The following is a 57671-nucleotide window of genomic DNA, read 5'->3' as shown; positions in this document are numbered from 1 at the left end:
GACAACAATATCAGCATCTATATCAGGAATATTAAAGGGCTGAAATTCCAGATGTAAATCACTTAAGACATGAATTTTCATGAGAATTATATAATTCAACAGATTTTAGTGGTGATATTGGTTTACTGAAAAAAGAGCAAGTACCTTAAAATACTCTAGCTATTCCACAATCGGTTTAAGTCTATACCCTTTAAAAATTGACGTATAAAATTTGCGTATTGCATCAAAACTTGCTCTAAACTTTCTTCATCCTCAGTAGATTGAAGAATAGCAGCTAAATAAATAGTCCATGCCAAGCTATAAGCCACGTCACTTTTAGAAGTGCCTTCACTGATATCCACTATGGCAGTGAGTAAATGAAAAATGCTATGACTGGCGATATTGAGTGGCTCATTAAGTGATAATTCTTCTGTTTCTACAATAGTACTTAAATCATCCAAGGCATCTTGACAATTTTCAAGTGTCGTTTTTTCACTCAGCCATTTTTCTACAGTATAAAATCCTCGTTCAAAGGGTAGATCGCCATAATTATTCAACAGATCGATTGCGCTCGTAATACATTGGTGAGTTATCCACACAAGGGGTTTTGGTTTTGCTTTGGAACGAGTCATCATCCAAATTAACCAATCTCCCCTGGGACATTCACTCACAGCCAGGGGAAAGTTATTTCCATAAGCTTTTGCCCAAAGTAACGCTTCAGATTTATTAGGGATATCAGACGGAACTTTAAATAATAGTTCTACAGTCCTTTTTTTAGACATTTTGATAACTGTCAGAGCTTAATTAAATATAGCTATTGAAGAAGAATTCAGGAGTCAGAATCAATTTGTAGGGGAATTAAATATATACTAACGATTACTCTTTTATTTAAGATACACCAAAAGAAAGTGACTCTGAAATTTCAGAGTCACTTTCTAATTTGCCACAGACAGCAATTTAAACTTTCACAACATACTCAAAAGTGAAAGTTTACTTTTTAGCTTCTTCGATGGGAACCCATTCTGTGTGGAAAGAACCGGGTTTGTCGAGACGCAGATAGGTATGTGCGCCGAAGTAGTCGCGTTGTGCTTGAGTGAGGTTTTGGGGCAAGCGATCGCGGCGATAGCTGTCAAAATAATCTAAAGATGCACTAAAAGCTGGGACAGGAATACCCAGTTGAGCAGCAGTAATGATAACTTCCCGCCAAGCTGCTTGTCTGTCTAGAATTGTTTGCTTAAACTCAGGAGCTAAGAGCAAGTTAGGCAATGCAGGATTTTCGGTAAATGCCTTTTTAATTTTATTCAAAAAGCCAGCGCGAATAATACAGCCACCTTTCCAAATCCGAGCTAATTCGCCCAAATCCAAATTCCAGTTATATGTTTTGGAAGCAGTAGATAGCAGCGCCATCCCTTGAGCGTAAGAACAAATCTTGGAGCAATATAACGCATCCCGGACTTTGTTAATAAACTCTTTGGTAGTACCGCTATATTTACCACTGGGGCCTGTGAGTTGTTTGGATGCGGCTATCCGTTCATCTTTAATTGAAGAGATAATCCGAGCATTTACAGCTGCTGTAATGGTAGGAATAGAAACGCCTAATTCCAACGCAGTTTGTACAGTCCAACGACCAGTACCCTTTTGACCTGCTGCGTCTACAATCAAATCTACTAAAGGTAGACTGGTGTCTGGGTCAATGTAAGGGAAGATATTAGCTGTAATCTCAATCAAAAATGAATTGAGTTCGTCGGTGGTGTTCCATTCAGCAAACACTTCGTGAAGTTGATTGTGGTCAAGTCCACCAGCATTCTTCAGCAAGTCGTAGGCTTCAGCAATTAGCTGCATGTCACCATACTCAATGCCGTTGTGTACCATCTTCACATAGTGACCGGAACCACCAGGGCCGACGTAGGTCACACAAGGGCCGTCATCAACTTGGGCAGCAATTTTGTTGAAAATTGGTGAGAGATACTCATAGGAACTTTGGGTACCACCAGGCATCAAAGAAGGGCCGTTTAATGCGCCTTCTTCACCACCACTCACACCCATACCGAGAAACCGTAGACCCAGGGGTTCTAATTCTTCGGTACGTCTTTGGGTATCTTCAAACCAAGAGTTGCCACCATCAATGATGATATCGCCTTCGGACAGCAAAGGTTTTAGCTGTTGAATCACCGCATCCACGGGTTTACCAGCTTGCACCATCACTAGAATTTTGCGAGGACGTTCTAGTGCTGCAACGAATTCTTCTAAGGTAAAGGCCGCTTTAACGTTCCTTCCTGGCGCACGTTCAGCCATGAAAGCATCGGTTTTCTCGCGGGAGCGGTTGTATACTGCAATTGGAAAACCATTACGTTCCACGTTGAGAGCGATATTCTCGCCCATAACGGCTAATCCAATCACACCAAAACTTTGTAGTGTCATAACTAGTTTGGCTAACTCTTGCAGATTCTTTCATCTTTTAGGGTAATCCGAGAGTTTCTCTTATCCCCTAAAGAAGACATTAAGAGTTACCGTGATTGCTAAAAGCTCAGAACTAACATCACATATAACAAGTTTTAAATTGTATCTAATTCAACAATTGTGCTGCAAAATTTGCAAAATTGGAGTATCTAGTTTAGGCATTAGGCAGATGGGATAAAGGATTAAATTCAGAATAATTTTTCCTTAAATTAAGATAAATTTTCCCGTATCCAGTCCCTAATACCTGATAACAAATAGTTAAGGAGTAACCAAAAATGCTGGCATACGTCCTAGCTTTGGTGGTCGGTATTGGTAGTTTATTACTCTACGTATCGGCGTTCTTTTTTCCCGAAATCCATCGCAAGAATGATTTTATTTGGAGTGGCATTGGGCTGTTTTACGCTTTAGTATTATGGGTGTTTGCCCCCCATATTAGCGGCGGATTATTACTAGGCCATGTGGCGAGTGTGGCTCTTTTGGTGTGGTTTGGTTGGCAAACTTTATCACTCCGTCGCCAAGTCACACCACAATTACAACAAACACCTGTACCCAGTTCGGAAGCTGTAAAAACTTCTCTGCAAGCACAGGTGACAAAGGTATCTCTTCAAGAACGCCTTGGTAAACTACAACAAAGTTTGAGTAGCACCTTTGGTGGCGTGAAAAACAAAGTCCAACCATCAGTCAGTAAAAATGTACCAGCAGAGAAACCTGCTGTGGAGATTGTTGACAAAACTACACCCATCCCCGAAACTGCGCCTGAAGAAGTACCTGTAACGGAGGCTGTTCCCGAAGTCATTCCACCCCATCCCCCATCCCCGGAATTGGTGGAAGCCGCCCAAGCACATCCTGAAGCGGAAAACAAAGAACCCATCCCCGTCGAAGAAATTGCGCCTGATGCGGTGCTTGCTCCCCCGGCGGAAACACCACCGGAACCAACACCGCCAAATAGTTAAGTTAGTTAAATTTTGTAAAACCCAGCTTGATTTTATGATCATGTTGGGTTTTGCTGTGATCTAAAGTTGCTACTGGCGATCGCACAAATTAAACTAGCGACTAAATAAATAATGCGGGAGACACATGGAAAAATTCTCCTAGTGCTTTTGCTTGAGCTTTACTAATTCTGAAACTCGCCTACACTCAGTTATGCTGTAACCATTTCTGCTACTGAACTAGGTGATGCTGGCTCAAAATGTAAAACCATAATTTGCTCTGGACGTAAACCAACAGATTCGTAGGTTTGTCCGTTGCGATCGCTAAATTCTACTTCAAATGCAGCACCATCCGCTAACATTTCAACTATCGTACCAACTTGACCACGCAACAAATTATATTCAGGCAGATCAATTGTGAGTGCTACTATATCCAGCAACTTTGGTGTATTTGTAGTCATTTAATATAGTCTCCACATATTACAACATTACAGCAAAGGATAGCAGCTAGTTAATCTGGGAACATCAGAACCATCTTTTATAATCCAACCAGTGCGAATAGTTGCAGTTCTATTCTGCCATTCCAGAGTAAAGTCTAGTGTGTAGCGTTGTCCATATTCATCATACCTATTCAAACTAACTTCTTGAGTTTTGACTTTTTCCAAAATAATTTGGCGTAATTCCTCAGCATTTTCAGCAGTCATACCTAAAATTGAAGAAAAGAGACGGGCTTTATCCTTTCCTGTAGGATGTTCTCGATTAAGGGAGTAGTCACGAAGTTTACGAATGTCAACAACTGCATTTTCTGAATTTGGAAGTAAATTTAAATTCACAGGTAATTTAGTAATTTCTTCATGATTGAATCCCCTCTCTTCAAATTTTTTGCGGTACTCAGGTTCTTTCATTAGAAATAATGAAATATCCCTTAATAAAAGTTTTGTATTCCATTTTCTTTGACTCAACAATTCATCAGCTTGTTCTTGTCCCATTATTTCTGCGAATAGCTGATATATTTCTCTATCGCTAATGTCTTGTTGATTAGCAAGCGCATCATAACCTTCTTTGATATAGTTGTTCATGGCGGTGAGAGCTTTTTCAATCTCTTCTTTCAAATTCTCTTCTTCATCTGGTTTTGTCATATATATTTTATTTGGTAACTATACTTATTACTAATTGTATAAATTACATTATAATTAAATGCCTATTACTTATTATGCGCTGGGGTGAGCAAAACAAGTAATTTGAGACTTCCTGCCATCTTCTATAATTGATAAAACCTGCACATATATTCTTAGGCATGAAGCTGTGACGGAAACTGGAAGCTACAAAGACACTGTAAATCTACCTAAAACTAATTTTGAAATGCGGGCTAACGCCATCAAGCGTGAACCGGAAATCCAAAAGTTTTGGGCAGACAATCAAATTTTTGAACGCCTGTCGCAAGAAAATCCAGGCGAATTATTTATACTGCATGATGGGCCTCCCTACGCAAATGGTTCTCTGCATATTGGTCATGCCTTAAATAAAATTCTCAAAGATATTATTAATCGCTACCAGTTGTTACAAGGGCGGAAGGTTCGTTATGTGCCTGGTTGGGACTGTCATGGCTTACCAATTGAACTGAAAGTTTTGCAAAATCTCAAGTCGGCAGAACGGCAGAGTTTAACGCCTTTGCAATTACGGCAAAAGGCGAAGGAATTTGCTTTAGCAACGGTTGATGACCAACGCCAGAATTTTAAACGTTATGGGGTTTGGGGTGACTGGGATAATCCTTATTTGACGCTGAAGCCGGAATATGAGGCGGCGCAAATTGGGGTTTTTGGCCAGATGTATTTGAAAGGTTACATCTATCGTGGGTTGAAGCCTGTTCACTGGAGTCCGAGTTCTAAAACAGCTTTGGCTGAGGCGGAGTTGGAATATCCAGAAGGGCATACTTCTCGGAGTATTTATGCGGCGTTCCCTGTGACGGGTTTGGCTGAGGCAGTTAAATCTGTTTTAGGTGAGTATTTGCCAGAGTTGGGTGTGGCTGTGTGGACTACTACTCCTTGGACAATTCCCGGTAACTTGGCGGTGGCGGTTAATGGCGAGTTGAATTACGCGGTTGTGGAGGTTTCACGCAGAGACGCAGAGGCGCAGAGAGGGTTTAAATACCTGATTGTGGCGGCGGATTTGGTGGAACGGTTGGCGGCGACTATCTCGGCTGAGTTGACGGTGAAGGCTACTTTTAAGGGTAAGGAGTTAGAACATACTACTTACCGTCATCCTTTATATGACAGGGAAAGTCCGGTGGTTGTAGGTGGTGACTATATCACTACTGAGTCAGGTACTGGGTTAGTACATACTGCCCCTGGTCACGGTCAAGAAGACTACATTGTGGGTCAGCGTTACGGTTTGCCGATTCTTGCGCCAGTGGATGATAACGGCAACTTTACCGAGGAAGCGGGACAGTTTGCGGGGTTGAATGTTTTGGGTGATGGGAATCAGGCGGTAATTGATGCGCTGACGGCGGCGGGTTCGCTGTTGAAGGAGGAGGCTTACGCGCATAAGTATCCTTACGACTGGCGGACGAAGAAACCGACGATTTTCCGGGCGACGGAACAGTGGTTTGCTTCGGTGGCGGGATTTCGGGAAGAGGCGCTAAAGGCGATCGCATCTGTAAAATGGATACCAGCCCAAGGTGAAAATCGTATCACGCCAATGGTGGCGGAACGTTCTGATTGGTGTATCTCTCGTCAGCGTTCTTGGGGTGTGCCAATTCCGGTATTCTATGATGAGGAAACGAATGAACCTCTGTTAAATGAGGAAACTATCAACCACGTTCAAGCCATCATCGCTGAGAAAGGTTCTGATGCTTGGTGGGAATTGTCGGTCGAGGAATTATTGCCAGAATCTTATCGCAATAACGGCAAGTCTTACCGCAGAGGTACAGACACAATGGATGTATGGTTTGATTCTGGTTCATCTTGGGCGGCTGTACTTAAGCAGCGTCCAGAGTTACGCTACCCCGCCGATATTTATTTGGAAGGTTCTGACCAACATCGCGGTTGGTTCCAGTCGAGTTTGCTGACTAGTGTAGCGGTAAATGGCATTGCACCTTATAAAACTGTATTAACTCACGGCTTTGCTTTGGATGAGCAAGGGCGGAAAATGAGTAAATCAGAAGGAAATGTGGTTGACCCCAATGCCATCATTGAAGGCGGGAAAAATCAAAAATCAGACCCAGCTTATGGTGCAGATGTGTTGAGATTGTGGGTATCATCGGTAGACTATTCTGGTGATGTCCGCATTGGGAAAAATATCATCAAGCAGCTTAACGATGTGCGCGGTAAGATTCGCAATACGGCGCGGTTCTTATTGGGAAGTTTGCATGATTTTGACCCCGAAAAAGATGCAGTACCTTTTGAAGATTTGCCAGACTTAGATAAATATATGCTGCACCGCATTCGTGAGGTGTTCCAGGAAGTAACAGAAGCGTTTGAAAGTTTCCAATTCTTCCGGTTCTTCCAAACTGTGCAGAATTTCTGCGTGGTGGATTTATCTAACTTCTATTTAGATGTAGCGAAAGATAGACTGTATATCAGTGCGCCGAATGCTTTCCGTCGCCGCAGTTGTCAGACAGTGATACACATCGCTTTAGAGAATTTAGCACGAGCGATCGCACCTGTTCTCTGTCATACTGCGGAAGATATCTGGCAATTTCTCCCCTATAAAACACCTTACAAATCAGTGTTTCAAGCTGGTTGGGTGCAGTTAGATGATGAATGGGATAATCCAGACTTAGGGGAATTTTGGGATACTCTGCGTTCACTCCGCACCGATGTTAACAAAGTTCTAGAACAAGCCAGGATAGAAAAAATGATTGGTTCTTCCCTGGAAGCTAAAGCTTTGATTCATATCCCTCACAAACAGTTAGGTGATGCTATCAAAGCCTTTAACCCAACCAAGGGTAATGGTATTGATGAATTGCGGTATTTATTGCTGACATCTCAGGTGGAAGTATTAGACTCTGCGGAGAAATTGCAAGGATTAAAATACACCGCGCAAACCGTAGACTGGCAAATTGGGGTAGTGAATGCAGAAGGCGAAAAATGCGATCGCTGCTGGAACTACTCAACCCATGTGGGAGAATCACAAGAGCATCCTTTATTGTGCGAAAGGTGCATTCCCGCCTTAGTTGGTGAGTTTTAAAACAGGTTTAACATGAATGTAGGGACGTTTGATGAAATGTCTCTACATTTGTTTAACGCCGTGTGCAACTTTTTCTCCAACCTAACCCCCAACCCCTTCCCTACCAGGGAAGGGGAGCAAAATTCAAAGCCTCTCTCCGCTTCGGGGAGAGGTTTGGAGAGGGGTTTAAAGAATAAGTAGCACATCACGTTATATAGGAATTTATATTTTCCAAGATGATGAACACCCAATCACCTGTAACCACAGACTTCTTAGGAATGGTGCTGAAAATGCAACCAAACATCATCGTGAGTGACGAGCAACTTTTTGATTTCTGTCAAGTAAACCGTGATTTTCGCATTGAACGTAATCACCTGGGAGAATTATTGATTATGCCCCCCACAGGCGCAGAAACAGATGAACGCAATTTTAATTTAACTGGTCAATTATGGATATGGACAAAGCAAGATGGTACGGGTGTAGGTTTTGGTTCTAGTGGTGGTTTTACCTTACCTAATGGTGCAGTGCGTTCTCCTGATGCAGCCTGGATAAAAAAAGCCAGATGGGAAACAATACCTGTAGAACAAAGAAAGAAATTTGCACCTATTTGTCCTGAATTTGTAGTGGAATTGCGTTCAGAGACAGATAATTTGAAAACATTACAAGAAAAAATGGCAGAGTATATAGCTAATGGTACAGAATTAGGTTGGTTAATAGATAGAAAACAACACACAGTATTTATTTATCGTCCAGAACAAGCTGTAGAAGAATTAGATAATCCTTTGACATTAAGCGGTGAAAATCTATTACCAGGATTTGTTTTAGATTTAAGTCAAATTTGGTAAGCGGATACAGAGTGTTTCGGTTGAATACAGGATATCTATCAAGGGGACAGAGGCTAGAGACTAGAGGCTGGAAAAATTTAGCTGATGTAGATTAAATATGCTGTATTAAGAAACTTAATAAATCCTTTATTCATTATTTTATAGCCTTTCCTAGTCTGCTGAGGTATAAATTTATCTGCGTCCATCTGCGTCCATCTGCGTCCATCTGCGGTTAATTATTATTGCTTGTACTTCAATAGAATGAGAAACGCTATAATATCGTTTTAAAAATTACCTAATTTTAGTTTAAGTGCGATCGCTGCTGTAACCTTTTAGGAAGTAGGTGACAGGTTACAGATCATTTTCTATCACCTGTCACCTATCCCCTCTCCCCTACAACTTCTGCAACAATTCTTGAGTTAACTGCAAAAATGCTTTAGAACCAGCAGATTGAGGTGCATTTAATACAGCAGGCATAAAACTATCAACAGCTTTCGCCACATTAATATCAACTGGGATTTGTGCCTTACAAATTTGTTCTACACCAAAATCTTCCACAACTCGGTGCATAACTTGTTTATAATATCTGCCAGTCAGTAAATTAGTATTGCACATACTAAAAACAATTCCCAGCATTTTGATATTTATTTTCGCTTCATGTTCATGACTATCTTTTAACTGGCCAATGCGTCTTTCTAAAAGTTGAATTCCTACTACAGATAAAGGTTCTGGCTTGGCGGGAAGAATGTAAAAATCACTCGCAGCTAAAGCACTGCGAGTCAGCAAATTATAACCAGGAGCGCAATCTAATAGAATAAAATCATACTCGTCACGTACTGGTTTTAAGATGTTATTTATCAAAACTCTTTCAAAACGGTTCCAGACATTTTCAAAGTTTTGTTCACCAAAAGCAACCGTTTGTTTGTGCAGCATTTCTGAGACAACAAACTCATCATATAAGTCGATATCTCCAGGTAATAAACTTAGTTCGCTAAGTCCACAAATTTGAGGTTGGATAATATCGTTAATTGTTAGCTTGCTATTGGGATCTGGATTAATGACATCATCGATTAAATATCTAAATGTCAGTCTTTGTTTGCGCCGCTTGGCAAAGTCTAAAGGCGACATCAGACTCAGCGTGGCGCTAATTTGAGTATCTAAATCTAATACCAGTACCTTTTTACCGTAATTTTTCGCCAAACAAGTAGCTAAGTTGACGGTGAGAGTAGTTTTCCCTACACCGCCTTTCATATTTGCAGTAGCAATTACATATCCCATTGGTTAATTCCTCTGATGACGCATTCCCATCTAGGTAGCGTACACCCATCCTGAACGCTTAAAACTTTCGTTAAATTTAATATTTGTGGGAAATTAAAAATCAATGCTGTCAGATTATAGCAGTACGATTTGTCTAGACTGATGGTAACTGGACTTTTGTTGTAAATAAGCTTTGTAAACGATGTAGTTGAGAACCAACTTGGTAAAGTAAATCACCTTTGCCTAATAAGTAGGCGGAAGATGTTTCTGTTCCCCCCAAGACAATTTTTGAGTCTGCTTCACTGGCTGTTCGTAAAGCAACACGTCCTGGTAAGTTGGCGCGGATAATGGGTGTCACTACCTTAGCTTCTGGACGTTGGGTAGCAATGATTAAATGAATACCTGCGGCGCGTGCCATTGCTCCCAAACGTTTGATACTTTGTTCTAATACATTGCGGATTTCTTTTTCTGCCATAAAGTCTGCATATTCATCAAATATACAGACAATGCGAGGTAAAGGCTGGGAAGAACGCTGGTTGTAAGTGGTTAAGTCAGCACAGCCAGCTTTTTCAAACTGCTGATAGCGAGACTCCATCTCTGTTACTAATTCTTCCATAAGTGCGATCGCGCGATCGCTATCTTTTACGACTGGTGAATATAACCAAGCCATCCGTTCAAACTCTGGAAACGTGACGCGCTTCGGATCAACCAGGGCAATTTTCAGGTTTTGGGGAGCATAACGATATAGTAAGCTGAGGAGGAGCGATCGCAAAAATTCACTCTTACCGCTACCAGTTGTCCCACCAACTAAAAAGTGACAAGAATTCGGATCTGATAAGTCTGCTTCTAATAATTCACCCTCTATGTTTACCCCAATAGCAATTTTTACAGGTGCAGTTGCAGGTAAAAATTTTGATTGAATATACTTTTCAAAATGGGCAATTTGCCTATCTGGACGAGGTAAATCAATACTGACATATCCCGCTTGTGGTGCAATTAAAGGTGCATTTGCTAACCCTAATTGCACTTGCAAATCATCCGATAACTTCAGCAAAGCATTCACTTTCACGCCTAAATGAGGCTTCAATTTTACCCTGATAAAAGCAGGCCCAACAGCAGCACCTTGATAATCAACACCCACACCAAAAGATTGCAAAGTATTAATTAATTCTGCGCCTATTTCATCAGCATTTGCTGTTTCTTGACTATCTTCTGTATATTCCTCCCCCCTTTTGAAGGGGGGCTGGGGGGGATCAAATTCTACAACACCAAAAAAAGTCTGACACTTTTGCTGTTGCGGACAAATTTTGCATAAATGCGGCTGGGTTGTTGACGGTGGTGGATTTGGAAGAGGAGATTCCCAAGTCAACCATTGCTGCATTTGTAGTAATTTATGAGGAATTAATTGATGTACTGTATTTTCTAACTGTTCCCAAGAATAACGATATTCTTTAAACTCAGGTAATACACAATAAACCGCAGAATCAACCGGAACTTTTTTCTGTTGGTGTAACATATAACTGTAAAGTGCAACCTGAGCTAATTGCGCTGAAGGATCTACAGGTTGATAAGTTTTAAACTCCACCACACACAGGCGATTAATTTCAAAATTAAACACCAGACAGTCAAATTCACCTCTAACTAATTGTTGTGTTGTATCTGGAAGAGGAAAATTATATTCAATATTGCGTTCTTGAGATAAAAAAGTGTTACTAATTAATGTCTCTGCATTGCAATGGTGACGATTAGTTAATAATAGTTCTGCAAAGCGTTTGATGAGTCCTTGTAATCCATTCCAAACCTGTAAAAGCGTCTGTCCTTGTTCACCATCTTTTTGGATAGCTTTTTGTAAATAAGGAAAAAACTCAAGTTGATAAAATAACTGTTGCAATGCAGTCGTAATTTCTTCTAAATTTAACTGTGATGCAGGTGGTTTAAATAAATTACTAAACTGTGGCTCAATAATAGCTAATTTAACAAACTTATCTGCTAACTGATGAAAGGGATTACCAATACCAATAGCTGTATCTTGTGGTAAAAATATTGCTTTATCACCAAATTGATGATTTAGATAAAACAGCCTTGGACACTCAAAAGCCAATCTAACTTTAGTAACACTTAAAGCAGAATTTTGCGATTTATTTGTTAAATGCTGTGAGCCATTGTTAACCATAACAATATTAGGATTATATATTTTAATTAGCTGATGATGCACAGCAGCTAGATAAACTGTATCCATTGCAGCATATTCTAACTGCTTTTGGCTGAGAGGGCGTTTTCCCCAATCACTAGATTGTTCTGCTATGTTGATATTAGAAAAATGACAGAGTTCAACTGCTAAAGTTTTCAGTTTTAAATTCGACGTTTGCAATTTTTGGCGTGTAATTTTTCTCGCAAGTTGTAAAGTACAAGTTACATTCTTTGCTAGATGACTTCCTAAATATTTTAAGTCAAATACAGCATTATGAAATACTTTTTCAATTTGAGGGTTAATCATGATTTGATTAATGAAATTAGCCACTAACCCATGATTATTTAGTACATCAAAAATATAAGCAGATGAGCCTGTGCTATCTGTAGGGTCAGCTAATACCTGAATCAACGATAATTTAGGTTGGGAAGTATACCAATTAGCAATTTCTGTATCTAACCACAATATTTTAGTCGTTGTTAATTGCGATATTACTTCTTGAATTGTGGCTGGTTCTGTCAGGTAGTGCATTGATGACATGGAAAACTAAACATAAGTTAGGCGACTAAACAAATTAATTGGTCTTGTAACTTAGCCTTTGGGTTAATAATTTTTACTTTCTTCTCTTGACATAAAAGCTCAATTAATAACTGAACATCATTTGCTTTCACGTTAGGAAACTGCTCAACAGAATTTTTTATCAAAGTAGGTACACCCATAAAGCTTTGGGTTTTAACTAAATTCACTAGGAAATCTTTAACAGGGCGTAAATCTTCTTTCTTGGAATTTCCGTTATCTTTAACAGTTTCTTGCTTGGCCACAAGTCCTAAATCCTGTAATAAATTACACTTATCTAATATCTTCGATGACAACATTAGTGATTGTAAATATTGCAGATTAATCACTTTACCATGAATTACTAATTCTTGAGAAAGTGCGGCATTTATTAGGTTATGATATGTTGCCAAATAATGAACAGAAGTTAATGAAGGTTTGAGATGAATATGATTAGTTGCTGTAAAAACTTGTTGATATATTTGATATCCCACAAGTCGTCCTTGTCCTACACTACTTAAACGAATCAAATATAAAGTTTGACAAATATCTTGCTGAATAACTTTTTGACAAGCACTCATAACATGAAAAAAGCTATTCATATTGGCATCTTCTGTCCATACTATTCCTATCTTGTCTCGTTTACCAAGTTTTTGATAACTTAAGGAATAGCTTGCAAATCTACCATTTAAAAGTTTTGGCTTAATTTGTTGTACTCCGCATAACTCCATAGCTTCTTGGAGCATCCGAATTAAATCAGAAGATGCTGTTAAGTTAATTTTTTTGATTTTTAGCTGAGTTTTTTTGTACTCTTGTTCCCATAACAACCGAAATTCAGCCTGAATTATTTCTTCTACGTTATTTATTGTGTCAGTTGTATTTTTAGTGGTACTTATATCAGTTTTTTTCTGTATATTTTCCTTGCCATTCTCGGTTATTTCTTGATTATTTTTTTTAAAAAATTCCTCTTTAATATGTTCTTTATATGTTTGATAAGCTACCATACCTAGATTAATCACATTTCTAGGATAAGTCTTTTTACCGGGAAAATTACTTTCTAATAACTGTCTTTCTAATGGAAAAATTGGTGATTTTGGAAGGCTACTTGCCTGAATATGTAAATTCTTAAGAAGATAAGCCCAAATAGACTCTGCTTGCTCTAAATTAATAGACTTGAGCTTGAGATATTTATGAATTCCAGCTTTATCAGCTTGTTGAATACGGTTTTGATGAATATTTAATGTATTAGTAATAATACTAATTATTACTAAGAAGTTCTTGAGTGATTCACCATGAATAGTTGTGTTTACATCAAAAAATGGTTGTATATCTAGAAATCCATCCTGCATTTTCGGCATTGTATCTAGATTATCAAAACATAATACAATAGGTTTAGTTTCTGTAGAGATTCTTCCAAAATTAGCTAGAATATTTTTAGCTTCATCCTCTGACTCAATACATTGTTTAACTTTAAGAGCTTGCATCGATTCTTCACTTAAAGAGTCACCTCGCAACCACTCACAAGCTAATGTATAAAGTTCTGGATTAGTTAAATCATGTAACAGTCCAAAAAAAATATCGGGATTGTATATTCGTGCTGTTTTATAGGTATCTTTCAGATGCTTAATAAATTTCTGTCTGTCACTTGATAAAAATTCCCATATATTGTCGTTAAAAAATCGCTGTTTGAGACTCCGCTTAGTGAAAGCAGACAAGCTTTTTAGCCATAACATTAATTGAGATTCTGTCTGCTCATCTGGAATTTGAATTAAGCTATCAACTGTATAGCGTAGAATATGTCTCCAAATATTATTGCTATCAGCCCAATCACATAGTATGTAAACAAAAAAAGCCTTGGCATTAAGAGTTCGTTTGAGACGACCTAATAAATGACTTTTACCAGAACCAGGATCACCTACAACCATAACAGAACGACTGCGATGATCTGTAACGACTAAATCGAGAAATTCTTGAATATCATTAATTACTTCTTGATGAATAGAATCAACATTTAGAGATGCGTTTTGTTGTTCTTCCCAAAAATTCATCGGTTTTGGGTTGATTCGGTTAAAAGGATTAACCTCGCGGAGAATAATTTCGTTAATATTTGCCATGCTTAAGCTTGATGAAATGATGGATTTGCTTTTTACGTAAAATCTGTTTTAATTCACTGTAATAAAAAACAGCGAACCACCAATATTTTGATGAATCCCTGCATCTATTTGCTCTGCGGTATAGATACTAGCTTCTTGTAGAGTACTAAAATCAATTTTGTCTTGAGCCTGCAAACGATACAAGGCTTGATCTAATTCATCACGCGATAATGGCGGTTGTAATTTTTGCCGCAGATGGAAAATTGGTAGATAGTTCTCTGTTCCCAATTCCTTATCTAATTTTTCAATAATTTGTAAGACTTCTTCATCACTTATATTAATACTCGTGTCAGATCCTGACTCAAGTGGCAATATAGATGTTAGTTCTGACTTAACTCGCAAAGTCTTGCGTAAAAACCGCAGATAATTACCCAGCAATTCTAAGCTGATGGCTGGTTGAACACCTTTGTTGGGGTTGTAGTCATCCCGAAGAAACTCAATTCCTCTTTCCGTTAGCCACACCTCAGCTTTGGATTTTTTGAGTTGTAATTCAGTTTCAATCAATCCTCGTTCACTGAGGGTTTTTAATACTGCGTCTCGTTCAGCAGCTTTTAAACCAGCGATTTTGCTGGGTGCGATTTTACCAGAAGCTTTACTGATTTTCTCCAGCACCTTAAGTTCTGTGTCGGTGATGGGGACTTCTCCTGCTGGGAGTTTCAGCAAGGCTTGACCAGTAGATAAAATCTTAACCGTGGCAATCTCACGGGTATAGTCTACCAGTTCACGATCGCCCAAACTCCGACAAATTTTGTTTTTCTCACTTTTAAAAGAATTAAAGGTATTTGCACTCAATCCTGCTCGATAATTGGCAAATCCCAATAACTTTAGAAGAAACTTTAATTCATTCGTATCCATGCTAGTCATCAAGCCTATATTTAATTCCGCTATAGTCTGGTGCTAAGGGCAAAAATTTACACACCTCCTTATCGTAGCTGTAATTAGTGCTGATGACTACAACAGAACTAGCGATCGCTGATTCACATTTAAGCAATTATTATTAATTTTCATTGAAAAATATAAATACTAAAAAACTATCAAGAAAAAAAATACTTTCTATTATAAAGAGTCTATATCTAGAAAATCAGTCAATTAGCGATCGCACACAATCAGGACTTACGTAAGTGTCACCATTGGTGGTTGGTGCGTGACGCTATAAATCTGATGAATAAGTTCAAATCTTCTCGTTGCGTCACACACCCTACAGAAAAAATATGCCATTTGCGTAAGTCCTAATAAAATCAAAACTATCTCTAGCTTGTTTTCATTCAAACTATCGATAAATTAACTGGGTGTTTAAGACTTTGGTAATGCGATCGCCTGCAAACTTTCAATAGACTATTATGTAAATATCTCATATTTCACCACCTTCTTTGGTACTGAGAAACTACAAGCCTATTGAGATATAGCAAGCCTAAGCAAGTTACAAACATATATCTCCCTTGTCTCCCTTGTCTCCCTTGTCGCTCTGAATTATCTTATTCATATCTCAAATAGGATTGCTATATTTAGGTATTGTTATCTATAAATTGGTAGAGAAAAATCTATCTATCTTTTGACTTCAAAAGTTACCTCATCTGGAAGAAACGCCGATAAATCAATGTTGTTAATCTGATTACAGATGAGATTTTCGAGGTCGTTATGAATATTATTGCTTGGATAATATTAGGTTTATTAGCTGGTGCGATCGCTAAAGCCATTTACCCTGGCTATCAAGGTGGCGGTATTCTTTCCACAATGATTTTAGGGATTGTTGGTGCTTTTCTTGGCGGAAGTTTATATACTTTGTTGCAAACAGGGACTTTGCAATTGACAGCCACTAGTTTTAGTCTTCCTGGCTTATTTATAGCAATCATTGGTGCCATTATTGCTATTTACTTATGGGGACTACTGCGAAGAAGCAGTAACGCTTAAACTCTTGTGAGTAAACCATTATTAAACCGAGAGTGTGTTGGGTAAATTTTACCAATAACACTCTTTACAACCCCGAAATATACTTTTGTCCTACCTGCTGTAGAAAGCTAATTTGCCAACAACACACTAATCATATTGTTTATCTATAAAAGCAGTTAAAAACTCTCAACTGCCAAGGCAATAAATTTATTGCCCACTATGTTTTGTTGAAAATAATCCCAGAGGTCTTGCATGTTTTTCCATAAGAAAGATCCAATTCATGTTGTCAATGTTAATGACAGCAATCCCCGTTTTGCTCAGTTACTGCTTGAGCAGTTTGGCGGTGCAACTGGAGAACTAACCGCCGCTTTGCAATATTGGGTGCAATCTTTTCATGTGGAAAATGCTGGAATTCGAGATATGTTGCAAGATATTGCCATTGAAGAATTCGGGCATTTAGAAATGGTTGGTAAATTAATTGAAGCTCATACTAAAAATACTGACCAAACAGATGCTTATAAAAGTACTCTGTTCGCTATTCGCGGTATTGGCCCCCACTTTTTAGATAGCCAAGGTAATGCTTGGACAGCTAACTATATCAACGAAGGTGGCGATGTAGTTCGTGATTTAAGAGCGAATATTGCGGCTGAAGCTGGCGCTCGTCAAACTTACGAAGAGTTAATTAAATTAGCACCAGATCAAGGGACAAAAAATACTTTGGTGCATTTGTTAACCAGAGAAATTTCTCATACCCAGATGTTTATGAAAGCATTAGATTCTGTGGGTAAATTGACAGATCCATTTTTCGGTAATATTCAGCCTGATGAAACAGTGAATATTTACTATAACTTATCTACTAATGGCAATGGTCACGATGAGCGCGGCCCCTGGAATTCTGAACCTGCTTTCAAATACGTTGCTAATCCTTTAGAAAGCAAAACTAACTAAAGTTTCTGTCCTCCTAATTCCTTGTCAACCCTCAATAATTATGACTTAAGTCAGTGGGAGTTTCTTCCCTGACTTATTTTATTGCTTTTTTAATGCAAAACCCATTACTTTTCTAGGGAGATTGATTAGTGATTGTTAAACCTACACAAAATGGTTGGGAAGTAATTTATCATCGCGCTCATGCTTTACTTGCAGCACAGTTAGCCGGACAGTGGCGGCGGAAAAATGCACCACCAAGGTTATATGAAACATTAGCTGCAATTTCTCATCACGATGACTTAGAAAAAGAGTGGGAAGAAGATAACCTGACGGAAGCTGGCGCACCAATGGATTTTATGTTGAATCCAGAAATCAACGTTGATAAGTTGGCGAATCTGATTAAGAATGCTCACTATCGTGGACGCTGGGTAACTCTTTTAATTTCTAAGCACCTGTGTCGGATAAATGAGTCTAAACGTGGTAAGTCACCAGAATTAGACAAGTTTTTAGACGAACAAGTAAAAAACCAAGAACACTGGCGTAAAGAGTTAGGAATAACGCAAGATGAAGTGGATACAGCTTACGCATTTATGCAGTGGTGCGATCGCCTATCTCTAATTCTCTGTCAGCAAGAATTACCTGCGGATGAACGCTTCTTAGAAATTAACACAGGGTCTGATGGTCAACGTTATGACATTATGCAACGCAGCGACTCTTTAGTCACTGTCCAACCTTGGCCGTTTGAAGACGAAAAATTCACTGTCAATGTCGAAGCTTGTGAATTATCCCAAGTCAAGTTTGCTACTCCCGCTAAACTGATTCAAGCTCTCCAACAAGCTCCCATCAAAGTACTAGAGTGGACTTTTGTCGCTAGTACAACAAAGCAAAAGTCAAAAGGCAAAAGGAAAAAGAAAGAATAGTGATACTACAAGCCTTTTAGCAATTCCTTATGGTCACTGAGTTTCGGCTTCGCTCAACTGCCGTTTGGTCGAAGTGTGGTCTGTTTATTTACACCGACCTGTACTAGTTAAACTCCAATACAGTTCAGATAAGACAACTAAATGACAACAAAACCAACAAATCATTACTCAACAAAAAATGAAAGAATGATTTTGGAGGGGGTTTGGGGGACGCAACCGTCACCCAATCGGGGGTTTGGGGGATTCTCCCCCAAATCTTACTCATTGTCTAATAGGTAAAGCAGAAAGTGAGTAATTAACCTCTTTTCACCCTAGCTGAACCGTATTGAGTTAAACCCATCGAAAAATACAAATGAAAAAGCGTCCGGGAGTGTTGCCGTGTTTCCACCCCAGACGCTCTTTCTTTTCAACTTGCTCCTCACACACAAATATAAAATAGCATTTGTTTTTTGAATTAGTAAATCTGTTGTGTGACAGTTTTACGAATTGCACAAACTATGTTAGTATTTCTATCCCAAATAAAAAGCGCCTGATGGTGTTGCCGTGTTTCCACCCCAGGCGCTTTTTATTTTCAACTTGCTCCTCACACACAACTAGAAGTTATCACTTGTTTTGGGAAATGACAAGTATATTATGTAACACTTTATTAAGTCTTTAAATCACCCGTGGTTTACGCCAGTGATACGCATACAACTTAAATATTTAGATAAGATATAACTCAGGATGGTTGCCGAGACAGAATAAACATTTTATGTCTTAGAGACAGGTGACTGCCAAGGATTAATCGCAGTATGTCAAAGCTCCAGTGCTTCTATTTGCAGCGTTACTTTGTTTCTGTGTTCTCGGTGTTAATGGCGCTGCTATTAGGCTTAACGCTGGATAACTTGTTAAAACTAGAAGTCTCGCCAATTTTTTTTGTCGCTGTATTATTTAGTAGTTGGTATGGGGGATTAGTTTCGGGTTTATGGGCGACTGTGTTGGCGGTTGTAGTCAATAACTACTTTTTCATTTCGCCTATCCATTCTCTACTACCCAAAACCGGGGCTGATGTACTACAGCTAGTTGTTTTTGGGTTTACAGCATTATTAATTAGTTCTTTAAATTCAGAGTTATATATTGCCAAGCAGAAATCTGAGTCTAAGTTGGCAAAGTTGAAAGTGAATTATCGCCGTCTCTTGGAGACAGCTTATGAAGGGATATGGATATTTGACCAAGATGGAAAAACAGAATCGGTTAATTCCCGACTAGCTACAATGCTTGGTTATAGTGTAGATGAAATGAGCGATCGCGCCATTTTTGATTTTTTAGAACATAATGCTCAAAGCGAAATTCAGCAATGGCTAGAACAAAATCAGCAACAGCACGAAGAAACAAAACGACAATTTGAACTGTGCTTACGCCGCCAAGACGCATCAAAACTTTGGGTAATTGCTGCTCTTAGCTCAATTTTAGATGAGCAAGGCAAATTCTCTGGTATGGTTGCAATGCTAACTGATATTACCGAGCGCAAGCATTCCGAGGCAATTTTAGCGCAAGAACAAGCCAAGCGCGATCGCGAAGGTCAATTGTTGCGTGCCATGCTCGATATTTTGCCTGTAGGAGTAGTGATTGCTGATGTTCAAGGCAAATTTATCGAAGTTAATCCAGCTATCAAAGCAATTTGGGGAGAAAATGCCCCTTGTTTGGATGATCCCAGCCAATATCATGAATATAAAGGATGGTGGGCAGATACAGGTAAACCAATTGCTGCCCACGAATGGACATTAGCTAGAGTTTTGGCGACAGGTGAGACAGTCATTGGCGAAGAAATTGATATTGAAAGTTTTGATGGTAAACGCAAAACCATCCTGAATTCTGCTATCCCGATCCGCGATGAAATCGGCGCAATTATTCACGCTGTAGCTGTGAATGTAGACATCACCGAACGCAAGCATTCCGAAGCCAAATTGCGCCAGAGTGAAGCACTTGCCAAAGCCAGGGCTGAAGAACTAGAAACCATCATGGAAACTGTACCGGCCGCAGTTTGGATTGCTCAAGATCCCCACTGTCATCAAATGACAGTTAACCGCAGTGCGTATAAATTAATGCGCCTAGAACCAGGCTCAATTATGACAGCAACTCCAGCCAGTGGAGAATACCCTTGGCCATTTAAAATTCAAAAAAATGGTCAAGATGTTCCCCTCCATGAACTCCCAATGCAGCAATCTGGTGCAACTGGTCAAGAAATGGAGGGAGAATTTGAGTTTGTTTTTGGTGAAGATGATGTCCAGTATATTTACGGCAAAACCGCACCTTTACGTGATTCGGTGGGTAAGATTAGGGGTGTAATTGGGGCTTTTCTAGATATAACTGAACATAAACGTAACGAAGAAGCATTACGCCAAAAGCAAGAATGGTTAGATTTAGCCCAATCCGTTGGTAAAATTGGTAGCTTTGAGTGGCATATCCCCACTAACGTCAATATTTGGTCAAAAGAATTAGAAGCAATTTACGGTTTACAACCAGGTGAATTTGGCAGAACTTATGAAGCTTGGAAACAATGGATTCATCCTGACGATTTAGCCAAAACCCATGCAGATATCGTGAATTCTTTAACAACAGGGCAGTTTTTCACAGATTTTCGGGTAGTGTGGCGGGATGGCAGTATTCATTGGCTTCATGCGAGAGCCAAAGTTTACTACGATCGCGAAGGTAAACCTTTACGGATGGTAGGAGTTAATGTTGATATTAGCGATCGCAAACAAGCCGAAGAAGCACTCAAACAAAGCGAATCTCGCTTGCGACAGCTATTAGAATCAAGCATCATCGGAATTATTGAAGCCGAACCAGATAAAATTACCTTCGCCAACGATGCCTTTTTACAAATGCTTGGTTACACCCAAGAAGATTTATTAGCGGGGAAACTGCGTTGGCAAAATATGACACCACCAGAATATAGAGAACTCGATCAAGCCAAGGTAGAGGAAGTTTTTGTTTCTGGTGTATGCACTCCGTTTGAAAAAGAATATATCCGCAAAGATGGCTCGCGTGTGCCGATTCTGTTGGGTGCGACTTTATTAACACGCTATCCATTTCGCTGGGTGTGCTTTATTCTAGATTTAACCGAACGCAAGCAAGCCGAAGCTGAACGGGTGCAAGCATTAGAACGAGAACGTGCAGCCAGAATAGAACTAGAAAAAGCCAACCGGATGAAAGATGACTTTTTAGCAATTGTCTCTCATGAATTGCGATCGCCACTAAATCCGATTCTCGGTTGGGCAAAACTACTCAAAAGCCGCCGATTAGATGCAGCTAAAACCACCCAAGCCCTAGAAACCATCGAGCGTAATGCTAAATTACAAGCCAGATTAATTGATGATTTACTTGATGTTTCACGGATTTTGCGCGGTAAGCTGAGTTTGAATATCTGCACAGTTGACTTAGTAACTTGTCTAGAAGCTGCACTAGAGACTGTGCGTTTAGCCGCCGAAAGCAAATCAATTCCGCTACAAACAGATTTTGCCGTGAGTACGCTACCAGTAGCAGGTGATCCCAACCGCCTCCAACAAATTATTTGGAACCTCCTCACCAACGCAGTAAAGTTTACACCGGAAGGCGGTAGAGTAGAAGTCCGACTAGAAACCGTTGGTAATTCTGCCCAAATTCAAGTTACAGATACAGGTAAAGGCATTAGTGCAGAGTTTCTCCCCTTTGTGTTTGAACGCTTCCGTCAAGCCGATGAGGTCACAACCAGAAAATTTGGTGGACTAGGATTAGGATTAGCCATTGTGCGCCATCTTGTCGAACTCCACGGTGGTTCTGTGCAAGTCACAAGTCCCGGAGAAAACTTAGGCGCAACTTTTACCGTACAGTTACCATTAATTGTGGCTGCGGCTGAAACATTGCCCAACTATCCGTTAATTGAAAATACCCCAAATCTTCAAGGCGTGCAGATAGTTATTGTCGATGATGATGTGGATACGTTGAATTTACTAACTTTTCTTTTGGAACAGTATGGTGCAACAGTCCAGGCGGTAAACTCAGCCCCAGATGCCCTACAAGCGATCGCTCAAACCCAACCAGATTTACTGTTGAGTGATATTGGTATGCCGACAATGGATGGTTATATGCTGATTGAGCAGGTAAGAAAGACCACTTCCGCCAGTATATTACCTGCGATCGCTTTAACTGCTTTTGCTGGTGAAGCTAATTCCCAAAAAATTATCTCCGCAGGCTTTCAGCGACATCTCACCAAACCCATCGAACCAGCAGAATTAGCAGCAGTCATAGCCAGTTTGATATATAGCAGAGAATAGAATTAAAGGTCTGCTAGTTATGATTAATAATAACCCTTTTATAGAGGATATAAATAATGCTTCTTGCGCCGACAGAACAAGAAATGTGGGGAAAATCACCTTCTAGAAAGAATATCAAACGGTCTGATCATGAGATCAACGAAAAGTATGAGTCTGGAGAACAAAGAATACTGACTGAAATGAATCGTGAGAAGCTACCAAGCTTTGTTGAAGCATTAAAAAAACCAGGATATATGGATGTGCGTCCTTTTTACCAAAGAAGAACTCGGTGGGATGAAAAGATGCAATCAAGACTAATCGAGTCATTTTTAATTAATATCCCTGTTCCCCCAATTGTTCTTTATGAGAAAGAGTTCAACCGTTATGAAGTCATGGATGGTCAGCAAAGAATTACGGCTCTGCGTGATTTTTATGATAACCGTTTAAAATTGACAGGACTAGAACTTTGGCCAGAACTTAATGGCAGAACTTATGCTAATCTTCCTGCCAAGATTAAAGCAGGTATTGATCGTCGCTCGATATCAACCATAGTTTTGATTACAGAATCAGCATCCGATCCTGAAGAAGCATTCTTATTAAAGCAACTTGCTTTTGAAAGGCTAAATACAGGCGGTGTCGATTTAAGTCGTCAGGAAATACGTAATTGTCTATATTATGGTAAGTTTAATGAACTCTTACTTGAACTAGCAAAGAATTCTATATTTGCGGATGCTTGGGGTATCCCAATTGATGATGAGAAAGAACTCAAGGAGAACAATCTATATAAAAAAATGGAAGATGCTGAATTAGTTCTTCGTTTTTTCGCTTTACGTCATGTAGAAGATTTCCGTAGAGGAATGGAAGGTTTTATGGATTTATATATGATGAAAAGTTTAAATTTCTCTGATGAAGATATTGATATTCTTAAAAATATTTTCCTACAAACTATACATTTAGCTCACAAAATTTATTCAAGTAATTTATTTAAGCCCTTTGACCTAAATACTGATACCTGGAAGGATAATGCTTATAAAGCTTATTATGATGCAGTCATGGTTGGATTAAGTAGACATTTAGCAGATAGAGATACTTTAATAGAAAGAAAGTCAATAGTAATTGAAGAAACAAAGAGACTATTTAGAGAAGATAAATCAAAGTTATTTACTGGTGGAGGTAGAACACAATCTGATATTAAAGACAGAATCAAATTGTTTGACGAAATGCTATCCCAAGTCATCGCAGGTTAAATAGCGATGTTTCAGGATATTTTGCTAACTGTAAAAAGTAATATTAATACTGTCCGTTCTATTATTAAAACTAATGATAATCTGATGAAGTTTGCGTTTGCTTCTGATGCTTTAATAAAGACAGAAATAAACGAAGAAACAGATTTATTCCTCAGTAACCTGTTGCAAGATATACCGAAAGCCACCGAATGGAGAATTTACGATCACTGTGCTGTAGTAACTCGCCTATATGCAATTTATGAGCATTTTGTAGAAGCATTAATTAGTGATTGGTTAATACTTTTACCAGAATTATATCCACAGTATTCAGATTTAGATGCAACAATCAGAAATAATCATCGGCTGGGAGTGGGAAAATTACTGACTGAACTGAATAAAAACAGATACGAACACCTCACACTAGAGAAGGTGATGCAAGGCTTGTTTCATGCTACTACTGGTGAACAAGCGTATGAATTACTCCCAGATGCGTTTCTCATTCATGAACAGAACTTACGTAGGGAAACTTTAGAAAGATTATTTGCAAATGCTGGCATATCAAATGCTTGGAAATGGATTGAGAAACATAGAGCAGTTAAATATTTTGTAGAAGAAATTAAAGCAAATCAGAATAATGTGGAAAGCGAACTTAATGAATTTATTAGCTATCGTAATGATGCCGCACATGGTTCTCCTGATGAAGTTTTAGGAGCTAGTGCATTATTAGAGTTATGCGACTTCGTAGATGCTTTATCTGAAGCACTTGCTGAATTAGTAACATATCAGGTTATTAAACGCAAGGAATCAATAGGGCAGATTAGAGCAATTGGCAAAATTACTGAGTGGTTTAAGAAGTCTAATGCTGGAGTTGCCAAAGTTGAAGAGATTAATTTATCTGTTGGTAAGAAATTTTTTCTAGTTAATGAAGAGACATCTTGTTGCTATATAGTTACTATCATCAGTATTCAAATTGATGATAGTCCAGTAAATAATTTAAGAACAACTACTGGGATGGAAGTTGGGTTAAAATTTGACTTGAGTGCTAAACAAGGATTGTATCTATATAAATTAGAATTTGAGTAATTAAGAATTAGAATCGTTGAGCCAACGTAAAATATTAGCTTTGCTATCTACTAAACCTTTGTAAACAAGTGACTCTGATGACATAGACTCAATTGCAGCACATAAATTACCCCGTACAGCGAATCTTGTTTCGGCAAGTGAGTAAGTAGTGGGGTAGGGTGGGTAATATTCCCATATTTGGCAAATTATTCCCACATTATTTACTTTTGCTCACCCTACAAGCCCCTGACTAAACCAAGGTTTTCTGCTTACGTAAACTTTGAATGGTGGCGATCGCATGTTTCGTTACTATATCAATTTCTTCAGCAGTATTAAACCTGCCGATCCCAAACCGCACGGAAGCATAAGCTAGTGGCTCAGAATTACCCAAGGCTGTGAGAACATGGGAAGGTGCAGTCACCGCCGATGAACAAGCAGAACCAGAAGATACCGCCATCACAGGTTGCAGTCCGAGGGATAATGCAGCGCCATCAACTCCCTCAACGCTGATATTTAAGTTTCCCGCTAGTCGCTGCGTCGGGTGTCCGTTGAGTTGAATTCCTGCTATTTGTGATAATTGTGTCCACAAACTGTCTCTTAATTGAGTCAGACGTGCAGTTTCGGTTGCTTGTTCTGCTAAAGCCAGTTCTACTGCTTTGCCAAAACCAACAATTTGCGGTGTGTACAAAGTTCCTGAACGCATTCCCCGTTCATGTCCACCGCCATGTTGTTGGGGTGCAAGTTGCACTCTAGGGTTACGTCTACGGACATATAATGCACCGATACCTTTTGGCCCGTATACTTTATGAGCAGTCAACGACATTAAATCAATGTTCATCGCCTGCACATCTAAGGGGATTTTACCAATAGCTTGGGCAGCATCGGTATGAAAAATAATATTGCGATCGCGGCATATTTTCCCAATCTCTGCTAAAGGTTGCAACACCCCAATTTCGTTATTCGCCGCCATCACCGATACTAAAATTGTTTCTGGACGACAGGCTTTTGCTAATTGGTTTAAGTCAATCAACCCATCTTGTTGTACTGGCAAAATTGTAATTTCAAACCCCAGACTTTTCAGATACTCACAAGGGTCTAAAACTGCTTTATGTTCGGTCGCTACAGTAATAATATGCTGACCTTTTTGAAAATAAGCTTCAGCAATACCTTTAATGGCTAAATTATTCGCCTCTGTTGCACCACTAGTCAAGACAATTTCTTCGGGTGTGGCGTTAATTGCTGCTGCTAAGATTTCTCGCGTTTGTTTCACAGCCGCTTCGGCTTCCCAACCATAAACATGGTTAATACTAGCGGGATTGCCAAATTTTTCGGTGAAATAAGGCAACATTGCTGCTAACACTCGTTCATCTACTGGTGTAGTTGCATGACAATCAAGATAAATCGGACGATGAGACATAAATTAATGTAAAACTTGACTGAGTTTTTTTAATATTTGCAGAACTTTATATAACTCATTTTCTCGCCTAGATAAAGTAAATTTATCAGACAAAGCATATTGAGGTTTATCGTATTTTATTAGCTTAATAAATTGAATATCTTCTCCATTTGTCACTAGTCCAAACACAGGTTTGTCTGTATTGGAACTACCCAACATATATACTAAAGCCTGGGGAATCGCTTCTAAAAGAGATAAACTGGCTCTTTTCGATTCGATGACCAACAACCAAAACTGCTCTTTAATCACCAAGACATCGATTCTGCCCCTGACAATTTCTTCTGCATCTTCGACTGTAATTTCTACAGATTCTTCGGTGGCGATCGCATAAGGCTCTCGATAAAATCCCGCCAAGTCTAATAGAGGCGATATTACCACCATTTTGACGGCATTTTCTAAAATTGGTGGACGCTTAACTAAACTTAAAAAATTAGCTTTGACTCTATCCAAATATTGTTGATCTAAATTTGTCACTGACGGTAAATTTTCCAGCCATTCTGTGAAAAATCCTTCATTTTCTGAAATTTGGAGGCTAAATCTTTCCTCTAAATAAGCAAGTCCGATATTTTGCGCTTGGACGACTTGAACCATATTAAACATCGTGAATTTGGATGAATTATGCCCAAATTAACTTTTAATCAAGAGTATCTGGATCTATACCCAAAGCTCTTAATTGTTCCGCCAATTTTTGAGCGCGTTGTGCTTCTTGTTGAACTTGTTGTTCTGCTAACTCAGCCCGTAGTTGTGCTTGTTTAACTTGTTCTGCGGGTGTGGGATATCTGTTTCCAACTTCGTCATACCAATAAAGCCATTCTCTAGTGACACCAGAGTAATTTCCCCGTTCACAACCAATTCCCAAGCCAATTTCTGCTAACCACACAGGATTGCCTGATTGTAATTCATATTTACCATTAACTAACTTATGCACTTCTAAGCGAGGTTTGCGGCGACGACGAGAAGAATAAATCACATAATAAAGTACACCTAAAGCCTCATATTCTTTTAACTTGTCGCTGTATTCTTTGCGATAGTTTGGCGAAACTACTTCTAACACCAAAGTTGGCAGAACATTTTCATCCCACAACACATAACTCGGACGCAGTTCTTCATCATAGAACCGTTCTACGCCCAAACTTAAAAAACCATCGGGGACAATTGGCGGTTCGTCAGGGTGATAATAAATACCCATATCTACGCCAAAAAACCAGTCCATGCGTTCTGACCAAAGTATTAACAGTATTGCTTTGAGTAACCCTGGGATTAATTCTTGCAGTTCATTATCCACTGGTGTTTCATCAGAGTCTGGTAGTTCCTCAGCAGAGGGCAAGTACCTCAGCAAGTTGTACTCTAACATGGCTAGTTTCCCCAAAACTTACGGATACTGGGCTTTAATCTATGAATCCACGCCAATATCCTTACCAGAATTATAGCGATTTCGGATGAACAGGTTACAGGTTATAGGTGACAGGTTACAGGTTACAGGTTACAGGAGAAAAATTTTATACTCCCTAATCCCTAGCCTCTAGCCCCTACTACGATGATTAATAAAGATATTAGTTTTTTGGATCTCTGATTGGTTTATATTTACGAGAGGGTTTATTATCAGCCACTCTTTTTCCGAGATTAGGAGGCAGCGTCAAAAAATTTTAAATTTTGGGTTGAGATTTTAGATTGCTCTAAAGATGTTGTTTGCAGAGGATGTCACAGAAGTATCAAATATTTATGGTGCTTCCCCCAGACTATCCTAGTCGCTGCTTTGCTTAAAATGACATTCTCATAAATCTAAATTGATAGCAATCTAAATTGATAATGAAACGAATATTTTTGCTGAATTGTAACCGATAAAGACTAAACTAAAAAGTCTTGTGCAGCAAAACCTCTAGCTTTAAATGAAGTAATCATGTCCAAGGTTCTTGTCTCCGATCCTATTGATCAAGCTGGGATTGATATTTTATCCCAAGTTGCTACAGTTGATATCAAAACTGGTTTAAAACCCGCAGAATTAATCGAAATTATTGGTGATTACGATGCGCTAATGATTCGTTCTGGTACTAGGGTAACAGAAGAAATTATTGAGGCTGGCACACAGTTAAAAATTATTGGTCGTGCTGGTGTCGGTGTAGATAACGTTGATGTGCCTGCTGCTACCCGCAAAGGCATTGTTGTAGTTAATTCCCCTGAAGGAAATACGATCGCAGCAGCAGAACACGCATTAGCAATGATGTTGGCTTTGTCCCGTCACATTCCTGATGCTAATGTTTCGGTGAAAAGTGGAGAGTGGGATCGTAAAACTTTTGTTGGTGCGGAAGTTTACAAAAAAACACTCGGTATCGTGGGCTTAGGAAAAATTGGTTCCCACGTTGCGAGTGTGGCTAAAGCAATGGGAATGAAATTACTCGCCTATGATCCTTTTATCTCCAACGAAAGAGCAGAACAAATTGGTTGTCAGTTAGTAGAGTTGGATTTACTTTTCCAGCAAGCAGACTACATCACACTCCACATTCCCAAAACCCCAGAAACTACCCATTTAATCAACGCTGCAACTTTGGCAAAAATGAAGCCTACAGCGCGGATTATTAACTGTGCGCGTGGTGGAATTATTGATGAAGCAGCTTTAGCCGCAGCCATCAAAGAAGGTAAAATAGCTGGGGCAGCTTTAGATGTGTTCGAGTCAGAACCTTTGGGTGAATCAGAATTGCGATCGCTCGGCAAAGATATCATCCTCACCCCCCACTTGGGAGCCTCCACCACAGAAGCGCAAGTCAACGTTGCCATTGACGTGGCTGAACAAATCCGCGATGTTTTATTAGGACTCCCCGCCCGTTCCGCCGTCAACATTCCCGGACTCGGCCCCGATGTTTTAGAAGAACTCAAACCTTACATGCAACTGGCTGAAACCTTGGGTAACTTGGTTGGTCAGTTAGCTGGCGGTCGCGTCGAAACACTCACAGTCAGACTGCAAGGGGAACTAGCCACTAATAAGAGTCAGCCCCTAGTAGTCGCATCCTTAAAAGGTCTACTTCACCAAGCTCTGCGGGAACGAGTAAATTACGTCAACGCCAACATTGAAGCCAAGGAACGGGGAATTCGCGTCATTGAAACCAGGGATGCTTCCGTGCGCGACTATGCTGGTTCCTTACGCTTGGAAGCCACAGGTACTTTAGGTACTCACTCAGTTACAGGTGCTTTGTTGGGGGAAAAAGAAATTCACCTCACAGACGTTGATGGCTTCCCCATTAACGTTCCCCCCAGCAAACACATGCTGTTTACCCTACACCGCGACATGCCAGGAATTATCGGTAAACTCGGTTCTCTCCTCGGTAGTTTTAACGTCAACATTGCTAGTATGCAGGTGGGGCGGAAAATCGTCCGTGGTGACGCGGTAATGGCTTTGAGTATTGATGATCCCTTACCCGATGGCATTTTGGCGGAAATCACCAAAGTACAAGGGATTCGTGACGCTTATACAGTAACACTTTAAAAGTGCTGAGTGCTGAGTTGAAAGTGCTGAGTGAAGAATATTAGAAGTTCAAAGCAACTTACCACTCTCATCACTCTTGCACAGACGCATTGCATCTCTACTCAGCACTCAGCACTTAGCACTCAGCACTTAGATATGGCAAACACTTGGTGGGAACTGCAAATTTTATGTGAACCAGAGCTAGAAGATTCTATCTTTTGGCGACTGGAAGATTTTGGTAGCCGGGGAACAGCCAGCGAACGCAAAGGAAATTCCTCCTTAGTTAAGGCTTACTTACCGCAATTTCAAGCTCAGTTACTCGATTTGGCAGCATTGGCGCTGCGGTTGCGTCAAGATGCTTTGTGTGTGGGAATGTCTGCACCGAGCTTACATTGGCAGTTAATTGATGAAGAAGATTGGGCGAGTAGCTGGAAGCAATATTGGCAACCCCTGGAAATTGGCGATCGCTTTTTGATTAACCCTGCATGGCTACCAACACCAGAAAACTCAGGACGATTAATCATTCTCCTTGATCCTGGTGTCGCCTTTGGGACAGGAAACCATGCCACAACTCAACTGTGTTTAGAAGCCTTAGAAATGCGCTTGAGTGAAGTCCCGCAATCGTTTGTGGGCAATGCAGAAAAAGAACCAGTCACAATTGCAGATATCGGTTGTGGTTCTGGTATTTTATCTGTCGGTGCAGTTTTGCTAGGAGCCGAAAAAGTTTATGCAGTGGATAATGACCCCTTGGCAGTGCAATCAACCTTTAGTAATCGCGCCCTGAATAACATTAGTCCAGAACGCTTGATTCCCGCCGAAGGCAGTGTAGATGTTTTAAACACAATCATCGACAAGCCAGTAGACGGTATTGTTTGTAATATCTTGGCTGACGTAATTATTCAGTTGGTTCCCGAAATGACTGCGATCGCTAAACCTAGCACTTGGGCAATCTTTAGCGGCATTTTAATCGAACAATCTAAATCCGTAGCCGATGCCTTAGAAAAAAATGGTTGGGTGGTTGCAGCTTTGTGGAAAAAGAAAGAATGGTGCTGTTTAAATGCACGGCGTTCTTGATTTGATGCGTCAAACAGCACCTTTTGGCTTTTGTTATGTATTCACAAAATTTTTGTAGAGACGTTTCCTGAAACGTCTCTTAATTTTGATCATCTCATTTTGTTGCAAAATTCGCTGGCTGTTACGCGGTGAAACAGCCGATGAGCTACAAGAACGAAATAATTCTGCATTGGAAAATCGCCTACCAAGCCAGTTACTTGAAGAAATCCAGCGTATTGCTAGTCAAAACTTGCGATATTAATACCAATTTGAAAAATGATTGCGACAAATGGGTTACTGAAAAGCTCACCAGTAAGCAATTTCCCAATCCAAAATCCAAAATCTAAAATCCAAAATGGTATAAGATTCTGCCCAATTTAGAATCAGACATTCGTTTATTCAACTGTTAATTGTTGAACTCCTTTAGTCATATACCAAACAGAACTGCTTAGACTTAACAACTTACACCACAATTAATTTTGCGCTTTTATAGACGAAACTCCTTGAATTGTGTCTAAAAAATCAGCTAAAAAATCTTGAATTTTTTTAATGCGTATACAGAATATAAGAGAGACATTTTAGATGTTGTGCAGCGTTAATTAATATCACCAAATTTGTGGAGGTGAATAAATGGCAAGGATAACTATCTCAGACCTCTATTCCAGTAGTGACGAACAGTATATTACTGAACTGACTGCTGGAGAAGCCACAAAGGTGGAAGCAGGTGCAAGCTCAAGTTCAATCACAATTGACACTAGCGACCTCATAAAAACGCAGCAAAATATCAATAATATTCTGCGGGATGTGTCAACGGAATTAGAACAAACAATTGCTGGCTTGCAACAACAGCAACAACAACCTAACAACCGCTATGGTCAAAGGTCACGGTATGGAGGTTACTACATTGAGTATTGATTTTTAGTAAATGGGTATCAACACGCTAGTAGCTAATTCATTCTTGATTATCGTGTGTTCTAACTTGCATTAGTTTTAAAACGCACGATTTTTTATTTCAGTAATTAGCGAATTGATAAAAATATGCTGTTGTATATCCTCAACTTATTTAATAAGTTGGGGATTTTTTATGGATAAATATTTTACAAATATATCAATCTTAGACTTGTGTAGAACCCAACATTCTCCAGACTTTGTTGGGTTACGCTATCACTCCATCCAACCTACTTTTCTGATTTATGAGTTATTCTTCAAATTATTTTTATTTCGGAAAAGTCAATATATCCCACTAATGTTTCAAATAGACGCAAGACATTTATTTCTGTCTTTTGAATGGCGTTTTTAGCGTTGACTTTTATAGGTTGCATAAATAAAAATTGCAGTAACAGTTAAGCGAAACCAAGCTTAATTGCCTGCAAAAACTACTTGATGACAAGCAACTGTATTAGGAGTAAATAATGGCTAATATCACTCTTTCGGAATTAAATGCTGCTGGTTCTCAACTGTTTCAAGATTCCGAAAGCTTTTTGAATGACCTGAGCGATGTTGATGCGATCGCTGGTGGTTCTGGCTATGGCTATGGCTATGGTTACGACGGCTTTGGATTAAATAAGTTGATTGAAGGATTTGTTGATGTTTATGCTATTCAACATGTCTATGGCATAGCTAAATCCTTCAGCAAAGGCGGCTACGGTATCTCTGCTGTCTAGTAGCTTTGTAATTCACTACTAAGCTATCTTTCCCTATTATGTGAAAGATAGCTTAATTACCCAGACAAATTATCAATTCTCATCCAATATTTGAGGATAAATTCATGGCAAATATCACTCTTTCAGAATTAAACGCTGCTGGTTCTCAACTGTTCCAAGATTCCGAGAGCTTTTTGAATGACCTCAGCGATTTTGATGCGATCGCTACACAGGGTGCTGATGGTAGCTACATTAGCGACTTTTACGGATTTAACAAACTAATCGAAGGATTTGTTGATGTTTATGCTATTCAACACATCTTTGGTATAGCTAAATCCTTCAGCAAAGGCGGCTACAGTAACTCCGCCTATTAATAGCATTGTAATTTCCTACTAAGCTATCTTTCGCAGCATAGTTAAGTGAAAGATAGCTTAATTACCCACACAAATGATCAATTTTCAGCAAGTCTTTGAGGAGAAAATCATGGCTAATATTACTCTTGCAGAATTAAATGCTGCTGGTTCTCAACTGTTTCAAGATTCTGAAAGCTTTTTGAACGACCTCAGCGATGTTGATGCGATTGCTACACAGGGTGCTGATGGTAGCTACGTTAGTGACTTCTATGGATTCAACAAACTAATCGAAGGATTTGTTGATGTTTATGCTATTCAACATATTTTTGGCATAGCTAAATCTTTTAGTTCTAAGGACGGCGGCTACTACTAATAGCTTTGTAGTGCAATAATAATTCTCTGTCAATGATGCCATAAATCAGTCTGCATTCGACACTATACAACTTTGATGTAGAGTATGCAGGCTGAATTTCTCCAACTTAATATTAAGTGCAGCATCACAGAGAATTGACCTAAGTCAGCACTCTAGGAAAAAATTATTTAGAAGACGCATTTCGACTCCATTGGGTGCATCCCAGTTTTTATTACTCAGCAAAATAATAATCCTGTCATTGCGAGGAGGCACGACGAAGCAATCGCATGGACTCGTTCTTAGTGAGGGATTTTGCGATTGCTTCACTCCACTTCTTTGCGCTCGCAATGACGTATTAAAAAAGTGGGATGCTCCCGACTCCATTCAATGCTCAACAATCTGATTATAAGAGGATTGAGCAAAGTGGTTACTGAGCTTGTCTAAGTGTCGAAACTCGGTAATCTAAATTTAAAAATGAAGTGCAATTCAGCTTCATTACCTAAAAATAAACCTGATTCCAACCAAGTCTTTGAGGACAAAATTATGGCTAATATCACTCTTTCAGAACTAAATGTTGCTGGTTATCAACTCTTCCACGATTCTGAAAGCTTTCTTAATGATTTGAGTGATGTTGACATGAGTACTGCATACGGGGGAAATAACTCTAATTCTTATGACTACGGTTATGGCTCTGATTCTTATATCAGTGTATTTAATAAACTGATTGAAGGATTTGTGAATGTCTATGCTATTCAGCATATTTATAGCCTAGCTAAATCATTTAGTAAGTCTAATTACTAATAAGTTTTTTGTTTACTACTCTGCTAGATGGCTCTCATGGATTGGAAGATAAAAATCAAATCCAAGAGAGTCAACTATATCTATTCTGGGAATGATGAAATGGCCAAGATTATCATTACTGATTTAAGTCCTCTTGACTTAGACAGCTACCTGACTGAAGTAAATGAACTAGATTCTCTATTTATCTATGGTGGGGAATCGGAATTGCAGCAACTTCTGAATTTTGCTTATACATTCTTGAATTTTATCTTATCCACTTATGCAATCTACAGTATTTCATCAATAGCAAAATCTTTCACAATTCCTCAGCCTAAATCTATCCGTTCGGTGTTTAGTTTATTTTAATTGTTGCATCACAATTGAGACGGTGATTATAGCAATCATCGTTAATTTTGCAAAAACTCTCCACATCTAACACTATGGCATTTTTATTAAGCTCTCAAAATGTATTGGAATACTTGCTTACAGTTGGACTTTGTAATCAAGCAGAACAATCATTAACAAAGATTGAGTTAAAACCGGCGAAAAACTTTAACTTGTTAGTGACTTTACCAGATAATCGGCAACTTTTAGTGAAACAAGAGCGCCTAAATCGAGAAGGAAAAACGGCTGGAGAGTTTGCTGACGAATGGAGAGTGCATCAGTTCTTACAAACTTTTCCAGAAATTAATCATCTTCGTGCTTGTTGTTCAGAAGCAGTGCATTTTGATGGCGAAAATTCCATCATTGTTTTTAATTATTTGAGTAATTATCGAGATTTGGCTGATTTCTATCTCAAAGAGAATGTCTTTCCTATTGAGATTGCAAAAGTGATGGGCGAAAATTTAGCATCACTTCATCGTGCTACAATTGACCATCCAGAATATGAAGCATTCTTGCAAAAAACTGAGCAAGTATCTCAACTCAAAAATCCGAATCTCAATTTAGGACTAGATAGAATTACCCCAGAAATCTTTGGCCTAGTTCCCAGTGAGGGATTGAAATTTTTTGCCCTATATCAACGTTACGATAGTTTGGGGCAGGCGATCGCAGAATTGAGCCGTTCTTACACCCGCTATTGTCTGACTCATCATGACCTGAAGCTGAACAATCTTCTTTTATCTTTAAGTTGGGAAGACGCAATTGCAAACAACTCCTTTTCCGATGAAAGTATCATTCGCTTGATTGACTGGGAACGTGGCGCTTGGGGAGATCCGGCGCATGATTTAGGAATGCTCATTTCCAGCTATTTGCAATTTTGGTTGTATAGTATGACAACTAGTAAGTCGATGGCTATTGAAGAGTCATTGCGTCTCGCTACAACACCATTAGAATTACTTCAGCCTTCGATTGCGGCGCTAATGTCAACTTATTTAACTCAATTCCCCGAAATTTTGCAGCGTCGTCCAGATTTCTTAGAAAGAGTAGTACAGTTTTGCGGTTTAGCCTTAATTACCGCCATTCAAGCCGGACTCCAGCATGACAAAACCTTCGGTAATATCGGAATTTGTATGCTGCAAGTTGCTAAGAGTTTGCTATGTAATCCCCAAGCATCAATAAAAACAATTTTTGGTGTTGAAGCTTTAGAACTCTTACCGTCAAGCGTTTATCAGACAGGACTTAAGCACAAAGGTTAATGGTGAAGAATGGGTGTAAGGATTTTGAACATCTACACCCTCCTCCACACGCTTGATTTTTCATATCACTGCGTCCGATTAGAATTAACCATCTATAGAGAAATAAAGGGAGTTGGGAGTAGGTTAAATACCTCTTTGATTCATGGTTGTAAATTTTTTCATCAAAACTGCTTCCTAACTCCTGAATTCTGAAATCACAGGTAAGCTTTTATGCAAATGTTAGATTCCATCGCCACTCAACTTGCAGAAATTCCTGAGTCATTGCAGACATCACTACAAGATATTATTTCTCAGATTGAAATTGAGTCTGCTTATTGTATTAAGCATCCAGATTACCAACCATTGCAACTGCCAGAAGCAGCAATTTCTCGTTTTCAGCAATTACCTGCGGCGCTACAAAAGAAATTTTTAAGTATGCAATTGCGAAGTTTTCTTTATGGCATTTATTACAATGGTTCTTTAAAAAGTTCTCTGGCTGCTAATACAGGAACTAACACTGTAGCTTTAAACAAAAATCTAGAAAATAATACTTTGCTTGGTGTTGATGTGGCTTTTTACGATCGCCTGCACGAAAGTAATCAAGGCGATGGCTATTGGTATTACAATTGGCAGGTAGTCAAAGAAAATCTTGATAACACTTTGGCAGTCCAGAAAGATGGTTTAACTCTGCATATTGAACGCAGTCGTCATCTATTACCCCAACATCAATCTACAACTGTGGGTAAGTATGTTGCGGTCAAAATGCCCAAAAATTTGGTACAAAATGGATTTTATATGGCGGTGGCGAACGCTGGAACGGCGACAAATCGGGAAAGATTGGTGCGTGTTTACTTTAATGTCACTCCCGAAGGTGCGGTTGCAGTTATGCACACCTTGACTACGCAACTCAATTTTCTAGAGATTCCTTTCTCATTGAAAGCCTTATACAATCCTTCCGATTACGAACGTTACGATTCCGCAGTATTTTACTTTGATAAAAAGGATTATGAGGCAATTCATCCAGTGTTAGAAAGGGTGTATGTCGAATGTCAGTCTTATTTTCAGCCGGAAGTCCCTTTATTTACTAAGTTTATGGCACCGGGGTTAGCGATCGCGGAAGAACCAAACCGCAGATTTGCTGAACAAGAAAGTTTTGGGACACATCGTTGTCAAATTATTGCTAATGGTTTACTGGATGCTTGGGAGCAAGGCAATGATACACCCGCCCATCGCCTCACAGCAATTTTCCAACAATTTGCCTTATCCCAAGTAGAATTACAACGCCCTTATTTGAATGCTAATTCTGCGGATATCTATATACCTTTATCTTTATCATAATTTTCCTAGTAGTCCTCGAAAAATCCCCGACTTCTCCAAGAAGGCGGGGATTTAAAAATTGAGTAATTAAGCGGGTTTTGGTAAATTTTGAGATGGTGGATAATTATTTGGTAACTTTGCCACTATTTCTAAATTTGCAACTTGTTGCTGTAACCAATTACTAAAAAACTCGCCGATAATTTGCAAACGTAATTGCTCATTTAATTCCGGTTGAATAATCTCCTCAACAGCAATTATATGTACACCTTTGGGTGTGACAATTGGCTTGATAATTTGTGGTGGAGTCGCAGCAAATACGGCGGCGGCGATTTCTGGTCTTAAATCGGCGCGGGTGCGGATTCCTTGATAACCTCCAGCCCGACGAATTTCAGGGTTTTCGATATATTGACGAGCAACTTCTTGAAAACCAATTTCTCCTTCTTGCAGGGCATAAAATATCTCTAATGCTAAGTCTTCATCATCAAAAATGACTTCATAAATTGCGGCGGCATAATATTCAAATTGACGAGCATAAAAATATGGTTCGACTTTTTCAGCAAATAAATGATTCGCTAATTTTGTAGATAAAATGTTGGCTTTGGCAATTTCTTCAAAATCATCTAAAGACAGATGATATCTTTCTAGCCAAGCCCAAGTGTCTTCTGCTCTGAGGAGTTTATTGGCAACACGCATACTATCTGCGGCTTTTTGTAGTTCTTCAACTTCGACAGTAATTCCAAGTGTTTCGACTGTTTCGGCAATAATTTTTTGAGTAGCGATCGCATCTAATATACTAGGAACTTGACAAGACAATTTGATGTAGTCAATAATGTCTTCCACAGCAATATTTAACAGCTTTGCCATAATTAATTCCTCCACTAATTCTGATTAGTGTTTTGTAGGGCGCATTGAAGTTAATCTCATATCTATATATGTTGGCTGGCAAGATTATTTCTTATCTCTATCTAGTGGAAGTTTCGCCTGCTAATTAATATTTTATGTTAGACATAAACATTCAGATCCCCGACTTCTTTAAGAAGTCGGGGATCTAATTATCACGGATACAATGAAAAGTAAAATTAGGACAGACTATCACAGCCTACCCTATTAAAAATCAAGATACATGATTTTATAGCTCTCTCTACCTTGTCTCCTTTGTCCTCCTTGTCTACCTTGTCAATTTTATTCACGTTTCAAAACAAAGTAGCCATAATAATTACAGTTCTAATCCGCCTTTTTGCAATTTCTTAAATGGATCTAAGATAAAATCGATGACACGACGTTGACGAATAATTACTTCAGCATTTGCTGTTTGACCTGGTGTTAATATAATGCGTTTATCACCAGCTTGGATATAGGTTTTATCTAAAACAATATCCAATTCATAGGTTTCGATAGTGGCTTTGCCTTCACTATCAGTTTGAATTTTCGAGCTTGGTGAAATCCAATGAACGCGCCCTTGAATAACTCCATAATCCTGGAAGGGATAGGCATCAAATTTGACTTTGACAGGCATACCAACTTTCAAGAAGCCACTTTGTTGGCTGGGCATTTGGGCTTTGATAATCAACTCACTATTCTTAGGTGCAATTTGGGCGACGATTTGTCCAGCTTCGACTACGGGGCCTGGTTTTGTGACTGGTAATTCAAAGATTGTGCCATCAATTGGCGATCGCACTACACGCTGTTCTAGTTGCAGTTTAAATGAGGTAATCTGACTCTTGGTTTGGGAAATTTCCGATTGCAGGGAAGTGATTTGGTTCTGCATATCTTTGAGTTGTTCTTGGCTTTTCAGCAGCGCCAGTCTTCCGGCTTGCACTACGCCTTGATAGCTACTTTGCTGTTCTTCTAGGCGCAGTTTTGCTTGCTGAATATCTGCCCAAGCTTGGCTCATGATGGATTGATAGCGGCTAACTTCCTCCTTTAAACTTAATTCTGATTGGGTGAGTTCGGCGCTGGCTTGTTCTCGCAAGCGTTGACTTTCTTCGGCAATTTTTTCTAATTCCACTACTTTAACTTGCGCGATCGCACCTTCGTTTAAAAGTTGACGATAGCGGTCAACTTCTGCTACATCTCGATTAAAACGACTATGCGCTAATTTTTGGTCAATCCGTGTGGAATTAATTTTCTGTCTAGCCTGTTCAACAGTGGCGAGTTTTTCTAATCTTTGCAGGTTATAACTGCTGATTTTGGCATCTAAATTTTGTTGTGCTTGGTTAACTTGGGCAACTTTTTCTAAAGCTTGAGCTTGGTTTTGTTGTTCTTGAATATTAATCGCCAGCATCAGTTGATTTTTGAGTAATTCCAACTGTGATAGCCGAGTGTTTAACCCTTCTAACTTTGTTTGTGTTTGTTGCAAATCTGTTTGCAAAACATCCGAATCTAACTGCATCAAAACCTGTCCAGCTTTCACCGTCGCGCCTTCTTGGACATTGACGGCTTTGACTGCACCTGTAACCGGAACGCCCAATTTTTGCGTTGCACCTTTGGGTTCTAAACGCCCTCTAGCAGAGCCTGTTTCGTCTACTTTAGCGAGCATTGTCCAAGGGATCACAATAGCAGCAAAGGCGACTAGCAGGTACAGCATTGAACGTGTCCAGAGCTTGGGTAAGGCATCTAGCAGTTCTTCTGTACCGTAATACCAATCATTAATTTCAGTTGTCTTGATTGATTCATCGACAACTACATCAGAGTTATCAAACTGGCGAAGTTCATCCTGCTTTGGTTGAGTAAGTATGGATGAGAAATCGGGATAAGAATTTGGCATAGGTAATTCAACAGTTTTCTATTCATGTGCAAATTTCCCAGATACTCAATTTGTTTTTGGAATGATAAAGCAATACAGTTCAGTTAAGACTAAAACTCTTTGTTAAAGTCATTTTTTTTAACGAACCGCAAAGAGCGCAAAGAGCGCGAAGAGAAGAAAAAATTACTAACTGAACCGTATTGACTTAATAAAGGTCAGGATTTACGTACTTAGATTGACGCTTAACAGGGAACAGGGAACAGGTGTAGGTTGGGTGGAGGAACGGAACCCAACATTTTCAAGACTTTGTTGGGTTACGCTATCGCTACACCCAACCTACTATTCTCTTAACTGAACAGTATTACCATACACCCCTAAACCCTTACAGACTTAATGATCAGTCTTTCACTGAATACGAAATAAGTCCTATGTTTGCGCCAGTTGTTGCTGGTTGAGATAAAAATAATGACCTTTTCTGGCAATTAATTCGTCATGAGTGCCACTTTCAACTAATAAGCCGCGATCTAATACCAGAATTAAGTCTGCGTGACGCACGGTGGAAAGGCGATGAGCAATGATTAAACTGGTGCGTCCTTTGAGGATGGTTGTCAGGTTATTTTGAATGATGCGTTCAGATTCAGCGTCGAGGTGACTGGTGGCTTCATCTAATAATAATAAACGCGGATTGCCCAATAATGCACGAGCGATCGCAATTCTTTGTCGCTGTCCACCAGATAACATTCCGCCACCTTCACCAATTTGAGTTTCGTAACCCATTGGTAACTGTTTAATAAAGTCATCTGCACCTGCTAAACGCGCCGCTTGGATGATTTCTTCTAAGTGAGCTTCGGGGTGAGCAATGCTGATATTTTCGCGGATTGTGCCGCCAAATAAAAAGGTGTCTTGGTCAACAACGCCAATTTGAGAACGCAGCGATCGCAAAGATATACTAGTCACATCGTGAGCGTCAATTAAAACTTTACCATCTGTCGGCGGATATAGCCCCAAAATCAATTTAGATAAGGTGGTTTTGCCCGAACCACTCCGCCCTACTACAGCTACGGTTTGTTGGGGGTTAATTTCAAAACTCAGATTTTCTAAGACATTAATATCACTGTCTGGATGATAGCGAAAGGTGACATTTTCAAACTTAATATGTCCTTGCAATCTGGGTAAAGTCTGCCGGGGATGGTGTTGTAAATCTTCTTCTGGTTCGGCTTCTAAAACATCATTAATGCGCTCAGTCGCAATCATTACTTCCTGTACTTGATTCCACAACACCACCAATCTTTGAAAAGGGCGAATAATATTACCCAAAAGCATATTAAAAGCCACTAATTGTCCAATTGTTAGTTGATTTTGAATTACTAATGATGCCCCAAACCACAGTAATCCTGTACTGACCACGGTTTCAATTGTGGCACTAAAAATTTGCAGTTGATTACCGACAATTTGCCCACTAAATGTCTTTTTAATCAAATTATTCAACAGTTCTTCCCAATGCCAACGAACTGTTTGCTCAATGGACATCGACCGAATTGAACGAATCCCCGTGAGAGATTGAATTAAATAACTGTTTTCGCTGGCAGTGGCGGTAAATACTTCACGGCTAATGCGGCGGAGAAATGGTGTAGCCACCAGCGCCAACAGCATAAACGGCGGGACAATACATAAGCTAAGTAACGCCATTGATGGGCTGTACCAAAACATCAACCCGACATAAATAAATACTGTCAGTAAATCTAAAGTGATTGATAAAGCTTCCCCAGTCAAAAAACGCTGAATTTTTTGATTTTCTTGGACACGCGAAACAATATCACCAACGTAACGTGATTCAAAAAATGCCAGAGGTAAACGAAAGGTATGTTTGATAAAACCTACCAATAAAGATAAGCTAATGCGATTTGCTGTGTGGTCTAAAAGATATTGTCGCAGTCCATTAATAGCGACGCGGAATAATCCAAAAATTAACAATCCTAAACCCACAGCATTTAATGTCAGGCTGCTTCCTTGAACAATGACTCTATCTAAAAGTAGTTGCGTAAATAAAGGTGTCACTAATCCAAATACTTGAATAAATACCGAAGCAATGAACACTTCTAACAGCACGCGCCAATGGGGTTTAACTAAATCAAAAAACTGCCAAAATTGCAGATTTTCTTCTTCAGCTTCTTTGAGTAAGGTGGTGGGTTGGAGTAATAAGGCGTAACCAGTCCACCCAGCTTTAAATTCACTGACTGTCAGATTGCGTTGCCCGATCGCCGGATCACCAATAATTACCCTTTTTTTGGTAATCTCATAAACAACGATATAATGTTTACCTTCCCAATGAGCGATCGCAGGTAGGGTTTGTTGTGCTAATTTATCCAAACTCGCTTTCACCGGACGAGTCGCAAAGCCCACACTCTCGGCGGCGGCTGTCAAACCTCTCAAAGAAGCACCACCACGACTTACATTCGCTAACTCTCGCAGTCGATTAATACTTAAACGCTTACCCCAATAGCGACTCACCATCACCAAGCAAGCTGCACCACAATCTGCGGCACTTTGCTGTTCAAAAAAGGGATACCGCTTCGTCAATCTTCCCCACACATGAGTTGCCCTCACCGTCGGGTTAGGAAAATAAGCTTGACGCAGTTTCTTGGGCTTCGGTGATGGATGCGGTACAGAACTTTCATCCCTTCCTCCCGGTTGGTGAGCGACTTGCCTTGAGCGTTCGCGCAGCGTCTCCGTCAGGAGAAGCCGAAAGGAGCCGAACCACTGCCCCCTGCCTACCTCTCCACTCCCCACTCCCGCCAAATCAGCCAACTGCGGCCAATACGCCACCGCCGTTTGCCAATCAGCATTATGTAGACTATAGACAATGGTTGGTTGTGTAGCTTGCCAACTGCCTTCCTGGGGATATATATAGATGTTGCCGGATGTTAATATCCGTCCGTCAGCGTGGAGTAATTTGCCGCGACGCAATAGCCAAAGTCTAGTATCTTGAAATAATTTGGCTGGAGGTGCGCCAGTATCTAAATTGTGTCGCCGGAAGAGAGATAAAGCCTGAAGCATCTCTTCCACAGAGCCATTGAGGGTAATGGGCGCACTTTGGCAACATAATAAGAGTAAATTCCAAAGTTCTGCTCTTTTTTGCAGGCGATCGCTCATACTAGAATATTTTTGCATCATCGCCTGCAACAGTGCTTCCGGTAAATAGCCCAATTTCAGGTTAACAGAAGCCCTCGCCACGTAAGAACAAAACTCTTCTTCAGGAAACAACGTTGATTCACCAAATGCACCCCCAGTTGTCAGGGTAGTGATTAAGTTATTGGCATTATCCAACAGTCTCACTTTCCCGGCGACAATAATATAAATCCCCGGATTTGCCGTTGTTGCTTGCCAAAATTGTTTAGCAACAGGTGGTTCGACAATTTGCACTTCCGTCAAGCATCTTTCCATATCTTGACTAGATAATGTCTCGCCCAAAGTATGAGTAATTTGTTGTGCTAACTGTTCTTGAGAAAATCCTAATGGCATTTACTAATCTCCAGAAATTAATAGCAAGTCGTATTTGTAGAGACGTTATATACAACGTCCCTGCTGTGGGTGAGGCTAGGGAATGGGAATGCTATTTCTGAAAGCAACTTAGTATAAATAACAAACTAGTACAACAAGGCAAAAGTAAAAAGGCAAAAGGAAAAGAAAGAACAACAATACTACAAGCCTTTTAGCAATTCCTTCTGGTCTATTTATTTACGCCGACCTGTACTAGCCTCCAGCCCCAATACGGTTCAAATCAGAAAACTAAATCACAACTAAACCCACAAATAATGAATAAACAAAAAACGAAAAAATGATTTTGGAGGGGGTTTGGGGGACGCAACCGTCCCCCAATCGGGGGCTTGGGGAGCCACTGCGTTGGGCGGCTTTGCCGACTTGAAGCATGTGGCGTGGAGAATCCCCCAAATCTTAGTCTTTGTCTAATAGATAGACCTTCATTACCTTAAATGAACCTTATTGATTTGTCTGCATTAAATTAAATGACCAAGGAAAAGCCGGCTCACTGTGAGTTTGCAAGTCACCAATGGTAATATTGTTATCTTTTGTCTCTTCTGTTTTTTGTTGGTTGGAACTTTTTGGTTTAGTCGAAAGTCCCATTTGTTTGAGTAGACGATTAACATGGCGATCGCTAATCGAAATACCCAATTCATTTGCTAAATGTTTGCTTAACCATTGGGCTGTCCAATAAGTAAATGCGTAGCCATAATCACGCGGACTATGACTTACCAATTCTTTCAATCTGTCAATATATTGAGCATTCACAATTTTTGGTCTCCCAATTGGTCGCTCATTCCATTTATGCGCTAAACCTGCTTCTGCTATACCAATCCAGTAACGTGCCATTTCTTGAGAACAACCCACAATCTCACATATTTGAGTTTGAGATTTACCCATATCCGCCAGCAACATAATTTCAATTCTGCGGAGATATTCTGGCTGTAAATTACTTTGCAAATTTTTCAACAAAGCTTTTCTTTGAAAAGGTGTCAAAAACTTACTATCTTGCAGATCGTAATTTTCCAAACCTTGGTATTTGCTAGAATAGTTTGACATAATTACTACCAGTTATTGTTGACAATTGCTTATTCGATGTGAAGTCAGAATCTGGCAATGATGAAGGGATAAATTTACTCTTGAAAACCTGTTGATTGGGAAGACTGACTTCTGACTGATGGAAAATGAAAACTTTTAGCCGACGTTGAATGTTTGCCCCTTGAATTTACGAATAATCAGGGGAATTTTTCATATTGCATTTGTTTGGACAATCTAGATTTATACAGCAGATTCGATGTTTATGAGGTACAGCAACTGATTGAGAAAAGTAATGAGTAATGAATAATGAGTAATGAGTCAGAAATTTACTGATTACTCATTACTTAATACTCATGGTGTACCTCACTTACTTCAAAAGTGCTGTATGTAAATAGCTGCTACTAAAATCGTCAAATTACAAGTATTTCTAGTAGCAACTATTCTACCTGTAGAGAAAAATTGTGTTAAAAACTGCGCTCCCCAATTGTGAGCGCAAAGCATTGAGCAGTAGTAGTTTATAAACCTGACAAAATATTTAGCCAGCATAGCTGTTGTTTGCCTCAATAAACAGCAGTTTCTGGTAAACACCTAAACAAAATCAACTATGAACTAGTAAGACTGAATAATTTGGCCAACTTTCCTATAGTTTGGTGTAACGCTGGTATTAGTTTCACAAAATTGCTTGATGAGTATAAGAAAGTAAGCTAGAAGAGAAATTTTGCCGAAAACCTGTGGTTCCTCACTTTGTTAAGTTAGCCTAACTGTTATTCTTTTAAGAATTTTTCTAAATATAGTCAATAGGTTTTATGAAAAAAAGATGAACTTCATGAAAAAAATATATTTTCTTTATTGAAAGTTTAATAATTAGATTTATGTCAAATAAAATAACCAATATTTAGGACAAAAAGTACATTAAAAAAGATGCGAGTGTTTTATACGTAACAGGACTTACGCACCAAGATTGTCTATGAAGATTGGGTGTAAGGGTTTTAGATACATACACCCCTATACCCTCGCCAAAACCCTTAATTTTTCGTTTTTATGCGTAAGTCCTACAGGATATTATGGCCGATTAATCCGAATCAATTCAGTCAAGATACTATCCAAGCTACCATTAACTTGAATTTTTTCAATTTTCTCGGCAATTCGCTCTAGTATTTCTAATTCTTTCAACCGCAATGCAACCGGGTTATCTTCCATAACTCTGGCGGTATTTAACATACTGCGAGTTGCAGCAGTTTCTTCACGCCGACGCACTACGTTAGCTTGGGCGGCTTTTTCCGCTTCTACTACTTTGCTCAAGATAGTTTTAATTTCTCCAGGCAGAATAATATCTTTTACCCCTACTGAATCAACTTCAATTCCATAGTCGGCGGTTTTTTGACGGATATATTCAGAAATACTTCTGTCAATTGCGCCTTTATCTTCTAGTAAAGCATCTAAGGTTCTTTCACCAACTGCGCCACGCAAAGCAAACTGAGCTTCTTTATACAAGTAACCAACAATATCTGACAAGCCATTTTTGGCTCTCAGAGGGTCGATGATGCGGAAACCAGCCGTTAAATTCAAGCGCAATGGTACTTTGTCTTTAGACAAAATGTCTTGGCCAGAAACTTCTAGAGTTTGCTGACGCAGGTCAAAAACTTCGGTTTGCAAAGAACGCCCAAATAGCCACCAGACGTGCATTCCCGGTTGCAGTTGAGTTTGAAACTCTTGATTGATATACAGTAACCCCAGGTGTTGTGCAGGTACTTCGCAAATATGCAAGAAGTTGCGACTCAAAGCCAGAGTTTCTGGTAAACCCGAAACTAATTCAGCAATTAAACGTGGTGGTAATGTTGCCTCGGTGTTGATGTCAACTACTTCTATTTCTACACCTTGCCAAAATAGTTTGCGGCTACATGGTTTGAGGATAGCAATTACTTTACCTTGATAACGTGCGATCGCTACTTGTTGATTTTGTAATTGTACTACCTCACAATAAGCCGCCACAAACTCAGGATGTCGCTCAATTAGCACATCCTCTAAAGGAAAATCAGGATTTGGCAAAATCCGGCTGAGAGTCCGCACTGTCACATCTCTATCAACAGCCCAGAAAGCATACTCCCCAGGTTCTAGCGGCTGTACAAAGTTATTCTGTACATACAGCAAACCAATCTCATACTCAGAAATGAGAAATTTCTTGATTCCATTCAACGCAATTCCGCGTAATTGTTGAACAAACTCCGCAGCTAAAACTAAACTTTGATTCAAGTTAAATAGATGAGTTTCTACCTCAATAAAACCACGCCAAAAAGCCCGGAGTTGGTTTGGCGGAATACTCACCCAAGTTTGTCCCCAGTGGACTAAAGCCGCTTGACCGAAACCAGTTCTCACAACTATAAGATGTTCCTGTAACTCAGAACTGTGATTTCGCAACAATAGTTCTAAGTTATCAATCTTCGCCTCTGGTTGATTGAGGTCATAGGTTTTAACTTGCCAATGCTTACCAAAATAAGTGTAAGTACCGGGCTGCAAAATTTTCTTAAAATCACTACGGTGATATAGAATACCAATTTCGTGAGGTTTGATATAAAAAGTTTTCCACATAGTAATTTGCATAGATAACTGGGGAAGTTTTCGCCCCTGACGCAGATTGAATAAAAACATTTAGCAGTTCCACTTGTGTGCTGATGTATAAAATTGCTCAGAACACACCGTGATTGAGCTAATAAGTTTTTAACATCTGTAATATATATACTACATTGTAATTTTAAACTTTGCAAATGTAAAATGTTATTTACTATACCCATTCTCCAAAATTTCGATATACATACAAAAACTTGTAGGGGTGAACAGGTGTTCACCCCTACAAGTTCATACGTAGCAATTAAAATTATCTAGAAATTAATACCAGCCATTATTACCTGATTCTGGAATCACAGCATAAGCATCAATTTCAAACAACATCTCATCAAGCGCCAATCGAGGAACAGGAATGAGTGTGTTTGCGGGTGGTTTATTCCCCCACAAATTACCAATTTCGCGTCCTAACGGAATTAATTTTTCTTGGGTGTGATTTACTATCAAAACAGTTGTTTTGACTACATCTTGCGGTCTTGCACCAGCCGCATTTAAGGCAAAGCGCAGATTTTGAAAAGCTTTGACCAATTGCTCTTCATAATCATTGGAGATTACATTACCTTGTAAATCTGAACCAAATTGGCCAGAAATATACACGGTTCTTGTTCTTGGTGGTGTAATCGCTATGTGACTATAGCCATTTTGAGGTGCGTTATATAACGTTGGTGGATTCAGCAACGTCACATCTCTATTTCTGTTACCTTGCGCGACTACTTCCTTTTGGGTTCCTGCTGCAACTATAGCAGTACCTAATCCGCTACCTCCTAGCCACAAAAGAGCATTTCTGCGTGAAAATTTTGTCACTATTGAATTAACCGCACGAGTGATACGTTGAGTCATTGAAGTTCCTTCGATTAAATGATCTATTTTTGACTAGGCTATGCTTATATTATGTGGTTAATTGGACTCAAAAATCACGTCTTTTTTCAAAAGTTGAGTGCAATTACGCAGCTAATATACTAACTTTAAAATATCTTTAATATTTGACTAAATTACTTTAGAGTATTTCAAAAAATCGCTACTTTTAGAAAAAAATTGATAGTAACAGGACTTACGCACCAAGATTGTCTGTGAAGATTGGGTGTAAGGGTGTGTGGCGTAAGGGTTTTAGATACATACACCTCTACACCCTTGCCAAAACCCTTGATTTTTCGTTTTTATGGGTAATACCAATTTGAAAAATGATTGCGACAAATGGGTTACTGAAAAGCTCACCAGTCAGCAATTTCCCAATCCAAAATCCAAAATCTAAAATCCAAAATGGTATAAGTCCTTAGTAAGAGCATTTTTGTCTATAAATGCTCTTACATCATCAATCGAGTTCAAGCTAACAGTTAACCGTAAAACTAAGCCCCGACAGCTTCTTTAGCAGCGTATAGCACCTCAGCATTGATATCTTTGAAACCGCGATCGCGGGCAAATTTTTCAGTATTTCGCTTGACTTTACCGCGCACAAATCCCGGTATTTTATTTAATTCTGCTAAACCATCTTTTGTCCAATTCAAATCAGATTCGGCAGAAATTCCTTTCGTAATTACTTCTTTAGTATCGTGTCCACCAAATATTTCTAATAAATGGTCTTCCATTCCTAAAGTAAAGGAATTGTAGATTAAATCTGTGATTTGATTTGTACCTTCGTAGCCTAAAAATGGTTTGTAACCAATGGGGAAGTTTTGGACGTGAATTGGTGCAGCAATTACACCGCAAGGAATATCTAAGCGTTTCCCGACGTGGCGTTCCATTTGTGTACCGAAGATGGCTGAGGGTTCGACACGGGCGATCGCATCCCCAATTGCGCCATGATCATCAGTAATCAGCACTTCGTCGCAATATTCGCTGACTTGTTCGCGGAACCAGTCAGCATCATATTTGCAGTAAGTTCCTGCCCAAACTACATGAATCCCCATTTCTCGTGAGAGAATTTTGGTAAGGGCGGCGGCGTGGGTATTGTCGCCAAATACCACAGCTTTTTTACCAGTCAAATTCTGACAGTCAATCGAACGGGAGAACCAAGCCGCTTGGGAAACATACAAGGTTTGCTCGTTGATATATTCTTCATAGTCAACATTTGCGCCTTGTTCGTTAATTACCTGTTGAATTTTGCGGATACAACGGGCAGTTTCTACCACACCCATCGGGGTAATATCTACGCAAGGTGTTCCGAATTCGGCTTGTAAGTAATTAGCTGTCATTACACCTAGTTCCCGGTAAGGAACCAAGTTAAACCAAGCCTTGGGTAAATTCTTTAATTCATGAACAGAAGCACCTTCGGGAATGACGGCGTTCACCTCAATTCCCAAATCACCCATGAGTTTTTTCAGTTCTGTACAGTCGTGGTTGTTGTGAAAACCCAGGGTAGAAATACCGATGATGTTAACTGATGGCTTTTCGGTTTTGGTTGTCGGTAGCTCGCCTTTTTTGCGGGCTTTTTCGATATAGTATTGAACGATTTGATGTAAGGTGCGATCGCCTGCTTGCAATTCATTGACGCGATAATGGTTCACATCCGCCAACATGACATCGCCTTTGGCTTCTAGCTGCGCCCGTTCGACGAAGTTTTGTAAGTCTTCTTGCAAAATGCTAGAGGTGCAAGTGGGAGTTAACACAATCAAATCAGGGTGTTCCTCTGCATCTTTGCGGGTAATATTGTCAACCACCTTCTCTTGCGAACCGCGTGCTAATACGTGGCGATCTACAACACTGGCTGTCACTGGGGTAAAATCTCGCTCCCGTGAGAGCATGGAACGCATAACGTTAAAATAATCATCTCCGAGGGGAGCGTGCATAATCGCATGAACGTTTTTAAACGAAGTAGCGACTCGCAAAGTACCAATGTGGGCTGGGCCTGCGTACATCCAGTAAGCCAATTTCATCAGGCGTTCTCCCTTGTGAACAAAATCAGAGGTGGACTATGATTGCGAAATTATTAGTCTTTGATTGTCCCAAAACTTGTAGCGTGGAAGAAATAGGACTATTTACTAGTTGATTGGTGTCAGAATCGCTGAAACCTTTGTGATGATTAGATTTTAGCTTTTAAGTTAAACAACATATATATTGTTTAAGGAAATAATTCTTAGTCTTATGCAAATCTTGTTAGCAAGATAAAGCTGTTATTTAATATTTATTCATAAACTCTGGGCAAGTATTCTTAATATTTCTACATATATAGCAATACTAAATCATTTGTAAAATTCTCTTTCTTCTCTTTATTCTTCTTCGTGTCCTTTGCGCCCTTTGCGGTTCGTTTTTTCAATTGAGAGAAAAAACCGCCGATGAACGCCGATAAACGCAGATGTTATGGCAATGATTAATCATTCGTGAAGAACTAGATCCCCGACTTCTTCAAGAAGTCGGGGATCTGCGAGTATTTGATAGTTATTCAGGCAAATTAATCACAGGATTACGGCTAAAGAAACCGCGTGGAAATAACTTGAAACCAACGCGATGAACAGGCATTACAGGCCAATCTTCAGGACGGGGTACGTGTGTCATTCCCATTGTGTACCAAACTACGATGTCTTCATTTGTTAATGATTCATTGTCAGAAATATATTTTGGTAAACCTTCTTTTGGTTGGCTTTGATTGGGATAATTACCACCTGCATAAAGTTCATCTGGTTTATATTTTGTTACCCAAAAATGATGTGTAGCAAATTCGGCGCGTTTGCGAATTTCTGCACCTTCAGTTGGAAAAAATATGGTGTTTCCAGTTGGCATTAACATATATGCAGTTCCCACGCCGAGAGTATTCTTTTTATCGGTGCTGCTAATCATCCATTCTCGGCTATGTTTGGTATCAACATCACGGACGGCAGCTTTTTCTGTGGTTAATGGTGTGTTTTCTACTGCGATCGCATTTCCTATAGGATTTTTACCACTAATTGGTACAGAGTTAACATTCATCTCTGTGACAGAATTTGCCTGTCCGTCTACATCCATATCAAGGCGGTAATTAAAAAAGTGTTGATGATTTACGCCAAAAATATTTTTAGCCAGTAACCGTCCATAGGAATTATCAAAAGATTCTGTTGCTAAATTTGTCCCTTGGGCTAGAACAATTCCGCTTAATTCGTTTTGAACTTCTAAAGTACCGTCTTGGTGAAAAATCCAATTCAGGCTGTAATCATAATTATCAATTGTCGCCGTTATAGTTAACACTAACTCCCGATTGCGGCGGACATCATTACGCTGAGTATCATATCCATAATGTTTCCAGAGAATACCATTATCACGCTCATAAATACCAACAACTCGCGGCATTGTCACAGGTTCGCCTTGTTCGTTGGCAAATATCGCATCTAATAAAACTCCGTTGCTGGGGATATCTTTACCCAACTCCAGCGCATTCGCTAACACACCAAAGTTATATTCACCAACATCAAAAGCATTGCGAAATGACCAAGTAGGATCAGGATCACCATAAGGGACTACCATTTCTGATAGGCTACCACGATATAAAACTCGTCGCAGATTTTCCCCATCTTGGTAATTTACTAAATACAACACTAAACCGTCACGCGGGTGCATTAAATAGCGAAACTTCCAACCTTGCCAACTAATTTCATTTCCATTAATTTGGAAGGTTTTACCATAAGGCTGAAAAAATTTTAACGGTTTTGGTGGTGTGAGTAATTTACCCAAAGATTTTAGATCATAGTCCCACTTTTCTTTAGAGAATGGTACGATGCCTCTATCTATTAGACTGACGACTTTACCTGTATTTAAATTAACTGTCGCTAGTACACCTTCAATGGGACTACCGTAATAATTCCAGTTATCGCCTCGATAATAAGATAATCCACGCACCAAGCGATCGCCTGTTGATTCTTCCTGTTTACTTAAGATTCCCGCCGCCCAACAACTAACTTTAACATCATCAAAATCTTTAATTTCCCTTCGTTGCATGGCTTTTTGCCATTTTTCATCAGCTTTAACAATTTGAGATGTTAAGGCACATTCTGTATAACCTAAAGCTGGTTGAGCATTGGCTATTTCTTGCCAAGAATTAAGGGATTGCTGTTTTACGTCAACAATACCTTCGTAGGTTTTGTTTTGTAAACGTTCGTATACTACTAAAAAAGCTTGCCGTTGAACTTCTTGATTGGGTGTGAAATTTAAAACTTCCTGTTTATCTGGTTCTTTTAAAGCCACAATCGAAAAAATAGCCGTGTCGCTTAACGATTTTGCTTTTTTAACTACCTCAACGGCTGTGGTAATTTCTGTTTCTGTTAACGGCGTTAAAGGGTGTAAAATCTGCGGTTGTTGAGCAGAGACTTTACTTATTAGTCCAAAAAATATACTCAGGCAGATAATAATATTAATGGCTAAAACAGCAAACCGCAGTTTCTTCATCATCTGTAACTAGCAAACAAAGAACTTCTATTTATTCATTTCTCAGTATGAACTATATAAATCCGGTTTGATTGCTGGATGTATTTGTGTAGGCGCAGATATTAGTCTTATATAAAACCGATAGATTTTGCGATCGCACTTTTGTTTTAATCCCCTTGTGGGGAATTAGTGCTTAGAAACCGTCTTAATGGAAGTAGTTCACGAATCTTGTGTCTTAGTTGTTTCAATCTCCGTGAGGGGAATTAGTAGTTAGAAACCCCGCCGCACTGAAACCGATACGGAGCAAGGTTTTTGGGAAGCAATTTGACGAATCTCAAAAAAATGTCAATTTCAGGTGTAGGTTGGGTGGAGGAACGGAACCCAACATTTTCAAGGCTTTGTTGGGTTACGCTATCGCTACACCCAACCTACTATTCTCTTAACTTTAAAAGAATCTTAGCCCCCCTTTTTAAGCTACGGTGTACACACAAGTCGAAAATTTGCCGTATGAAACCGCATCCCGCCTTGAACTAAAGTTCCAGGCTCATAGCCAAAGTCCACAAAGCGTGGACTATAAGACATTTTTAGGTGAGTTATCTTCAGATGATTTTTGCTATGAGACTCGGAATTCATTCCGAGGCGGGACAGATGCACTACACGAATATTTGTGTGTACACCATAGCCTTTTTACGGGGGGTTGGGGGGATCTATAAGTATCAACAAACACAACTAACCACTTTTAAAATAATCCCTTACCCTTCTTTTTATTGAAATCCTGAACTATGCAGAAACTAAACGGCGTAAAGATTCAGCACGACGTTTAGCGGTGGAATTATTAGGAGCCAATTTGAGAGCTTCTTCGTAACTTTGTAGCGCCTGAGTATTTAATTTTTTGCGCTCATAGGCGTGACCAATGTTATTTAAAGCTACTACATAATCAGGTTTAATTTTCAAAGCTTCTTTGTATTGGCGAATTGCTAAGTCATATTGTTCTTGAGCAAAGTAAGCGTAACCAAGCCCATTGTAAATAGGAGCAATTTCTTCTTCCCCTTCTTCTTCAGCAGCTTTGAGAGCTTTTTGAAATAGCGCGATCGCTTGCACGTACAATTTTTTTTCAGAATAGATACAGGCTAACTCGTAATATTCCTGAGTTGTACCTTTTTCTTTCTCCAGTTTTTTTCGCAGTTTGGAAAATGCACTTTCCAACCTGCGAGTTTTGAGAATTTGCCGAAAAACACTCACAACCGCGAATGTCAGAATTGCCACCACAATCGAGAGGTAAACAACAGCTAGATTATTATCCATCGCCTGCTAAGACAAATATTAAAACTACTTTCTCTATCTATTATCAATCTTAGAGAAGTTAAAAGTTCAGGACTTACGCAAAAGTAACGTAACTCCGTCATTACGAGCGATAGCGAAGTAATCTCCCCTGACGCTGAGATTGCTTCCCTACACTTCGTTTCGGTCGCAATGACATTATCGGCGTTGCGTAAGTCCTAAAGTTAAAAGTTAAAAGGCAAAAGTACAATATCTCTTTTATGGTAGTCCCCAATATTGGGCGCGTTGCTTCAGCCAACCTTTAACTGTGTAACGGGCGATCGCTTCATTTACATTACGTCGCAGTTCGTCATATTGTACACCCTTGGGCATCACCACAGATAAAGGCGCTGTCGATAGCTTGGTTGGTAGCAGTCGATATTGGGGAGATTGTTTGATCCAACCACTCAGAACACTTGCATCGGCGGCGAAGGCTGTGGCTGTATTATTTTCTAACTTTTCTTGCCCTTCTTGGTAAGATTGGACTCCCACTAACTCAGCCTTGGGGAGATAATAACGTACTTGAGCGATCGCATCAGAATTGTTGAGGACAGCTATTTTACGGTTAGCTAAATCTTGAATTTCTTTTACAGCAGTATCTTTAGTAATCAAGTATGTGCCATCCAAGTAATAAGGCACACTGAAACTAACTAACCGGGAACGTGATTCAGTAGCTGTAACTCTAGCAATAGCAAAATCAACTTGATGCTTTAAGACTACAGATAAGCGATCGCGATTTGCTACAGGCTGTAATTTCACCGCTTCGGCTTTCCCTAGCAAATCGGCGGCTAAACGTTGCGCCAAATCAATTTCTAAACCTTGAAGATTGCCGTTAGCGTCCCTAAATCCCAAGGGAGGCAAATTATCTTTAACGGCAATTTTAAAATAGCCCCGCCGTTGAATTTCTGGCATTTCTGCGGCAGATGCAGGTAAACCTGTGACTAACAATAAACAGCAGAAAATTACCAAAATTCCGGTAAATAACCCCATATATAACCGATTCAAGGATAAAGGATAAAGGATAAAGGATGAAAAACGGACTTGTTGCTTGATTAATTTTTTCAGCAACGAGCCAAATTTGTGCAAACCCCTTGATTGATTTTGGGGGTAAGTTTCAACCTTCATACTTCATACTTCATCCTTCAAAGGTTATTCATCCGTTAGCACCTTTATTTCGCTTGACTGGCTGCTAATTCAGCAATTTTGCCGAAGCTGGTAGGATCTAAAACTGCTAATTGTGCCAACATCTTGCGGTTGAGTTGGATATCAGCTTTTTTCAAGTTGCCAATCAACTGACTGTAGCTTAAACCATGTTGTCTAGCAGCCGCGTTAATCCGAGTAATCCACAAACGGCGGAAATCACGCTTGCGTTTTTTGCGATCGCGGTAGGCACTACGTAGTGCCTTCATTACTTGCTGGTTAGCAGTTCTAAACAGAGTTGAGTGTGAACCGCGAAAACCTTTAGCTAATTTGAGAATTTTATTGCGGCGTTTACGAGCTACGTTACCGCGTTTTACCCGTGTCATGTTCTAATTCCTAAAAAATTTACTCTACAAATAAGGAAGCATCAAGCGTACGTTTTCTTCGTCGCGCTCGTTGACGATGGCCATTTTGGAAAATTTACGTTTTTTGTTAGTGGTTTTATGTTCTAACAAGTGGTTTTTGAACGCTTTGCGGCGGACGATTTTACCGCTACCAGTAGCGCGGAACCGTTTTGCGGCTGCTTTACGGGTTTTTAGTTTAGGCATTTGCTGGCTTTAATTTGACGATTCGACACAATCTATCATTATATACTATTAAATTTGCTGAAATGCCAAGGTGGTTTCAGAAATTAGGGAGTTGGGAATGGGGAGTGTACTTCGACTGCGCTCAGTACCCAGGGTGTGGGAGAGAACAAGATCCCCGACTTCTCAAAGAAGTCGGGGATCTGAAGTATTGCAAGTTCTTGACTTTACTGAGTACTCTTTTTCTTACTCAGCACTCAGCACTCAGCACTCTTCATTGAGGAACTTTCAGGTTTTCTGCACCTTGGGTAACTTTCGCAGAATCAATGCGATCGCCTTGTTGAATTTTGTTGACGACATCAAAGCCTTGGGTGACATAGCCAAATACAGCGTAGTTACCATCCAAGAAACCCAAATCAGCCAAAGCAAAATAAAACTGCGAAGAAGCTGAATCTGGCATTTGCGATCGCGCCATTGCGATCGCACCTTGTTTATGGCTTAACTCTGGTACTGTCTTTACACCCGCCATTTCAAAGGTTTTACTGTAAATTGGGGCAGCTTCACCCTTGGGTTTGATTTCTAAAGGTATATAGCGTTCATTGCCAGATTTCGGGTCAATATAACCGCCTGTTCCCAATCTATCAGCAGGAAATTTCGGGTCTTTCCCTTGGGGATCACCGCCTTGAACAACAAACGGCTGCGGATCACGTACCACTCGATGGAATGCCAACCCATCGTAAACACCTTTTTGGACTAAATCGACAAAATTACCTGCGGTAATCGGCGCATTTGTACCATCTACTTCGATAGTGATGGGTGAACCTTTCACCGTCATCACTACAGTAGCTTTACCTTCAAGCCTTGGTAAATTACTCATTCCGGGAATACTCTCACTTGTTGTTTCAGGTACAGGCGTTGCTTCAGTAGTTGTATTACTAGTTTCGGTAGCTGTTCCTGTTGGAGAAGAAGTGCTAGAGCTAACTTGCTGTGTAGAACATCCTCCCAACATTAAAGCAGCGACCATCAAAAAGGTAACTAAAAATTTTGTAACTTTTAACCGCATTTTCAGGTACTGACTCAACCAGAGTATCTTAGCCTCTCAAGTGAATAAAGTTAAAAGGTAAAGGTAAAAAGTAAGCCATTGCGGTGGACGGGTTTCCCGGCATAAAGCAAATGGCGAACCCGAAGGGCAAAAGATTATTTTCTTTTAACTTTTGCCTTTCTACTTTTTACTTAATTAAAGTCCTTCCAATGGAACTTGCAAAAAGCGGGCTAATTCTGCACCTTTGGTTTCTATTTCTGTCAAAGACAGGGGTTGACCGACTCTTGTTAAAGGAACATCGCGCCGTCCCTTAATTCTGAGGTAAACTGCACGCTTAGGATTTAAACCTTCTTTAATGTCTAATCTTACAGATTGGACATCACGAATGCGGGCAGAAATTTCAATGCGGCGGTTTTTGCCAGGGAAACCCCAGCGAAAAATTTTAACGGTGTCAGTTTCGTGGTTAAACTCGTTGTAACCACCGCCCACATCTAATAAAATCATCAACCACAGGAATAAAGCTAAAAGTACACCAGCAGTGCCATACAAGCCCATAACTAAACCTTGGGGTAAGAACACTAATTGAGTCGGATCGGTGACTAATAGCAAATTGACGTGCAAATAACTCGATATACCAGCTAACAAAAAGCCTGTGGCTCCTAAAGTTACAATAGTTGCCCACCAGTAGTTACTCAACCGACGAGAACCGAGAACTTTTTGATGTAACACGCCCGAAGAAGCGCGATCGCCATTAGAATCGCCTTGGTTAATTGTTGTTGATACGGTCATGGAACTACTTTGTGAATGGTCAAGGGTCAAGGGTCAAGGGTCAAGGGTGATTTTTCCCTTGCCATTAGTTATTCTCTCTCATTTCCACCCCTTCCTTGTTTCCTCCACTCCCCACTAATTCACCAAGCCCTAGCAGGGGTGCAGGGGGAATTGGGGAAATCTTCTCACCTTTTCTCCGAAGCCAGCCACCACGAAAATCTATCTTGGTAGACTACTACTCCCCACTCCCTTCAAAGATAATTGTGATATTTCTGAGAAAAGTTGTGTCAGATTGTAAAATTTCTGATATTCATATTATTTAATAGGTTTGTAATCAATACCAGAATTCCCTGTGTAGTTCAGGCAAAAAACCGAACTAATGTGATAAGTTAAGGATCATTAAGTTACCACAAGCTAGGTTACTAGCCAATGGTACGTGTAATGGCATAACCCTGAGAAATGTCAACTTACTTAGAAGGCAACCTCTCAGAAAATCAGCCGCTTTCAGGCTGCGGGAATTGTCAAAAAAACGTTTATTCCTCAAGAGCGTTGAAATTTTTAGTAAAAAGAGGATTTTAGTCCGATGACCATCGCAGTTGGACGCGCCCCAAGTAGAAGAGGGTGGTTTGACGTACTAGACGACTGGTTAAAGCGCGATCGCTTCGTGTTTGTAGGTTGGTCAGGAATATTACTATT

46 protein-coding genes and 1 pseudogene (1 of these 47 running past the window's edge) are annotated in these 57671 nt (G+C 39.7%); 21 read left to right on the top strand and 26 right to left on the bottom strand.

The window, feature by feature from the left end:
* The 3 genes from H6G28_RS24730 to gnd form a co-directional block, all read right to left on the bottom strand.
* A protein-coding gene (locus H6G28_RS24730; protein WP_190675038.1) for a metallophosphoesterase crosses the window boundary here: on the bottom strand, positions 1–81 show its 5' end (the start). 663 nt of this gene lie to the left of the window's left edge; 81 of the gene's 744 nt are visible here — the first part of the coding sequence; the start codon lies at positions 79–81; the stop codon falls past the left edge of the window.
* A 74-nt stretch (positions 82–155) separates the two neighbouring features.
* Positions 156–761, bottom strand: coding sequence for a hypothetical protein (locus H6G28_RS24725; protein ID WP_190675037.1), 606 nt, complete (start codon positions 759–761; stop codon positions 156–158).
* A 208-nt stretch (positions 762–969) separates the two neighbouring features.
* Entirely contained in the window at positions 970–2400 is a 1431-nt protein-coding gene (gene gnd / locus H6G28_RS24720) for an NADP-dependent phosphogluconate dehydrogenase (protein ID WP_190592427.1), read from the bottom strand.
* Positions 2401–2714: 314 nt separating this feature from the next.
* Here gnd and H6G28_RS24715 point away from each other — a divergent pair, with 314 nt between their 5' ends.
* Positions 2715–3392 carry a Ycf66 family protein gene (locus tag H6G28_RS24715; protein ID WP_190675036.1) on the top strand — a complete coding sequence of 226 codons (678 nt, stop codon included), beginning with the start codon at positions 2715–2717 and terminating at the stop codon, positions 3390–3392.
* A 188-nt stretch (positions 3393–3580) separates the two neighbouring features.
* Here the strand turns inward: H6G28_RS24715 and H6G28_RS24710 are convergent, their stop codons facing one another.
* The gene (locus H6G28_RS24710) at positions 3581–3829 is read right to left on the bottom strand and encodes a DUF4926 domain-containing protein (RefSeq protein WP_190590070.1); all 249 of its coding nucleotides are present in this window, start codon (positions 3827–3829) and stop codon (positions 3581–3583) included.
* A gap of 27 nt (positions 3830–3856) precedes the next feature.
* Positions 3857–4507 carry a DUF6883 domain-containing protein gene (locus H6G28_RS36965; protein ID WP_242048609.1) on the bottom strand — a complete coding sequence of 217 codons (651 nt, stop codon included), beginning with the start codon at positions 4505–4507 and terminating at the stop codon, positions 3857–3859.
* Positions 4508–4673: 166 nt separating this feature from the next.
* Between H6G28_RS36965 and ileS the strand changes: the two genes are divergently transcribed.
* Together ileS and H6G28_RS24695 are read left to right on the top strand one after the other, a co-directional pair.
* Positions 4674–7556 carry an isoleucine--tRNA ligase gene (gene ileS, locus H6G28_RS24700; RefSeq protein WP_190675032.1) on the top strand — a complete coding sequence of 961 codons (2883 nt, stop codon included), beginning with the start codon at positions 4674–4676 and terminating at the stop codon, positions 7554–7556.
* 218 nt (positions 7557–7774) lie between these two features.
* The gene (locus H6G28_RS24695) at positions 7775–8380 is read left to right on the top strand and encodes a Uma2 family endonuclease (RefSeq protein WP_190675105.1); all 606 of its coding nucleotides are present in this window, start codon (positions 7775–7777) and stop codon (positions 8378–8380) included.
* A 372-nt stretch (positions 8381–8752) separates the two neighbouring features.
* Here H6G28_RS24695 and H6G28_RS24690 read toward each other — a convergent pair whose 3' ends face one another.
* From H6G28_RS24690 to H6G28_RS24675, 4 genes are all read right to left on the bottom strand, one after another.
* On the bottom strand, positions 8753–9637 hold the full coding sequence (locus H6G28_RS24690) for a ParA family protein (RefSeq protein ID WP_190590068.1): 885 nt from the start codon (positions 9635–9637) through the stop codon (positions 8753–8755).
* 133 nt (positions 9638–9770) lie between these two features.
* Entirely contained in the window at positions 9771–12338 is a 2568-nt protein-coding gene (locus tag H6G28_RS24685) for a DNA translocase FtsK (RefSeq protein WP_190675031.1), read from the bottom strand.
* 26 nt (positions 12339–12364) lie between these two features.
* Positions 12365–14476 carry an ATP-binding protein gene (locus H6G28_RS24680; RefSeq protein ID WP_190675030.1) on the bottom strand — a complete coding sequence of 704 codons (2112 nt, stop codon included), beginning with the start codon at positions 14474–14476 and terminating at the stop codon, positions 12365–12367.
* A gap of 48 nt (positions 14477–14524) precedes the next feature.
* A complete protein-coding gene (locus H6G28_RS24675) occupies positions 14525–15370 on the bottom strand; it encodes a transcription factor RcaD (RefSeq protein ID WP_190675029.1) in 846 nt (281 codons plus the stop codon).
* Between the two features lie 783 nt (positions 15371–16153).
* Between H6G28_RS24675 and H6G28_RS24670 the strand changes: the two genes are divergently transcribed.
* From H6G28_RS24670 to H6G28_RS24645, 6 genes are all read left to right on the top strand, one after another.
* Complete coding sequence (locus tag H6G28_RS24670) at positions 16154–16426, top strand: GlsB/YeaQ/YmgE family stress response membrane protein (RefSeq protein WP_190590065.1); 273 nt, start codon at positions 16154–16156, stop codon at positions 16424–16426.
* Positions 16427–16657: 231 nt separating this feature from the next.
* Positions 16658–17353 (top strand): manganese catalase family protein, encoded by a 696-nt coding sequence (locus H6G28_RS24665; protein WP_190590064.1) that lies wholly within the window; start codon positions 16658–16660, stop codon positions 17351–17353.
* A gap of 128 nt (positions 17354–17481) precedes the next feature.
* The gene (locus H6G28_RS24660) at positions 17482–18252 is read left to right on the top strand and encodes a DUF3891 family protein (RefSeq protein ID WP_190675028.1); all 771 of its coding nucleotides are present in this window, start codon (positions 17482–17484) and stop codon (positions 18250–18252) included.
* 791 nt (positions 18253–19043) lie between these two features.
* Positions 19044–22547, top strand: a complete 3504-nt coding sequence (locus H6G28_RS24655) for a PAS domain S-box protein (protein WP_190675027.1) — start codon at positions 19044–19046, stop codon at positions 22545–22547.
* A 56-nt stretch (positions 22548–22603) separates the two neighbouring features.
* Complete coding sequence (locus H6G28_RS24650; RefSeq protein WP_190675026.1) at positions 22604–23773, top strand: DUF262 domain-containing protein; 1170 nt, start codon at positions 22604–22606, stop codon at positions 23771–23773.
* A gap of 6 nt (positions 23774–23779) precedes the next feature.
* Complete coding sequence (locus tag H6G28_RS24645) at positions 23780–24835, top strand: MAE_28990/MAE_18760 family HEPN-like nuclease (protein ID WP_190675024.1); 1056 nt, start codon at positions 23780–23782, stop codon at positions 24833–24835.
* Positions 24836–25064: 229 nt separating this feature from the next.
* Here the strand turns inward: H6G28_RS24645 and H6G28_RS24640 are convergent, their stop codons facing one another.
* From H6G28_RS24640 to H6G28_RS24630, 3 genes are read right to left on the bottom strand one after another with little or no spacing between them, the layout of a single operon-like run.
* Entirely contained in the window at positions 25065–26231 is a 1167-nt protein-coding gene (locus tag H6G28_RS24640) for a cysteine desulfurase family protein (RefSeq protein ID WP_190675021.1), read from the bottom strand.
* Between the two features lie 3 nt (positions 26232–26234).
* Positions 26235–26861, bottom strand: a complete 627-nt coding sequence (locus H6G28_RS24635; RefSeq protein ID WP_190590060.1) for a restriction endonuclease subunit R — start codon at positions 26859–26861, stop codon at positions 26235–26237.
* A 43-nt stretch (positions 26862–26904) separates the two neighbouring features.
* The gene (locus tag H6G28_RS24630) at positions 26905–27624 is read right to left on the bottom strand and encodes a Uma2 family endonuclease (RefSeq protein ID WP_190675017.1); all 720 of its coding nucleotides are present in this window, start codon (positions 27622–27624) and stop codon (positions 26905–26907) included.
* A gap of 546 nt (positions 27625–28170) precedes the next feature.
* Between H6G28_RS24630 and serA the strand changes: the two genes are divergently transcribed.
* The 11 genes from serA to H6G28_RS24575 all read left to right on the top strand — a co-directional run bounded on the left by serA (position 28171) and on the right by H6G28_RS24575 (position 36865).
* Positions 28171–29751 (top strand): phosphoglycerate dehydrogenase, encoded by a 1581-nt coding sequence (serA, locus tag H6G28_RS24625; protein WP_190590058.1) that lies wholly within the window; start codon positions 28171–28173, stop codon positions 29749–29751.
* A 135-nt stretch (positions 29752–29886) separates the two neighbouring features.
* On the top strand, positions 29887–30804 hold the full coding sequence (gene prmA / locus H6G28_RS24620; protein ID WP_190590057.1) for a 50S ribosomal protein L11 methyltransferase: 918 nt from the start codon (positions 29887–29889) through the stop codon (positions 30802–30804).
* Between the two features lie 85 nt (positions 30805–30889).
* On the top strand, positions 30890–31045 hold the full coding sequence (locus tag H6G28_RS24615) for a hypothetical protein (protein ID WP_190675013.1): 156 nt from the start codon (positions 30890–30892) through the stop codon (positions 31043–31045).
* A 368-nt stretch (positions 31046–31413) separates the two neighbouring features.
* Positions 31414–31698, top strand: a complete 285-nt coding sequence (locus H6G28_RS24610; protein ID WP_190590055.1) for a hypothetical protein — start codon at positions 31414–31416, stop codon at positions 31696–31698.
* A 497-nt stretch (positions 31699–32195) separates the two neighbouring features.
* Positions 32196–32447: a hypothetical protein gene (locus H6G28_RS24605; RefSeq protein ID WP_190590054.1), complete on the top strand. Its 252-nt coding sequence runs from the start codon at positions 32196–32198 to the stop codon at positions 32445–32447.
* Between the two features lie 104 nt (positions 32448–32551).
* On the top strand, positions 32552–32800 hold the full coding sequence (locus H6G28_RS24600) for a hypothetical protein (RefSeq protein ID WP_190590053.1): 249 nt from the start codon (positions 32552–32554) through the stop codon (positions 32798–32800).
* A 109-nt stretch (positions 32801–32909) separates the two neighbouring features.
* The gene (locus H6G28_RS24595; RefSeq protein WP_190675010.1) at positions 32910–33152 is read left to right on the top strand and encodes a hypothetical protein; all 243 of its coding nucleotides are present in this window, start codon (positions 32910–32912) and stop codon (positions 33150–33152) included.
* A 522-nt stretch (positions 33153–33674) separates the two neighbouring features.
* Entirely contained in the window at positions 33675–33932 is a 258-nt protein-coding gene (locus H6G28_RS24590) for a hypothetical protein (RefSeq protein ID WP_190675008.1), read from the top strand.
* Positions 33933–34031: 99 nt separating this feature from the next.
* Positions 34032–34277: a hypothetical protein gene (locus tag H6G28_RS24585; RefSeq protein WP_190675005.1), complete on the top strand. Its 246-nt coding sequence runs from the start codon at positions 34032–34034 to the stop codon at positions 34275–34277.
* Between the two features lie 74 nt (positions 34278–34351).
* Entirely contained in the window at positions 34352–35548 is a 1197-nt protein-coding gene (locus H6G28_RS24580) for a phosphotransferase family protein (RefSeq protein ID WP_190675002.1), read from the top strand.
* A gap of 210 nt (positions 35549–35758) precedes the next feature.
* A complete protein-coding gene (locus tag H6G28_RS24575) occupies positions 35759–36865 on the top strand; it encodes a T3SS effector HopA1 family protein (RefSeq protein ID WP_190674999.1) in 1107 nt (368 codons plus the stop codon).
* A 66-nt stretch (positions 36866–36931) separates the two neighbouring features.
* Here the strand turns inward: H6G28_RS24575 and H6G28_RS24570 are convergent, their stop codons facing one another.
* The 14 genes from H6G28_RS24570 to H6G28_RS24505 form a co-directional block, all read right to left on the bottom strand.
* On the bottom strand, positions 36932–37708 hold the full coding sequence (locus tag H6G28_RS24570) for a peptidylprolyl isomerase (protein WP_190674996.1): 777 nt from the start codon (positions 37706–37708) through the stop codon (positions 36932–36934).
* Positions 37709–38060: 352 nt separating this feature from the next.
* Entirely contained in the window at positions 38061–39611 is a 1551-nt protein-coding gene (locus tag H6G28_RS24565; protein WP_190674993.1) for a beta-barrel domain-containing protein, read from the bottom strand.
* 405 nt (positions 39612–40016) lie between these two features.
* Positions 40017–43112 (bottom strand): ABC transporter transmembrane domain-containing protein, encoded by a 3096-nt coding sequence (locus tag H6G28_RS24560; protein WP_190674990.1) that lies wholly within the window; start codon positions 43110–43112, stop codon positions 40017–40019.
* Positions 43113–43589: 477 nt separating this feature from the next.
* Entirely contained in the window at positions 43590–44189 is a 600-nt protein-coding gene (locus H6G28_RS24555) for a helix-turn-helix domain-containing protein (RefSeq protein ID WP_190595054.1), read from the bottom strand.
* Positions 44190–45230: 1041 nt separating this feature from the next.
* Complete coding sequence (locus H6G28_RS24550) at positions 45231–46757, bottom strand: slipin family protein (protein ID WP_190595063.1); 1527 nt, start codon at positions 46755–46757, stop codon at positions 45231–45233.
* A gap of 297 nt (positions 46758–47054) precedes the next feature.
* Positions 47055–47630: a Rid family hydrolase gene (locus H6G28_RS24545; protein ID WP_190595055.1), complete on the bottom strand. Its 576-nt coding sequence runs from the start codon at positions 47628–47630 to the stop codon at positions 47055–47057.
* A gap of 506 nt (positions 47631–48136) precedes the next feature.
* A complete protein-coding gene (bchB, locus tag H6G28_RS24540; RefSeq protein WP_190595056.1) occupies positions 48137–49663 on the bottom strand; it encodes a ferredoxin:protochlorophyllide reductase (ATP-dependent) subunit B in 1527 nt (508 codons plus the stop codon).
* Between the two features lie 502 nt (positions 49664–50165).
* Complete coding sequence (locus H6G28_RS24535; RefSeq protein WP_190674986.1) at positions 50166–52145, bottom strand: primary-amine oxidase; 1980 nt, start codon at positions 52143–52145, stop codon at positions 50166–50168.
* Between the two features lie 756 nt (positions 52146–52901).
* A complete protein-coding gene (locus tag H6G28_RS24530) occupies positions 52902–53426 on the bottom strand; it encodes a tetratricopeptide repeat protein (protein WP_190674983.1) in 525 nt (174 codons plus the stop codon).
* A gap of 234 nt (positions 53427–53660) precedes the next feature.
* Positions 53661–54431 carry a transporter substrate-binding domain-containing protein gene (locus H6G28_RS24525; RefSeq protein WP_242054638.1) on the bottom strand — a complete coding sequence of 257 codons (771 nt, stop codon included), beginning with the start codon at positions 54429–54431 and terminating at the stop codon, positions 53661–53663.
* 179 nt (positions 54432–54610) lie between these two features.
* Positions 54611–54967, bottom strand: coding sequence for a 50S ribosomal protein L20 (gene rplT, locus H6G28_RS24520; RefSeq protein ID WP_190595060.1), 357 nt, complete (start codon positions 54965–54967; stop codon positions 54611–54613).
* A 24-nt stretch (positions 54968–54991) separates the two neighbouring features.
* Positions 54992–55189 (bottom strand): 50S ribosomal protein L35, encoded by a 198-nt coding sequence (gene rpmI / locus H6G28_RS24515; RefSeq protein ID WP_062289269.1) that lies wholly within the window; start codon positions 55187–55189, stop codon positions 54992–54994.
* A gap of 250 nt (positions 55190–55439) precedes the next feature.
* On the bottom strand, positions 55440–56228 hold the full coding sequence (locus tag H6G28_RS24510) for a peptidylprolyl isomerase (RefSeq protein ID WP_190595061.1): 789 nt from the start codon (positions 56226–56228) through the stop codon (positions 55440–55442).
* Positions 56229–56402: 174 nt separating this feature from the next.
* Positions 56403–56996: a photosystem I assembly protein Ycf4 gene (locus tag H6G28_RS24505; protein ID WP_190595062.1), complete on the bottom strand. Its 594-nt coding sequence runs from the start codon at positions 56994–56996 to the stop codon at positions 56403–56405.
* Between the two features lie 562 nt (positions 56997–57558).
* Here H6G28_RS24505 and H6G28_RS24500 point away from each other — a divergent pair.
* A pseudogene (locus tag H6G28_RS24500) lies at positions 57559–57671 on the top strand (photosystem II D2 protein (photosystem q(a) protein)); the annotation flags it as partial.

This window comes from Nostoc sp. FACHB-190 (assembly GCF_014696905.1).
Taxonomy (GTDB): Bacteria; Cyanobacteriota; Cyanobacteriia; order Cyanobacteriales; family Nostocaceae; genus Nostoc_B.
This window is presented reverse-complemented; position numbering and strand designations above follow the sequence as displayed.

Coding starts and splice junctions, on each gene's coding strand:
- H6G28_RS24725 (WP_190675037.1), bottom strand. CDS start 761: ATGTCTAAAAAAAGGACTGTAGAACTATTATTTAAAGTTCCGTCTGAT.
- gnd (WP_190592427.1), bottom strand. CDS start 2,400: ATGACACTACAAAGTTTTGGTGTGATTGGATTAGCCGTTATGGGCGAG.
- H6G28_RS24715 (WP_190675036.1), top strand. CDS start 2,715: ATGCTGGCATACGTCCTAGCTTTGGTGGTCGGTATTGGTAGTTTATTA.
- H6G28_RS24710 (WP_190590070.1), bottom strand. CDS start 3,829: ATGACTACAAATACACCAAAGTTGCTGGATATAGTAGCACTCACAATT.
- H6G28_RS36965 (WP_242048609.1), bottom strand. CDS start 4,507: ATGACAAAACCAGATGAAGAAGAGAATTTGAAAGAAGAGATTGAAAAA.
- H6G28_RS24695 (WP_190675105.1), top strand. CDS start 7,775: ATGAACACCCAATCACCTGTAACCACAGACTTCTTAGGAATGGTGCTG.
- H6G28_RS24690 (WP_190590068.1), bottom strand. CDS start 9,637: ATGGGATATGTAATTGCTACTGCAAATATGAAAGGCGGTGTAGGGAAA.
- H6G28_RS24685 (WP_190675031.1), bottom strand. CDS start 12,338: ATGCACTACCTGACAGAACCAGCCACAATTCAAGAAGTAATATCGCAA.
- H6G28_RS24680 (WP_190675030.1), bottom strand. CDS start 14,476: ATGGCAAATATTAACGAAATTATTCTCCGCGAGGTTAATCCTTTTAAC.
- H6G28_RS24675 (WP_190675029.1), bottom strand. CDS start 15,370: ATGGATACGAATGAATTAAAGTTTCTTCTAAAGTTATTGGGATTTGCC.
- H6G28_RS24670 (WP_190590065.1), top strand. CDS start 16,154: ATGAATATTATTGCTTGGATAATATTAGGTTTATTAGCTGGTGCGATC.
- H6G28_RS24665 (WP_190590064.1), top strand. CDS start 16,658: ATGTTTTTCCATAAGAAAGATCCAATTCATGTTGTCAATGTTAATGAC.
- H6G28_RS24655 (WP_190675027.1), top strand. CDS start 19,044: ATGTCAAAGCTCCAGTGCTTCTATTTGCAGCGTTACTTTGTTTCTGTG.
- H6G28_RS24650 (WP_190675026.1), top strand. CDS start 22,604: ATGCTTCTTGCGCCGACAGAACAAGAAATGTGGGGAAAATCACCTTCT.
- H6G28_RS24645 (WP_190675024.1), top strand. CDS start 23,780: ATGTTTCAGGATATTTTGCTAACTGTAAAAAGTAATATTAATACTGTC.
- H6G28_RS24640 (WP_190675021.1), bottom strand. CDS start 26,231: ATGTCTCATCGTCCGATTTATCTTGATTGTCATGCAACTACACCAGTA.
- H6G28_RS24635 (WP_190590060.1), bottom strand. CDS start 26,861: ATGGTTCAAGTCGTCCAAGCGCAAAATATCGGACTTGCTTATTTAGAG.
- H6G28_RS24630 (WP_190675017.1), bottom strand. CDS start 27,624: ATGTTAGAGTACAACTTGCTGAGGTACTTGCCCTCTGCTGAGGAACTA.
- serA (WP_190590058.1), top strand. CDS start 28,171: ATGTCCAAGGTTCTTGTCTCCGATCCTATTGATCAAGCTGGGATTGAT.
- prmA (WP_190590057.1), top strand. CDS start 29,887: ATGGCAAACACTTGGTGGGAACTGCAAATTTTATGTGAACCAGAGCTA.
- H6G28_RS24610 (WP_190590055.1), top strand. CDS start 31,414: ATGGCAAGGATAACTATCTCAGACCTCTATTCCAGTAGTGACGAACAG.
- H6G28_RS24605 (WP_190590054.1), top strand. CDS start 32,196: ATGGCTAATATCACTCTTTCGGAATTAAATGCTGCTGGTTCTCAACTG.
- H6G28_RS24600 (WP_190590053.1), top strand. CDS start 32,552: ATGGCAAATATCACTCTTTCAGAATTAAACGCTGCTGGTTCTCAACTG.
- H6G28_RS24595 (WP_190675010.1), top strand. CDS start 32,910: ATGGCTAATATTACTCTTGCAGAATTAAATGCTGCTGGTTCTCAACTG.
- H6G28_RS24590 (WP_190675008.1), top strand. CDS start 33,675: ATGGCTAATATCACTCTTTCAGAACTAAATGTTGCTGGTTATCAACTC.
- H6G28_RS24585 (WP_190675005.1), top strand. CDS start 34,032: ATGGCCAAGATTATCATTACTGATTTAAGTCCTCTTGACTTAGACAGC.
- H6G28_RS24580 (WP_190675002.1), top strand. CDS start 34,352: ATGGCATTTTTATTAAGCTCTCAAAATGTATTGGAATACTTGCTTACA.
- H6G28_RS24575 (WP_190674999.1), top strand. CDS start 35,759: ATGCAAATGTTAGATTCCATCGCCACTCAACTTGCAGAAATTCCTGAG.
- H6G28_RS24570 (WP_190674996.1), bottom strand. CDS start 37,708: ATGGCAAAGCTGTTAAATATTGCTGTGGAAGACATTATTGACTACATC.
- H6G28_RS24565 (WP_190674993.1), bottom strand. CDS start 39,611: ATGCCAAATTCTTATCCCGATTTCTCATCCATACTTACTCAACCAAAG.
- H6G28_RS24560 (WP_190674990.1), bottom strand. CDS start 43,112: ATGCCATTAGGATTTTCTCAAGAACAGTTAGCACAACAAATTACTCAT.
- H6G28_RS24555 (WP_190595054.1), bottom strand. CDS start 44,189: ATGTCAAACTATTCTAGCAAATACCAAGGTTTGGAAAATTACGATCTG.
- H6G28_RS24550 (WP_190595063.1), bottom strand. CDS start 46,757: ATGTGGAAAACTTTTTATATCAAACCTCACGAAATTGGTATTCTATAT.
- H6G28_RS24545 (WP_190595055.1), bottom strand. CDS start 47,630: ATGACTCAACGTATCACTCGTGCGGTTAATTCAATAGTGACAAAATTT.
- bchB (WP_190595056.1), bottom strand. CDS start 49,663: ATGAAATTGGCTTACTGGATGTACGCAGGCCCAGCCCACATTGGTACT.
- H6G28_RS24535 (WP_190674986.1), bottom strand. CDS start 52,145: ATGATGAAGAAACTGCGGTTTGCTGTTTTAGCCATTAATATTATTATC.
- H6G28_RS24530 (WP_190674983.1), bottom strand. CDS start 53,426: ATGGATAATAATCTAGCTGTTGTTTACCTCTCGATTGTGGTGGCAATT.
- H6G28_RS24525 (WP_242054638.1), bottom strand. CDS start 54,431: ATGGGGTTATTTACCGGAATTTTGGTAATTTTCTGCTGTTTATTGTTA.
- rplT (WP_190595060.1), bottom strand. CDS start 54,967: ATGACACGGGTAAAACGCGGTAACGTAGCTCGTAAACGCCGCAATAAA.
- rpmI (WP_062289269.1), bottom strand. CDS start 55,189: ATGCCTAAACTAAAAACCCGTAAAGCAGCCGCAAAACGGTTCCGCGCT.
- H6G28_RS24510 (WP_190595061.1), bottom strand. CDS start 56,228: ATGCGGTTAAAAGTTACAAAATTTTTAGTTACCTTTTTGATGGTCGCT.
- H6G28_RS24505 (WP_190595062.1), bottom strand. CDS start 56,996: ATGACCGTATCAACAACAATTAACCAAGGCGATTCTAATGGCGATCGC.